A 57,671-nucleotide genomic window follows, 5' to 3' on the forward strand; every position below is an offset into this window, starting at 1 on the left:
GAAAGCTCCGCCGCCGGCGCTGCTGGCCCTGACGAGTTGATCCGAATGCGTCACTACACCTCCGTCTCGCGGGCGCCCCAGATTATGTCGGACCAGATTCTCCACGGCCGTGACCAAGGCAGGGTCTTTATGGAAGATGCAAGACGGAAGGTGCTCTCTCCACGCGAGGCGGAGAGCCTGTACCAGCTCGGGCGGGGACGAGGTCGCGCTGTAATCGAGTTCGATGTTCAGCGCTCGGCGGTGTATGAGGGGAAGAACAGCCGGACCGGTGAACCGGAGTGGGTGTCTCGAGCCAGGAGCATCGTCATATACAACCTTGAGAGGATTCGATGAGCGCGCGTGGCATACCGGTGTTGTGGCGGGCAGTCCTGGCCGCGAGCCGCTTCTTCAATGAGCTGGTTCTGGCAGTTGATCGGTTGGATGTGCTTGATTACTCCGATGCCGAGAGTGAGTTGAATCTTTTCCTGTATGTCCATCCGCGGGGCGGCGGGGCGGCTGAGCGGCTGGCTGTGGCACAGGAGCAGTGGCGCCGCTCGGTTCAGCAAGCCATCGGGCAGGATTTCGGGGACGGCTGGGATCGGGGCCTTCCCCGGTCGGGCGGCGAGTGGGAGGCGCCGTTGGCCGCCGAGTATGCGGGTGAGGATCGGCGTTGGTGGGTTGGTGGGGTGCCGTTGGCGGGTGGTGGCGCGGATGGTGCGTTGGTGGGTCGGTTGCGGGGTGCGTTGGGTGAGTGTGGTCATTTGGCGGGTTACGTGTTGGATCATGCCGGGGTTGGTCGTGTTGTCGGGTTGAGGACCGGGGATCCGGTTGCTGAACTGATGGAGTTGGTTCCTGGTGGTGTGGGGCGGTGGTATGTGGAGACGCCGCTGGCGGGCCGGGTTCCCGAGTTTGAGGTGGTGGGGTGCGGTAGCGATCGGTTGGCGACGTTCGCGGTTCCCGGGCCTGCCGGTGAGTTGGAGAGTTTTCTGCGTTCGTCGCGTCCTGAGGTGATCGCGGCTGAGTCCGATGCGTTGGGCCCGGGGCGGATTCGTGAGGGCTGGGCGGATCGCGGCTATGCGTTGGTGTTGGTGGAACCGGTTGAGGGTCCTGTGGTTGATCTCATCAATCCGTTGTTCGGTCTCAACGATGGCACGTTGAGGATTGCTGCGGTTGCGACCCTTGATGATCACCCAACCCTGTGGACTCGGCTACCTGACCATCACGGCGATGCAGGTATCACCCGCAACGAAGGGGTGATTCGGTTGACCGGGAGAGGCTCGCTCGGCGCGGGTACACCCAAGCCGCCGCAGTCACCGACGGCGCAGCCACGTGCCGAAGGCCACGAGCCGGTGGTGCAGCTGCCGTACGCGACTGTGTTGGGCGTCCAGCGCACCTTGGCCGAGCTTGCGGCGGCATTCGAGGACGTCGTCGAGACTGGGGTGCCCGAGGGCGGCCGCATGCGACGGTTCGCTCGCTACCTTCGATTTCTCGGGGGTGCAGGTTTGGTCCGTGCGGGCTGGGCGCGTTGCGTTCTCGATGCCTGTATCGAGGATGAGTTGGGAGTCGATGGCCTTGAGCGCTGGGTGGGCGGGATTCAGGAGTGGACTCGTTCACCTCGCGACATCATGCTTCTCGAGTATGCGGGTGAGGATCGGCGTTGGTGGGTTGGTGGGGTGCCGTTGGCGGGTGGTGGCGCGGATGGTGCGTTGGTGGGTCGGTTGCGGGGTGCGTTGGGTGAGTGTGGTCATTTGGCGGGTTACGTGTTGGATCATGCCGGGGTTGGTCGTGTTGTCGGGTTGAGGACCGGGGATCCGGTTGCTGAACTGATGGAGTTGGTTCCTGGTGGTGTGGGGCGGTGGTATGTGGAGACGCCGCTGGCGGGCCGGGTTCCCGAGTTTGAGGTGGTGGGGTGCGGTAGCGATCGGTTGGCGACGTTCGCGGTTCCCGGGCCTGCCGGTGAGTTGGAGAGTTTTCTGCGTTCGTCGCGTCCTGAGGTGATCGCGGCTGAGTCCGATGCGTTGGGCCCGGGGCGGATTCGTGAGGGCTGGGCGGATCGCGGCTATGCGTTGGTGTTGGTGGAACCGGTTGAGGGTCCTGTGGTTGATCTCATCAACCCGTTGTTCGGTCTCAGTGATGGCACGTTGAGGATTGCTGCGGTTGCGACCCTTGACGATCGCCCAACCCTGTGGATTGGGGCAACGTGACCCGGCTCACCCACCACTGTCGCCGGCGCCATCATCAGGCTCGCTGTGAACCTCGCCGAGATCTTGGAGACTCTCGCTTGGGCCAGGGCCTCTCGCGCGCACGGCTTCCGAACTGCGGCCGTGCACACCGTCCTTCATACGGGCTGGGTCGGCGAGGGGTGGCGGCCTGGTGACTTCCGGCTGCCCGAGGACACCGCTATGACTGACAGCCTGGACGCGTGGGCTCAGCACTGCACCATCGCCCAGCACATCACCCTGGCCGACCACCAGCCCGTGGAGCCCTGATGTCCGGCCGCTTCATGTCTGAGTTCACGGCTGGTGTTGCGGACATGTCCGCGGGCGCTGACCACGCCTTCTTGGCCGAGGGGGCCGGGGCGAGGTCGACTTTCGTCGTGGTCGAACCCTGGGGCGCGCAGAGCTGGTCCGCAACCTTCGCGGCACCCGATCCGGGGCGACGGGCGCTCAGCGCATTGCTGGGTACCCCCAACCCCACCGGTCTTTGTGTCGTCGAGCGCGGTACAGCCTTCTTGGGTGATGTGCTCAATCCTGCGAGTTTCGAGGCGGTCCCGACCATGGGCCCAGTCGTGGCTGCGGAGGAGCTTGAGGAGGAACGGGTGCTGTTGCTCGTGGGGCCGTGGACGATCACCGCGGTCAGTTCCGCAGGAGTGCTCTGGGAGACTCGTCGTCTCGCCATCGACGGATTACGCGTCGCCGAGGCGAGCGGTGGCTGGGTCAGAGGCGCCTCCGATCCCGACGACGGCGAACCACGCGAGTTTGCGGTGGAACTGGCTACTGGCCAAGTTGCTGGTGGTGCAACGATTGCTTGATCGTCGCGCTGAGCTGAACCGTCTGTAAGTCTTCGTGGTGGCCTGAACCGCCTGAAAGCGTCGTGGGGTGACCCGGTTCCAGGACATCGGTTAAGAGGCTTGTCGGGCCGCTGTGGTGTCCGGGACGCGTTGGGTATGAGGGTCGGGCCCATTGGGGGCGACGCATGGATCAACTGCTGACAGATCCGAAGAACCGTGGGATTCTCGAGGCGTGCATCGTGTCGGCTTGATGGGACTTCCGGAGGCGATCAACGCCGTCGGGGCCCGGGGCGCTGGTGCAGACCTGTGGTGCTGCGTCGGATCTGTGTGCAGACGATGAGGTTGATACAGCGCCTGTCTGACTGGGTGAACCGAAACTCGGGAGTGCTAAAGCTCGCCGGCGATGTCACCTTTCGTTTGAACCGCACTGACAAGCCCGCAGCGCATCTGCTCATCAAAGGCGCCAAGGAGGCCGAATTGATCCTCTGGGAGTCTGGAGAGATGGAGGTCTGGGTTTACCCAATGTCATACGAGGAGCATCACCGGATCGGTGATGCCGACGCGTTGGAGCGCATACTGTCAGATTTTCTCGATCGCGTCGGACGCTCGGGTCGGTGACATATGATCTGTGGTATTTGGCTGGAAAGAGTTCGCTGATGATGAACGATGATAAACAGTGCTTGGAACATGGGTTTGCGCCGGAAGTGCTCCGTGTTCTCGAGGAAGTGGTTACGAACGTCCATGCCATAGCCGACGACCGACGAACGGACGCCGAAATTGGCGCGGACCTCGTCAACTACCTCTACTTCTGGGGTGGCGGTGCTCTCGAGCGACTTGCTAACGCGCGCAAATCCTTGACGGAGGCCGCTGAGGACGTGCTGGGGGAAGATCAGGTTGTCGCGCTGTTGTCGGGTGTGCCCCGTTGGTCTCCGAAGCTCCGCGAAGCGTATGCCGTAGAGAGGGCTCGCTCAGGGGCGAGGTGGTGGCGGCAGGGGGTTGGGTTGCCAGTCGATGCTGATGACAATCCTAGAAATGGGGGATCTCTTGCCTCCTACCTCCATGACCGCACAAGTGGGCTGTGGAAACGGGTCGAAGCATCGGATCCAATAGGTGCGGCGGTGGCGCCGCTTGTCGGTCGATCAGGAAGGATCGTCCTGGAGACGCCGCTTGCTGTGATCCCGTGGGGTGCTGACTTCGTCGGTTGTGGGGGCGAAATCATCTATACCTGCACGACGGATCGTGATCCTTCGATTGTCGTCGACGACGTGCGTGCGGCGGCTCCGGACGCGATGGTGCGGCGACTTGCGGAGGGAGGATGGGAGGAGATCTACTCCGGTGAGTTCGTGATCGAGAACTGGGATGACCGTGCGTACGCGCTGGTTGGAGTTAGGCCGGCTGTCGGGCCATCTGTAGAGATGATCAACCCACTCTTCGGGCTCGAGGACGGGAGTCTGGAACTCGCTGGCGGGGTGATCATTAGCGGCGCCGGCGTCTGGAGCCTGCAACAGAACGGCGATCAGTAAAGAATGCCGGCGCGGTCGATGCCATCGACGCCGACAAGACGCCTCGACCCTCGGAGACGCACAGCGGGTCCCCGGGTGAGCTGGCTGCTGTAAACACGTTCGCTCATCACCGGGCGTGGCGCTGACGGAACCTCAACATGTTGAGGTTGTGGCCGAATCGGCGATTTCGGGGCGCAGAGGCTCAACATGTTGAGGTCAACCCGGGCGGGAGTTGCTTCGCTGGTCCCCATACGCCGGGGGCAGCGGGACAGGCACAACATTGGAAGAATGCTCGATTGGGCGATGACGAACGGCGACGGCGGGCGTCTAGCATTCGGCCATGGCTGTGATCGATGCGAATGAGCTGTTCAGTGCCCTCGGATTGGCCGCGGCTGAAGGTGCCGACCTGCCCGAGGGCGGCATGTCAGGAGCAACGCTGCTCGAGGGGCTTACGACGAGCGGTGCCCCTGTGATCGTGAAGGTCATCGAGCTCTCGAGTCCCGACCAAGCAGGGCAGGGCAGGCGAGAGCTGTTCGCGTACACGGAGCTCTCGAGACGGATCGCGATCCCGTCGCCTCGCATGGTGGCTGCACACGAAACTGAGGATTGGATCGCCATCGCACTCGAGCGGCACGAACCTGCGGAGCCAGCGCAAGCATGGACAACGGCGCAGTGGACCGACCTCGCAGGACTGCTTGGGCGAATGCACAGGACTTCGCGAGGCGTCAGGAGTGTCACACCACCCCTGGATCTCCAGCGCCGACACGAGCGGGACGGTCCTGACTCGTTCGCGCGCCGACTGTGGAGCGCGCCGGACGACGAGAATCGACTGAAGCGAGTTGCGGACGACCTCACTCATCTGCGAGCGGCCGTGGACGAGAGTCCACACTCATTCGTCCACGGTGATTGCCACCTTGGAAACGTCGTTCGCACCTCGACGGGTCGGCCGTTGTTGGTCGATTGGGCATCCGCCCGCGTCGGCCCCTCGGTCGGCGACATCTCCTTCGCCCTCACACGAGCAGCCGCGTCAGCCGACACAGTCCCTCGCCACCCGGCCATGGACGCGTACAGTTCGGCCGCCGGTGTCGACGCGGATCAGACCCGTCGGGCAGCGACGGCGCACCAGCTGTTGATTCTCGTTGAGCAGTACCCGGAGTTTGCTGACTTCCTTGCACCCCGGGATGTTGATCGTCTTCGTCGGACATTCGATGCGCTCCTGCGCGAGTGGGTAGGTAGGTCATGAGTACCCCCGCCGTTGTCCTCACGCCGATCGCGTCCATCGATGGACGCATAACCCCTGGCGCAGGAGGCCCGCTCCTGGCTGCTGGGGTATCGAAGCGGTGGGAATCGCTGTGGGCGAGGGACACTGTGGACCTTGTGCAACAGCGGTCGGACTACCTCGTGGATCGCTTCTCCCCGCGAGTCACCCTCGAAGGGGCCGACAGCTTCATCACGAGCTCAGCACCGACCCGTCCGAGCAAGGTTGATGGATCATGGCCCCGACCTCCTGCGCAGTGTCTTCGGGGAGAGGCCGAGTCGTTGCTCGCAGTCACGGACTCTCGTGGACGAGTGGAATGGACTCACCAGCAAAAGGGCCGGACAGAGCTGGTGGTCTTGATCGCCGAGTCCACACCCATCGACTACGTGCGTGCGCTCTACGACCGAGAGATCTCATATCTGACTATCGGAAGATCCCAAGTCGACCTTCGGCGAGCTGTACGGGAGCTCGCGGCCCTTACCGGAACCACAACCATCATTGGGGCCGGCGGGGGCCACCTCAACGGCGCGCTCTGCAGGGCAGGCTTGGTTTCCGAACTGCATCTCATCACTTTCCCCTCGGTGGTCGGTGTCGTCGGCAGCACCTCGTTCCTAGAAGGGGCCGAACAGCCAATCGGAACCGTGACACGACTGGGAGAGATCCACGGGTCACACGGGTCGACATGGACTCAGTATGCGATGACACGCCCGTACAGTAAGCGCCACCTCAACGTCACTCATGTGTTGCACTGAGTTCCACTAATCGCCCGCGAGGGGCTGTCAGGTGATCGGGCTCAGGCTGCGGCTGCGGCGGCGTCTTCGTTGATGGTGTCGTGGGGGTCGTGGATGAGCCAGCAGTGGCTGGCGGTGACGAGGTATTGGAATCCGAGTGGTGAGGTCCACAGGAGAATCCCTGGACTGGGCTGGACCACGTGCCAGCCGGCGTGAGTCTTGGCTCGGTGTTCTCGTCTGGCCAGCGGGGCGAGGTTGCCGGGCCGGGTCTGCGGGAGATTGTGTCCTGGTTTCTGATCCGGCGGGTCGCCGCAGGGCGGCTCGCCGTCCGGTGGATCTGGGTCGGGGAGGATCGCGAGCGGTGGGAGCGCCCAGGGTTGGGTGTGGTCGATGTCGAGGTGACCGCTGTTGCGGTTCGAGAACGGAAACATCGACCTCGGGTTTCTGAGCGTGACCCATTCGCGCATCGCTTCGGGGATTTCGTAGGCCTCGGTCGCCCAGGCCTGGTCCGGCGCCAACACCGGCCGGACGGTCACATGCGAGTCGGCCAACAGGTCCTTCAACCAGGAGGTCAGGACGGGTCCGACACCTTCGACGCGGGCGACACCGCCGTCCTTCAAGCTGGCATCGGTCACGTGGACCACAAGCTGGGCTTTCGGCAGCAGCTTGGTGGGGTCGACGGTGACCTGGCCGCAGGTGTGGGCCGGTGAGCTGGCCATCGGACACCCGGTCGCGTTGGTCTGTTCGGCCGCACCGACGGTGGCGCTGTCGTGGAGGTGGTTCTCGTCCGGCGCGGACGCCAGTTCGGCATCGTCGAGCTGGTCGATGAGGGAGTCCTGCAACAGGTGCAGGGCCCGGGCCGGGGTTGCGAGGATCCCCAACGCTACGGCCCGGCGAATGTCGCGTGGGTCCATCGTCGCTGGCACGTCACCCGCAGTGGTGTCGGCTTGGCGGTTGTGGAGTTGGCTCTGGCCGAGGATCGTCGTGAGCCGGTTCAGTTGCGCGTCGAGGTGGATCGCAGTGGCGACGTCGACGCTGGCATGGATTTCACGGACGACGCCGTCGCCGCGGTGGTCGATGGTGACGTGCCGGCCGGCCAGCTGGGCCTCATGGAGAGTCTGTGCTGTTTCGGGTGAGTGTTCGAGGACGATGGCTTCGATCAGGTTCTTGAGGGCTTGTTTGCCCATTGAGGTCCCGAACTCGGCGACCTGCGCGTCGATCTTGGTGCACAGCTCCACGGACAGTTCGCTGGTCTGGTTGATCAGATGATGCGCCTGCCAGACTCGCAGCTTGCCTTCGCCGAGCACTGTCCAGGTCTTCGGGAACCGGCCTCGCAGCGCCAATGCGTGAGCCAGCTCGACATGCGCTTCGTCGCCGGACATGCCGAGAGCGGCGCCGAGCTCGAGGACGCAGAACTCGCCGACCAACGGCGTACCTTCTCCGCCGGGGCGGACCAGCCGTTCGCCGACCGGGCCGGGACCGTTCGGGTATTCGATGGCGTACCAGTCCGCGTCGTAGAGGTCGGCGAACTCGGCGACCTTCATGAACTCCCGCGCCTCCGCCTGCAGCTTCTCCTGCCGAGCGGCTCGGATCTCAGAGATCACCTGGAGTGTTGCTGTCGTGTGCGCATCGGTCATGGTGGTCACCTCCTGACTGGTTCGAATCGGTGTTCGATTGAATGCCTTCATTCTACGTCATCGCGCTGACAAAAACTAGAGTACGAGGCGATCAATCGAACACACGCTCGAGAAAGTTCGGGTCCTGAAGGTGTGCGAGGGCTGAGTGCTCCCGGGGGTCGCGACCTGGCGGGCCGCCAGAAAACTCAACATGTTGAGGATCGCGGGCCGAATCGGCCGTTTCCGGGCACGGAACCTCAACATGTTGAGCTTTCGTGGCCCGGAACCGGCTGCGGGCCAGCCCGGCCCCGCGTCCTCGTTGCTGCCTCTTTCATCCCCTCGCGGAGGTGAGGTCCGGCGCCGCCGGGCGCATCGGCGTACGCCCGGGGGTTGCGGGACCTGCACAACTACAGCTTGCAGTGGCTACACACGTGATCTGGCCGGTTTCGCCTGCGTAACTACAGCATCGCGTCGTTGTGTACGCCGGAGCTGCGGCTGCAGGCCAACCCGGCCCACACCTCGTTGCTGCTTCTTTGGCCCCAGCCGGCACCCCACCGGGGTGACCTTCGAGCCGGTGCCAGGTGACGTCAGCACCAGCCCCAAGCCCCAAGCCCACGATTCAGCTCGTCAGCCACTCCAGATCCGCCCGGTGCTCGGGTGCGTCGCCGGGGGTCTCGAGGATGAACGGTGCGCCTGCGTCGGCAACGACCGCGCGCAGGCCGTCGGGGTCGGCCTGGCCCTGGCCGAGGTTGGCGTGCCGGTCGGCGCCGGAGTCGAAGGCGTCGCGGGAATCGTTGAGGTGCACCAGGTCCACCCGGCCGGTGATGGCGCGTACGCGGTCGACCAGACCCACCAGTTCTTCACCGCCGGCGTGGGCGTGGCAGGTGTCCAGACACAGCCCGATGTTGTCGAAACCGTCGGCCTTGGCGATCGCCTCCCAGACCTGGCCGAGCCGGTCCAAGTGCCTGGCCATGGCATTGGCGCCGCCGGCGGTGTTCTCGATCAGGACCGGGATCTCGGCCTCGAGGCGGTCGATGCACTTGTACCAGTTCTCGAAGCCGACCTCGGGGTCGTCGTCCTTGGTGACGTGCCCGCCGTGCACGATCACGCCCGCCGCGCCGATCTCGGCGGCCGCGGTCACGGTCTGCTGCAGCAGCTTGCGGCTGGGGATGCGGATCCGGTTGTTGGTGGTGGCCACATTGATGACATAGGGGGCGTGGACATAGAGCCGGATGCCGGCCTCGGCGGCGTCCGCCTTCAGCCCGGCGGCACCGCCGGCGTACGCAATCTTGGGTCCCTTCCAGCCCTGCGGGTCGCCCAGGAAGAACTGGGCCGCAGTCATGCCACGCTCCTGCGCGGCGGCGATCGGGTCGCTCTGGTCGACGTGGGCTCCGAAACTGTCCGGAAGGGTGAAAGCCATGGCGCCACTGTAGCCACGGGCGGCTTGACGTCCGTACCGCAGGAGGGGTCTTGAGCGGCAACTTACGGTCCCGTAAGTTTGGGGGTGTGAGCATCAACGCTGAGCATCTCGTCCCGCGCCTGCAACAGGTCATGCGCGACCACGTCCTGCGCAACGCCACCCGGATCCGGGTCGGCGACCGGTGGCAGACCAAGAGCTACGGAGTGCTGCGCCGAGAGGTGGAGCAACTCGCTGGTGTACTGCATGCCAGCGGCGTACGCAAGGGCGACCGGATCGCCCTGTGGGCCGCCAACCGTCCCGAATGGAGCCTGGTCGACCTCGCCGCCATGTGGCTGGGTGCGGTCACGGTGCCGATCTATGGCTCCTCGACCGCCGAACAGGCCGCCCACATCCTGCGCGACTCCGGCGCCGGCTGGATCTTCATCGGCGGCGCCGAGGAAGCGGCCCGGGTGCCCGAGGGCGTCACCGTGGTCAGCTTCGACGCCGTCGACGGCGTCACCCCGCTCGCCGAACTGTTGTCGCGGCCGGTCGACCCGGCCGATGCCGAGGCCGTCGCCGCCACCGAACGCCACCCCGACGACCTGCTCACCCTGATCTACACCTCCGGCACCACCGGCGACCCCAAGGGCGTCATGCTCACGCACCGGGCCCTGTGCGCCGAGCTCGACGCGCTGGAGGGCTACTTCGACGTCCAGCCCACCGACCACTCGCTGTGCTTCCTGCCGCTGGCCCACGCCCTGGAGCGCGGCTGGACCTACTTCGTGCTCAGCCGGGGCTGCATGAACACCTACGTGGAGAATCCGCGCGAGGTCGCCGAACAGCTGGTGCTGGCCAAGGCGACGCTGATGGTGTGCGTACCCAAGCTCTACGAGACCGTCTACACCAAGGCCCACGCCCAGGTCGGCGACAGCGGCGCCAAGAAGCGGATCTTTGACTGGGCGATCGGGCTGGGGAGCCGGGTCCAGGCCGACAACCGGGCCGGCCGGCGGACCAGCTGGTGGCGCCGGGCGCTGCTGCCGGTCGCCGACAAGCTCGTCTTCGCCAGCGTTCGCGACGCCATCGGGGGCCCCAAGACCATGCTCGCCTGCGGCGGTGCCCCGCTGCGCGCTGAGGTGGAAGTGTTCTTCGGTGCCATCGGTACGCCGATTTGGCAGGGCTACGGCCTCACTGAGGCCGCGCCGCTGGTCAGCTTCAACAGCCCGCAGGCGTACAAACTCGACACCGCGGGTCGGGTGCTGACCGGCGGCGAGATGAAGATCGGTGCCGAGGGCGAGATCCTCTTCCGCGGCGCCAACGTGATGGCCGGCTACTGGAACAACCCCGAGGCCACCGCCGAGACCATCGACGCCGACGGCTGGCTGCACACCGGCGACGTCGGCGAGATCGACGACGACGGCTTCCTGACCATCACCGACCGGATCAAGGACCTGATCGTCACCTCCGGCGGCAAGAACGTCGCCCCCGGACCGATCGAGGGGCTGCTGCTGACCGACCCGCTGATCGAGTACGCCGTCATCATCGGCGACAACAGGCCCAGCCTGACGCTGCTGGTGCGGCCCTCGCTGCCGGAGTTGGAGAACCTGGCCGGGGAGCTGCAGGTCCGCTTCGCCGACGTCCAGGAACTGCTCCACAACTCCGAGATCCTCGAGGAACTCAACAAGCGGGTCCATGCCCTCACCGAGAAGCTGGCGCCGTGGGAACAGATCCGCGGAGTGCAGATGATGCTCGACGAGCTCACCACCGAGAACGGCCTGCTGACCCCTACCCTCAAGGTGCGGCGCCAGGAAGTCGCCAAGCGGTTCAACGATCTCGTCGAGGGCATGTACTCCAAGATCGCCGCCCGTCGCAAGGGTGACGCCGACAAGCACTGAGGCCGGCCCCCTGGCACGGTCACCTCAAGCCGGCCCTCCGCCGACTCAGCCGCGCAGGAAGGAACGCTGCGGCTTGCGGGTGCGCGGCTTCGAGGCGCGTGGGCCCTCGGGATCGACGGTGCCAACCGCGATCACCGACACCGGCTGCTCGTGGTCGTCCAACCCGAACGAGGCGCGGGCCCGGTCGGCGTGGAAGCCGCCCATCTGGCGTACCGACAGTCCCTCGGCATGCGCCTGCACCGTGAAGTGCGCCACCGACTGGCCCAAATCATAGAGCGCGGTCGGGCGCGGCTGGCCATCGCCGTCGTGGGTCAGCGCGATGGTGAGGATGAGGGCCGAGGCCTTGCTCGCCCAGCCCTGATTGAAGTCGACCAAGGTGTCGACGATGGTGTCGAAGGTGCCCGACCCACGCCGACCCACCACGTACGCCCACGGCTGATTGTTGGCCCAGCTCGGGCTCCAGCGGGCCGCCTCGAAGGCACTGTTCAGCTTGCTCTGATCGATGTCGACCGGCAGGTACGCCCGGGGGCTCCAGCGGTCTGCCAGCACCGGCAGGATCGGGTACTCGATCTCGCCGTTTTCCACATCACTGGTCGTCTGGCTGGTCTGGCTCACGGTGCTCCTCGGTCGAATGATCTCCGAGAGGCCCAACGCGGCCCGGGTCGGCAATGTTCCCGCCGGCCCGGGCCGCGTTGGGTCGCGCGTCAGTCGAGCGCCGCCTCGGTCTCCTTGCGGTGCGAGTCGGGCCGGCGCCACAGGCCAGTACCGCCCTGCTGCCACGGATGCGGGCCGGCCAGCGGGCGTACGTTGATCCCGTTGGCCTCCAACCGCGCGATGTGGCGGGTGAGACGGGCCTCGAAATCGGCCCAGTCCTTCTTCTCCGGCGCCGACCACGCGACCTCGGCGTGGGCGCAGGCGCGCGGCCAGGCGAGGTACTCGGTGATCCGGAAGGTCGGCGAGTATTCAGCCCACAGCTGGGCGCTGGTGCCCAGGATCAGCGCCGCCTGCTCCTCGTTGGCCGCGTCTGCGCCCGGGTCGAAGGAGTACGCCTTCTCGAGCGGCAGGTCGCCGCCGATGAAGTAGCGCTCGTCGTCACTCCGGCTCGGGTAGTAGTCGAAATAGGTGTAGGTCGTGGGTGCCTGGATGATCTGCTGCCCGGCCTCGAGGGCGCGCTTGGCGGCATCGGTGCGGGCGCGCCAGGCGTGGATGACGACGCCTGGAGCAGGGCCCTCGTCGATGACCTCATCCCAGGCGACGACGGTACGCCCGCGGGCCTCGAGGAAGTCCCGCAGCTGGGCGGTGAACCACGCCTGCAGGTGATCGGGGCCGGGCAGGCCACGTTCGGCGGCCAGCTTCTTGCTGTGCTCGGACTCCAGCCACTGCGTACGCGGGGCCTCGTCGCCACCGATGTGGACGTGGGTGAAGGGGAAGATGTCCAGCACCTCGGTCCAGATGTCGTAGACGAACTGCATCGACTCGTCGGTCATGTTGAGGACGTCGTCCATGATCCCCCACCGGGGCGCAGGTTCCGGAGTCGGGAAGCCGGGCACGGCGTACTCCGGGTAGGCCGCCAAAGCCGCGCTGACATGGCCGGGGAACTCGATCTCGGGCATCACGTTGATGCCGCGGGCTGCGGCGTACGCCACGATCCCGCGCAGCTGATCCTGGGTGTAGTAGCCGCCCTCGGGGGTGCCGTCGCCCTCCTCCCACAGGTGATTCTTCGTCTCGCGGCGCCAGCTGGAGATCTCGTTGAGCTTGGGGTACTTCTTCGACTCGAAGCGCCAGCCCTGGTCCTCGGTGAGGTGGAAGTGGAGCACGTTGTACTTGTGCATCGCCATCTGGTCGATGAACCGCAGCACCTCGGGTACCGGCTTGAAGTAGCGCGCGGGATCGAAGTGCAGCGAGCGCCAGGAGTAGCGGGGGCCGTCGACGACCTTGACGCCGGGCACCTGCCAGTCGGTACGCCCGCCCCCGGCCGGCAGGTAGGCCTCGGTGTCGAGCAACTGCCGCAGCGTCTGCGCGGCCCAGTTGGCTGCGGCCAGGTCGGCGGCGGTGATGGTCAGCTGGTCCCCGGCAACCTCGAGGGTGTAGTGCTCGGGCTCCAGCGACGTGTCCTCGGAGACGACGATGGTGCCATCGGCGCTGTCGACGCCGCCTGCCTGGCGCAGCGGCAGTCCGGTGGCCGGGGTGAGGATGCGACGCAACGCATCGGCGTACGCCGGCTCCCCCGAGATGGTCGAGTCGGAGGACAGGCTCAGCGCGCCCTCGGTGGCGGTGATGTCCTGCGGGGCGGGGATGATGGCCGGAAGGCTCATTGAACAACTCTCCTGTGTGAGGTCTCCGTGCCACCACGCTAGCTGAGAAAGCGTTTGCGGTACGCCGGGGGCGGGTGGTCGTGGCAGCGGTGACATTCGGGGCGGCCGCGACGCTGACGGGCGTACGCGGTGGGTCAGCCCTGGCGTACGCGCCCCCGCGCCCACCCTGTCCGGCGCCACAACCTGCATAACTACAGTCCCGTGCGGTTGCGCAGCCGAAATGGGCCTGATGACCTGCGCAACTACAGTCTGCTGAAGTTGCGCCGCCTCACCAGGGGAACGCGGTGCACCAAGCACCGGCAAACCTGGGTGCCGGCCCTCGGTAGCCGCCGGCCCTCAGCTCCTGCCAGACCGCGGTGACCAGCTCGCGGGGGCGTCGCATGCGCTCGGCGGTGACGCGGAGGATGCGCCATCGAAGCGAGAGCTCCTCATACCGTTCGATGTCCGAGCTCCACTGTTCGGTGTCGGTGAGGTGCTGGCGCCCTTCGTACTCCAGAGCGAGCCGATACTGGTCATAGGAGAGGTCGGGGGAGAAGGTGACGCGCCCCGGGTGGTCGACCGCCACGTTGATCGCTGGCTCAGGAAGCCCGGCGAGGACCAACGCCAAACGCAACTGGGTCTCCCGCCACGACTGGGCGCCGGTCCGGACCAGCTTGGCCAAGTGCCGCAGCCGACCGCCGTACGCCGCACCCAGATCCTGCATCTCTACTGCGGTGAGCTGGCCATTCTCGAGCAGCCAGTCCCCGGCTGCGACGGCGTCGACCAGCGGGGCGTACGCCGTGTACGCCGCGTATGCCGAAACGGCGGAGGCAACTCCTCCGGAGTGGGGCGGGAGTTCGGCCACGTGACTGATCCGAATGCCCGGGCGGCTGCGTACGCCGATCCGGGTTGTCGCCAGATGGACCGGCAACGAGGCGCCGTGGGGACACCCGTGATGGCGCAGGGCGGCCAGACCGGTGGCGACCGTGTCGGGTCCCATGGCCAGCCTGGCTGCTGCCACCCAGTCGTCATCGGACAGGTGGTCGGAGGTCCGGGCGTACACGTTGCGAAAGAGTCGTAGGTAGCGGGGACCAGAAAGTTGGGACCGCGTCACACCGCGGTCGCGCCAGTCGGCGCCCGTCATGATCAGAGCCATGCCCCAGTGAAACCGGACCCACAGGTCCGGCGCACTAGCAAAGAGCAGGTTGTCCACAGGAAACTGCAGGAAATTGCGTGGGGTCATGGTTCCTGTGGACAACTTCGTAGCCGGGTGGAGTCGCAGGTGATCGTCAGCCTCACCGCGTACGTGGGTCGGCGCGGGTCGCTCGCCAACCTCAGCGGACTGTAGTTGTGCAGGTCATTGGGCCCATTTTGGCTGCGCAACCGCACGGGACTGTAGTTATGCAGGTTGTGGCTTGGAAGGGTGCCGGGGACGGCGGTAGGCCCGTACGCCCACGCCGAGGCCCGCCGCGTACGGCCCCGACCCAACGCAAAGGGCCGGCCCACGCGGACCGGCCCTCAGAAGCGTGGTGGATCAGACGTCGCCCTGCAGGGCGACCAGGACCTTGCCCGACGCCTGCGAGTCGTGCGCCACGGCAAATGCCTCGTGGACATCCTTGGCGGCGAAGGTGTGGGTGAGGATCTGGTCGATCTCGGGGTGCTGATCGAGGATGCCGATGGCCTCCTCGACCTCCGCGTCGAAGCGGAAGGAGCCGAGGATCTGCAGTTCCTGGTTGACCAAGCTGGCCAGGTTCAGCTGGATCGGGGCGTTCGGCAGGATGCCGACCTGGACCAGGATGCCGCGTGGCTTCAGGCCGTTGATGCAACCCTGGACGGAGACCGGAGCCGAGGAGCACTCGAGCGCCACGTCGAAGGTCTTCGCGGGGATCTCGGCCTCGCGTACGTTGATGACCTCGTCGGCGCCGACCAGCTTGGCCCGCTCCAGCGGCCCGTCGAGCACGTCGGTCACGGTGACCTTGGCGGCCCCCTTGACCTTGGCCGCGAAGGCAGTCAGCAGGCCGATCGGGCCCGCGCCGGCGACCAGCACGTTCTTGCCCTCGACGCCGGTGGTCTCGCCGTTGGCCTGGACCACGTTGTACGCGAGGTTGACGCCGTGCAGCGCCACACCGAGCGGCTCGGCCAGCGCGGCGCGCTTCTGCGGCAGGCTCTCGGGCAGGGTGAGGATCGAATCGCGACCGATGATCAGGTAGTCGCTCATCGCGCCCTGACGGTGCGGGGTGGTCGCCGCGCTGCCGAGGTAGGACCCACCCGGACGCAGGTGCCGCAGGTTTTCCATCCCCTCAACATCGGGGCCGAAGCCGGCCGGATGCACGGTCACGGGCGTGCCCTGGGCGTACGTTCCGGACGGATCAGCGTCGATGCGACCGGACAGTTCGTGCCCGGGGACCAGCGGTTCGGTGATGGTGAACGCGCCGTTGGCGCCGTTCTCGTAGTAGTGCATGTCGGATCCGCAGATGCCGACGTAGTCGATCGCAATCCGGACCTCATCGGGCCCCGGCTGGGGCACCTCGGTGTTCGCGACGATCATGTCCTGTTTGCCTCGAATAACCACGCTCTGCATACGTATGATCCTAGTCCCTCGCACGGAATTGACCGAGCCGCGACCAGCCGACGACCCTGTGTCGAAAAGTGGACATGTCCAGCTACGATCAGGAACGTGAATCGGCAGGCAACAGTGGGTTTGATCGGTCCCGGACGCATGGGCGCGCCCATGGCATCCAACATTCTGGCCGGGGGTTTGGGCGTCCATGTGATGGCCCGACGGCCCGAAGCGGCCGCGGAGCTGGTCGACCAGGGCGCGACGGTCGCCGCACGCGCTGCCGACCTTCCCGCCGCCTGCGCGACGGTGCTGGCCGTGCTGCCCGACCTGCCGCAGCTGCAGCCGCTGCTCGAGGGCCCCGACGGCCTGTACGCCGGAGCCGCGGCCCACCCCGAACCGACGGTGCTGGTCATCTGCTCCACCTCCTCACCCCAGGGTGTGCGTGACCTGGCCGCCGAAGCGGCCGAGGCGACCAACGGGCAACTCCGGGTCGTCGACGCGCCGATCAGCGGTGGCGAGGTCGGCGCCCAGAACGCTCAGCTGGCGATCATGGTTGGCGGCGCCGAGGAAGACATCCAGCAGGTGCTGCCGGCCCTGGCCCACTGCGGCACCCCCACCGTGATGGGTGCGCTGGGCAGCGGCGAGGTGGCCAAGGCCTGCGGCCAGCTCATCGTCGCCGCCACCATGGCCGCCGTCGCCGAGGCGTCGGTGCTGGCCGAGTCGGCCGGCCTGGACATCTCGGCCCTGATGGACGCGCTCGGTGCCGGTCTGGCCGATTCGCGGCTGCTGCAACAGAAGCGAGACAAGATCGTCAACCGCGACTACAGCACCACGGGGGCGCTGGCGTACATGCGCAAGGACCTGGGCTTCGCCAGCCAGGAGGCCGCCGTCCACGGCACCGAACTGCAACTCACCGAGAAGCTGCGCGAGATGTACGGCCAGGTCGTCGACGCCGGTCTGGGCGAACAGGACCTCGCCGTCATTCACCATTTTCTTCGGGAGCAGCGGTCGAACCCGACTCCAGAACATCCCTGAGTTCACGCAGTTCGGCGATGATCAGCTGACGATGTCGAGGGGTCAGCCCTGCCCGCGGCAGTGACGCCCCGACCGCCAGGGGAGTGTTGTGGCGGCCGCCACGCTCCACCCGCACCGCAATACCGACCACTCCTGGGTTGGTCTCGCCCTCGTCGACGGCAAAACCGCGGGCCCGGGTGCGCTGCAGCTTGCGCAACAGCTGGGGCAGATTGGCCGTGGACTCACTGGTCCACATCGGGAACTTGTCCGGGCCGCTGTAGCGCTCGCTCACCTCGTCATCGTCGAGCCCTGCCAGCAACACGGTGCCGACCGCGGTGATCGCCGCAGGGAACGAGTCACCGGGCGCCGCCGACACGAACAGCGGCGAGCGGCCAGTGTGGCGGGTCAGATAGAGCACCTCGGTGCCGGCCAACGCGGCCAGCTGGACCAGCTCTCTGCTCAACCCGTAGAAGGCTTGGGTGGCGTGCCGGAACTCGGCTGCCACGTCATAGCTGCGCAGGAAGCCCGACGCCAGGCGCAGTACGCCAGCGTCCAGGCTGTACCGGGACCGCTCGCGTCGCACCAGACCGGCGGCCTCCAACGAGGTCAGCAGGCCCAGGGTCGAGGATTTGGCGAGGCCGAGCCCGCGGGCGATCTGGCTGAGGCCCATCGGCTTGGCCTCCTCGGCGAGGAGGTGCAACAGATGGCCCGTGCGACTGGCTGCTGGCGAACCGCCGGCCGGGACCACCGGCTGGGGGGTGACGGTTTCGGCCATGTCAGTAGAACTGCACCGTGTCGACAAGGTTGCGGAGCTCGACGCCGTCGAGCAGACGCCCGGCGTTCTCGGCGAACAGCTCGGCGATGAGGCGGTCCTCGTCCGCGTGCAGGGCAGCGGTGTGCGGGGCGATGACGACCTGGGGGAAGGACCACAACTCGGAGTCGGCCGGCAATGGCTCGACCGCGGTGACGTCCAGAGCCGCGAAGCTGACCTGGCCGCTGTGCAGTGCCTCGATCAGGGCCGGCTCGTCGATCGCATTGCCACGGCCGACGTTGGCGATGATGACGCCGGGCTTGGCGGCGGCCAGCTCCGCGGCGCCGATCATGCCGGCCGAAGCAGAGGTGCCCGGGACCGCGGCGACGATGGCGTCACAGTCGGTGACCGCCTCCAGCACCTGGTCGGTGCCATAGACCTCGACCGCGCCTTCGGTCGGCTGCGGGTGGGAGCGTACGCCGACGACCTCGGCGCCCAGGGCGGTGAAGGCCTGTGCGATGCCGCGGCCGATGTGACCGAGCCCGACCACGCAGATGCGCATGTCGAAGACCTGCTTCATCGGCCAGCGGGTCGGCCAGGAGCGTTCGGCCTGCAGCTTCTGCAGTCGGGGCAGTTCCTTGGCGCCGGCCAGCACTCCGAAGAGTGCCCACTCGGTCAGGGTGCGGCTGTGGGCGCCGGCCGAGGTGGTCCACTTGATCCGATCCAGGTCGGCCTGCTCGAGGCCAGCGGCCTTGATCTGGGCGCCGCCACCGGCGGCCATGGTCTGCACCCAGCGCAGCTTCGGGTTGCGGCGCACCGTCTCGGCCAGCAGGGCCGGATCGGTGTCGGGGATGCCATAGAGGGCTTCGGCCGAGTGGACCAGTTCCTCAAAACGGGCCTGCTGCTCTGGCGTACGCCGGAAGTCGGGATCCCCCTCATGGTCGCCGACCCAGCGCATGGGCGGCAGCAGATCCTGCTCGACCACCAGGTCGATGCGCGGCTCGCGCTCGGTGAGCAGGTCACACAGCTCCGGCTCGAGCGGGGTGGCGATGACAACACGAAGACGAGAAGTCATGGAGGGCTCCAATGGGCGTACTGAAGGATGGGGGTGAGAAAAGCCGGAGCCGGGCGGGGCGCAGGACACCCGCCCGGCTGCGGGTCAAGGGGATGCCTGTCAGGGAACGAGCCCGGCCAGGCGGGGGAGGAAGAGCGACAGATCGGGCACGAACTGGATGAGCAGCAGCATCGCGATCAGGGCTCCGAAGAAGGGCAACATCGGCTTGAAGACATCTTCGACCTTCTGTCCGGCGACGCGAGCGCCGACGAACAACACGGGTGCCGATGGCGGTGAGATCACCGCGATACACATGTTGAAGGTGATCATGATGCCGAAGTGGACCGGATCGATGTCGTACTGCTGGACAGCGATCGGCAGGAAGATCGGCGTGAAGATCAGGATCGCCGGGGTGGCGTCCAAGGGGATGCCGACGATCAGCAACACCACCATCATGATCAGCAGGAAGACGACTTTCGAGTCGGTGATCGACACCAGCCACTCGCCGAGCAGGAAGGGAATGTCGGCGTAGGTCATCGCGAAGGACATGATGCTGGACAGCGCGATCAGGAAGACCACCACGGAGCTGGTCCGGGTCGCGTTCAGCAGCAGCTTCGGGAAGTCCTTGACGGTCACCTCGCGATAGATCATCGAGAGCACCAGGGCGTACACCACAGCGATCGCTGCACCCTCGGTCGGGGTGAAGATGCCGCCGACGATGCCGCCGATCACGATGATGATCAGGCCCAGGCTCGGGATCGCCTTGAGGAAGATCTTCAACCCCTCGACGAAGGGCGGGAAGCCCGCGCCGCGGAGCTCGGGACGCTTGCGGGCGTAGAAGAAGATGACCACCATGCAGGTGAGCATCCAGAGCAGGCCGGGGATGTAGCCGGCCAGGAACAGCGCACCGATCGAGGCCTGGGAGACCAGACCATAGACGATGAGCGTGTTCGACGGCGGGATCAGCATGCCGGAGGGAGCCGCGGAGATGTTGGCCGCCGCGGCCCAGCGCATGTCGTAGCCGGCCTTCTTCTGGGCCGGGCTCATGATCGCGCCGACCGCCGACGCACCCGCCAACGACGAGCCGGAGATCGATCCGAAGAGCGCGTTGGCGACGATGCTGGTCTGCGACAGGCCACCGGGCATCTTGCCGGTGAGGGCCTTGGCCAGATCAATCAATCGCTGGGCGATACCGCCCTGGTTCATGATGGCGCCAGCCAACACGAACAAGGGGATGGCCAACAGTGGGTAGGAGTCCAGACCCGTGTAGATCTGCTGGGCCGAGTCATCGATACCCAGCCGCGGGCCCATCAGGATCATCATCGAGATCGCCGACGGCAGGCCGATGGCCACCGAGACCGACACGCCGATCGCCATCAGGGCAAACATGCCCACGATCATGATCGTGCCGACGAGAAGAGCTGTTTCTTCCATGATCAGAGCCCTTCCTCAACGATGTCGTCGATGTCCATCTCATTGGGGTCGGCGACCTCAAGCTTCTCCGCAGTGATCGTCTGCAAGATCGAGACGACCTCGTAGAAGAGGATCAAGGCGCCCGTGATGGGCAGCACCAGGTACAGCACGCCCTCGGTCACCGGGAGGAGCTGAACGGTGTCGGCCCACCGGTCCATGACGATGCCGCTGCCGCCGTACACGAGGATGACGCCCGCGAAGGCAGCCACGATCAGGTGAGCGAGGATCTCGACCGCCTTGGCGAACTTCTGCGGTACGCGCCGGACCAAGAAGTCGATGGCGACATCGTCCTTCTCGCCGATCACGTACGCCGCACCGATGAGTCCCTGCCAGATGAAGACGATCCGGCCGGCCGCCTCACTCCAGGGGCTGCCGGAGTGCAGCACCTGGCGTACGAATACCTGCCAGACCACCAGCAGGACGAGGGCGGCGAACAGTGCGATGCAGAACCAGCGTAGAAACACGTCTACGCCGGACTTGACTTTCAAGACGGCTTCCATGGCTCTCCTGATCGGGCTGCCGTGGGTGGATGGGGTGGGACCGAATCAGGCCGGGTTGGCCTGGTTGGCGGCGTCGACCGCGTCGGCGAGGGCCTGGCGCACGTCGTTGTTGATCGACTGCTCGACCAGCGGGGCGACGGCGGTGCGGAAGGCCTCGGAGTCGACGTCCTCGATGAACTCGGCATCCACCTCCTTGGCGGCGGCGATGGACTCATCGATGAAGGTCAGGAAGCCTTCGTTCGCCTCGACACGAGCCTCTTCGGCGAGCTCGAGGAAGACCGTGCGGTCCGCCTCTTCCATCTCGTTGAGCTTGTCGGTGTTGATGAGGAGGTAGTCGGGGATCATCAGGTGACGGGTGTAGGAGTAGAACTTTGCCACCTCGTCGTGCTTGAGCGCGTGGAAGACCGTCTCGTTGTTCTCCGCGCCGTCGAGGACGCCGCTCTGCAGAGCGGTGTAGACCTCGCCCTGACCCATCGGCGAGGGGATGCCGCCCATGAGTTCGAGCATCTTCACCTGGGAGTCGGACTGCTGGACGCGGATCTTCATGCCGCCCAAGTCGGCCGGGGTACGAACGGCCTTGCTGCCGTAGACGTTGCGGACGCCGGCGAACAGGGCCGACAGCACGGTGATCCGCTTGGATTCTTCGATGGACTTCTTGAGATCCCCCATGACGGACTCATCGCTGAAGACCGCGTCCTGCGCCTCGATGCTGGCGAACATGTAGGGGAGGTTGAAGACGATGAAGTCCGGGTTGAAGGACTCCATCACCGGGCCGCCGATGTACATCATCTCGACGGTGCCCGCCGAGACGTTCTGGACGACCTCGTTCTGGCTGCCGAGCTGCTCATTGGCATACACCCGGATGCCGTAGCGGCCATCGGTGCGCTCCTCGAGCTTCTCGCCCATGTTCTTCGCAGCGATGTACTGCGGGTGCTCCTCGGTCTGATTGAAGGCCAGGCGGAAGGTGGTCTTGCCACCACCGCCACCGCCGGCTCCGTCGCTCGAGCAGGCTGCGCCGAACGCGACGCTCATGCTCGTGAGGCCGGCCAGCAGTGCAAAATCCCTGCGCTTCATCGCGGTACTCCTTGTGTTGCTTGGTGCGGGTGAGGCGTGTCTCGGGAAGCCCCCTCTTCGCGGGCCCGGTTCACGTTGCCGAACGGTGTTCAGCTGGCCGTAACTTCACCACCAGATTGGGTGAGCGTCAACCCCGCTCAACTGCCGAGACCAAATTGTGATCGTTCGGGTCTTGACTTCCGAGGGGCCAAGTTTCGGGTGGTACGCCCGAGTACACGTTTACTGTCGGGGTAAATGTCCTGAAACGCCGATGCAGGCGTCAATTCAGCCGATTGGGCCTCGGGTGAGGTTGGCCGAGGAATCTCAGCTGGAAGCGCTCTCCATCGGGCGCACCAAGGTCACCAGGGCGTTGCTCAGCTGCTGTTCGATCGTCTCGGTGCGGCCACGGGCGTCGGTGCGGACGAAGGTGAACAGCGAGGCGAGGATGGTCAGTGCATCGGCCGGCTCGATGGACAGTTCCAGGCCGCTGTCGGCCAGGGCTTCGGTCAGCATCGTTCCGATGACTCCGGCGATGCCGGACTCGGCCTCGGCGAACACCGTCCGAAATTCCGGCGTACGCAGGGCGTGCAGCCGGAGCTCCAAGGTCAGGATCCCCCAGTCCGGTGACATCGCGTGGACGTCCATGAACAGGCGTACAGCGGCGGGGATGTCATCGATGCCCACACCTGTCCCGGCCGTGGCCTCGGCGAGCGCGCCTTGTGCCCGCTGCAACTGTTCGGCGAACCAGTGGCGTGCCAATTCCGCCATCAACTCGTCCTTGTCGGCGAAATTCGAATAGAACGCGCCGCGGGTGAAGCCGGCGGTTTCGCAGATGTACTCGACCGAGGCGGCGGCGACACCGCGCTCCACGATTGCCTCCTGGGCGGCGATGATGAGCCGCTCACGGGTCTGCGCCCGGCGGTTGCTGATCGTCGTCTCGGCCACGGTGGTCCTCCTGTTCTGGATCATCACTCTAGCGGTTTTGGATACAGAGGTGTATCGGATACGATCGCGTATCGGATGCAGCCCCGTATCCCCTTGACCTCGGTTTGTGGCAGGAGTGTCCGTGTCGTCCTATCTCAATGACCTCGCCCGTTGGTGTGCCCAGCGCGGCGGCCGGGTCCTTGCCGCAGTCCTCATCTTGGTGGGGGTGCTCGCCGGTGTCGGCGTCGCAGTGATGCAGCCCTTTGACGACGGCTTCGAGGTCCCCGGTAGCTCCTCCCAAGAGGCCTTCGACCAGCTCGGTATGACCTTCCCCGAGGTACAAGGCACCCGGGTGACCATGGTCATCGTGGCTCCCGAGGGACAAACCATGGACGATCCGCAGTTGCGGCAGGCAGTCGCCGACCGACTCGACCAAGCTCAGGACGAGCTTGAGTATGTCGACACTGTGCTGTTGCCCTGGGACGAGTTAGCCGCCGGGGCGATCTCCGAAGACAACCGGGCTGGGATGGCCAACCTCACCCTGTCGGTCCAGGGCACCGAACTGACCGACGCGAACCGAGATGAGCTCTTCCAGCTCTCCAAGGACGTTGAGGCGGAGGTGCCGGGGGCGACCGTACGCATGGGAGGTGATGCCTTCTCCACCCAGGTGCCTAAGCTCAGTATCGTTGAAGTCGTCGGCCTCGGTGTCGCCTTGGTCGTGCTCGTCATCACCCTCGGGTCGCTGCTGGCTGCGGGGATGCCGTTGGTGATGGCGATCCTCGGCGTCGGCGCCGCGGTATCGATGATCCTGCTGACCACCGCGATTCTGCCGGTCAACTCCACCACCCCAATGCTGGCGGTGATGCTGGGCTTGGCGGTCGGTATCGACTACGCCTTGTTCATCCTGTCCCGGCACCGAGATCAGCTGAGTGAGGGCATGCCGGTCGAGGAATCCATCGGCCGCGCCGTCGGCACCGCGGGGTCGGCAGTCGTCTTCGCCGGGGTCACCAACCTGATCGCTTTGCTGGGGCTGTCGGTCGCCGGCATCCCGTTCCTCACCGTGATGGGCATCTTCGCCGCTGTGGCGGTGGCCTTCGCGGTGCTGCTGGCCATCACCCTGTTGCCCGCCATGCTGGGGCTGGCCGGGGAGCGACTGCGGCCCAAGCCCCGCAAGGCCAAGAAGAACGCGGCACCGAAGGATCCTCACAAGTCCGTGCGGAGCCGCTGGGTCCGCGCCGTCACCAAATGGCCGCTGGTCACCGTTGTGATCGTGCTGGTCGCCCTCGGGACACTGAGTTACCAGGGCAAGGACCTGCAGCTGGCGCTGCCGAACGCCGGCCAGGCCTCGACGGAGAACGAGGATCGGCAGGCCTGGGACCTCATCAGCGATCACTTCGGCGTCGGTTGGAATGGCATGCTCGTGGTGAGCGTGGAGCTCGTCAACAGCGACGATCCATTGGGGGTGATGGAGGACCTCAAGTCCGAGATCGAGCAGCTGCCCGGCGTGCAGGAAGTGCCGCTCGCCACCCCCAACATGAACGCGGACACCGGCATCGTGCAAGTCGTCCCCACCACTGGGCCCGACGATGAGCGGACCAATGATTTGGTGTTGGCGCTGCGGGAGCACGAACAACAGTGGCAGGAGCGCTACGGGGTCGCCACGGCCGTCACCGGCTTCACCGCGATCGCCTTGGACGTCTCCACGCAGCTCGGCGAGGCGCTGCTGCCCTTCGGGATCTTCGTGGTCGGACTGACCTTGATCCTGTTGACCATCGTGATGCGATCGATCATCGTCCCAATCAAGGCTGCCCTGGGTTATCTGCTGTCGGTCGGCGCCGCCTTCGGCGCGGTCACCTTGGTTTTCAACAAGGGCATCGGCGGCGAGCTGATCAACATCCACGAAGGCGCCGCGGTGATCTCCTTCCTGCCCATCATCGCGATGGCGCTGCTGTTTGGCCTCGCGATGGACTACGAGGTGTTCTTGGTGGCGCGGATGCGCGAGGAGTATGTGCACGGCCGAGGAGAGCCCAAGGATCGGGCCCGCAAGGCCGTCCACGACGGCTTCACACGCTCCGCCAAGGTGGTCACCGCTGCCGCGGTGATCATGTTCGCCGTCTTCGCCTTCTTCGTCCCTGAGGGCATGGGCGCGATCAAGCAGGTCGCCTTTGCGCTCGCTGTCGGCGTGGCGGTCGACGCTTTCATCGTCCGAATGACCTTGGTCCCAGCGGTGATGCAGCTGCTCGGCCAATGGGCTTGGTGGACGCCGACCTGGCTCGAGAAGCGGATGCCGCACTTCGACGTCGAGGGCGAGGCGATCGAACACCAGGTCGCGATGGCGGATTGGCCCGCCCCCGGCGACACCCACATCCTCTACACCCGCGGCCTGTCGGTCAGCGACGACACCACCACCTGGTTCCGCAACGTCGACCTGGCCCTGCAGCCGGGCGAGGTGTTGGTGGTCCGCGCCGATCCGGAACCGCGGCTGGCGCTGCTGCTGGCAGTCTCGGGCCGTCTCAGGGCCAACGAGGGGGAGGCCAAGGTCGCCGGTTTCTTACTTGCGAGTCAGCCCCACAAGGTACGCCGGGCGGTCACCCTGCTCGACGCGGCCGACGCGGAACTGCCACGCCAGCTCAGTCGGGCCGCCAGCATGCAGGCGCCGCTGGTCATCATCAACGGGGTCGACATCGCGCCCTCCAGCCACCGCCAGGCCATCGCGGCGTACGCCAGTCAGCTTGGTCGCAGCGCCCTGATCTTGGGGGTCCAGGAGGAGTCCGATGCCGCCGCTCTGCTGCCGCAGGGATATTCGGTGATCGACCTCGGTCCCGGACCCGACCAGACCCCACCCGACACCAACTCCAGTCAGCTCGACTCCACTGCCGCGCCGCGTGAAGGAGCACACGCATGACCAGCAATTCCCTGACCACTTTTCTCGGCACCAGCCTCCAGAAGGCGCTCGTGCTGCTGCTGGTGCCTGTGCTAGTGGCCGGCGGCATGCTGTGGGCGACCTGGGGTGCCGGCGACCGGCTCAGCAATGTTCAGGCCGCCGTCGTCAACCTCGACGAGGGCGCTGAGATCGACGGGCAGCCGGTGCCGCTGGGCCGGCAGCTGACCGCCAACCTGGTTGACGGCCGACCCGATGACCAGGTCAGCTGGGAGATGGTGACCGAGGAGGAGGCACGCGACGGTCTGGAGGCCGGACGCTATGCCGCGATGGTCATCATCCCGCCGGACTTCTCCGAGTCTGCATTGTCCTTCAGTGGCCCGGCTGAGGATGCGCGCCAGGCCACCATGGAACTGACCGTGTCGCCGCTGGCCGGAGTTGCGGACGGGCTGATCGCCCGGAACCTTGCCGACGAGGCGACCGTTGCGTTCAACCAGTTCCTCACCGAGGACTTCCTCGACAACATCTTCATCGGCTTCAACGACATGGGCGACCAGATGGGCGACTCCGTCGACGCGGCCCGACAGCTCGCCGACGGTTCGGAACAGTTGGCCGGCGGTGTCGGTGAACTCGACGAAGGCGCTCAGCAGCTCGCCGAGGGCATGGGCCAACTCCGCGCTCCCGGTGAGCAACTCACCACCGGTGGCAGCGAGCTCGCCGACGGCGCCGACCAGCTCTCCCAGGGCCTGCAGCAGCTGGCCGACGGGACGGCGGGGCTCCCGGCCCAGGGGCAGCAGTTGGCCGACGGCATCCAGCAGCTCGACAGCGGGATGCAGCAGCTGGCGCAGGGCACGCGCGCCAGCGCCGATGGTGCGGCTCAGTACAACCAGGGCGTCACGGCGTACACCGGCGGTGTTGACCAGCTCAGCACCGGACTGGAGGCGTACGCCGGGGGTGCCCGCGAGTTCCAGCAGGGGTTGGATCTCTATTTCCAGCAGACCAATGAGGCGATCCCGCTGGAGGAGATCGCGGCGATGCTGGAGGGGCTGGATGAGTTCGCGGTCAACGGCGAACAGCTCGCGATCGGGCTGAACCAGCTCGCCGACCGGGCCGACATTGCCGCCGATCAGCTGGAGCAGCTGTCCGGGCAGTTGGACGGACTGCCGCAGGAGCTCGAGGGTGCGGGTGATGAGTTGCGGGCACTGATCGCCCAGCAGCAGGGCATTGCCGACGGTTCCGGGGAGGTCGCCTGCCCGGCGGCCGTCCGCGAGGAGCTCGGCGAGGCCGGCTGCGCCGGTTTCGAGTACGGCGCCCGCGCCAACGCCCAGCTGGTCGTCGACATGCTCGCCGATGCCGACCTGGCCGAGCTGGATGCGCTGCTGGAGCGGGTCACCGAGCTGGCCGCCGGGGTGGACGAGCAGCTCAGCACCGCCATCACCGGCCTGCGCGAGATCGCGGCCGGCGCTCGCCAGTTCTCCGGCATGCTCGCCGGGATGGGCGAGATCGAGATCGATCCGGCCGAGATCGCCGCTGGCATGGAACAGCTCCAGGCCGCCCAGCAGCAGCTGCTCACCGGTGCCGAGGGGCTCGCCACCGGTGCCGAGGAACTGTCGGGTGGCGCCAGCGAGCTGAGCGCAGGATCGGAGCCGCTGCGTACCGGCGGCACCGAGCTCGCCAACGGCTTGGACCAGCTGGCCGACGGCGCCGACCAGGCGGCGTCCGGTTCGTCGCAGCTCAACGCCGGCGGTCAGGTGTTGGCCACCGGGATGACCACCCTGTCCCAGGGCATCAGTCAGACCGCCACTGGTGGCACCGAGCTCAGCACCGGGCTGCGGACCTACACCGATGGTGTCGGGCAGTACGTCGAGGGCGTCAACCAGTCCGTCGACGGGGTGGACCAGTTTGTGGTCGGGATCCAGGAGCTGCGGAGCGGCGCGGACCAGATCGCCGACGGCAACCGTCAGTTCGCCGAAGGCCTGGAGGAAGGTATCGACGCGATCCCGACCTACTCCGACGCGGACCGGGAGACCCTGACCAAGGTCGTCGCCTCACCGGTGAACCGGGACGGCGACGCCGGTGCCCAGATCGGCGCCGGTTGGGCGTCGCTGCTGGTCGCGCTGGGGCTGTGGCTGGGTGCCATGGTCACCGCACGACTGGGTCGCAGTGAGCGAGATCTGCTCACCTCCAACCTGAGCAACGGCGCGCTGCTGTGGCAGTCGCTGCGGCCGGGGCTGCTGATCGGCGCCGTGCAGGCGCTGCTGGTCGGGACGATCGCGGTCTTCGCCATTGACGTGACGCCGCTTCAGGCGATGGGCGTGGTGCTGGTGTCGCTGCTGGCGAGCGTGACCTACGTGACCGTCAACCGGGCGCTCAGCAGCCTGTTGGGCGGCTGGGGGACCGCGATCGCGGTGGCGATCGCAGTGGTCGGCGTCGGTGCGGCGCTGACGGCGTCCGCGCCAGGATTCTTCCACGGGCTGGCCCCGATGTTGCCCTTCGATCCGGCGCTGGAGGCGCTCCGGGCCGCGATGACCTCAGGCTCGGGCCTCCCGGTCGCGATCCTCGGCTCAATCGGTTGGATGATTCTGGGGGTGGCCGGCTCCTGGCTGGCGATCCAGCGCAAGCGCCAGCTGTCGCCCGGCGATCTGAGCCGGGTCGGTATCTGACCAACAATCGCGCCCCAGCGGCGGCTCGGTCCCCTTGCCGGGTGAGGTGGCGCGCAAGACGTGCAGTCGCTGCGTGCGGCGGCCCGAATGAGGGGGCCTCAACCAATCGACTGCACGCCATGCGCGCAGATCCGAACAGAAGCGCCCCGCTCGGGCAGGCTCTTCCTGCGGCGTCCGCCGTCAGCGGCCCCAGGTGCGGTCGGCCCAATCGAGCCAATTGGCCCAGTCGAAGGGCTGCACGTCGTGCTTGCCCTCCCTCAGGTGGTAGGCCAGCACGCTCCCGTCAGGATGGAGCCGACCGTTCGGTTCGGGGAAGGCATTGCTGATCCCCGCATCGCCGTACCACTGCCAGACCCGGGAGGCCTCAGCCAGGCTTGCCAACTCGCCTTCGGGGTCGGCCCACAGGTCCTCGGTGGCGCTGGACACATAGATCGGCCGCGGTGCGCTCAACGCGATCAGTAAGGGCTGGTCCAGCTCCAGCGGCCGACCGGCGCTGACCACATTGGAGAAGTGCCGACCGAACCAGTAAGGCCGAACGTGGGCCAGCACCAACGCTGTCTCGCCGACGGGGCGGCTCAGCGCGGCGCCCAGAGCACCGGAGTTGTTGGAGATTGCCGCGGCGAACCGCTCGTCGCAGGCGCTGGCCCACAGAGCCGTCTTCCCCAACCGGGAATGACCCACCGCGCACACCCGCGAAGGGTCGATCTCGGCGAGCGGGCCGTGCCCGATCTCGTCCAGCACCCGGCTCAGCACCCAGGCCCACAAGCTGATCGCACCGGGCGCCTCCATGTCGCGGTTGTGGAGCCCGCCCTCGGCAACCACGGGATAGAGGCCTTGCTCGAAGGTGGTCGCATCGTCGGGACCGACCTGGCGGTAGCAGAGTGTGACTACTGCATAACCCCGCGCCCGGGCCGCATCGAGGTCCCAGCGCCGGGCGTTCTCGCCGCGCTTGCTGGGCTCGCCAGCCTCGTAGAAGATCTGGCCGACCTTCTCGCGGGGGTGCTCCTCGATCCGCCACACCTGCGGGTCATCGGTACAGGCGTGGTTGCCCTTGAAGTTGTGGCCCAGAAAGGCTGGCGCCGGCTGCTCGGCCGAGGCCCCGGCAGGCAGGTCCACCAACAACACCGCGGACCACCGGGCCGGGTCGCCGTGCTCCGGCTGGGCAGCCAGGTGCAGAGCGACCTGCCGGCGTACGCCGCCATCAGGCAACGCAGTCTCGGTCAACAGTTCGGTGGTCGCGGCGGCCTCGACGGTGGGTTGGTGGCCATAGATCTGGCTCGCCCACCGTTCGGCAACGGCGGCGCGCTCGGCCTGCCAGGTCGGGAGGGTGTCGGGCCATGCGACGGGGTCAGCCTGAACGGTCATCGATGAATCCTGTTCCTGAGAGCTTGCCCCGGATGCTAGCGGAGCGGCGGTGCCGTCATCCTTGCTGATGCTTACGCCGACCATCCTGCCCGGCACGCAACCCCGTGAGAATGCCCGGGGATTGCCCTCAGGTACCGATCGCGACCACGCCCGCGCGATAGCCTGACCGCATGAGCGGAGTCACCCTGAACATTCAGGCCGACCAGTGGCGCAGCCACCTCGATCGCTACGCCGATCGGGTGCCGGGCGTCGTCCCCGTCGCGAAGGGCAACGGCTACGGTTTCGGGCTGGCGCGGCTGGCCCGGGAGGCCGAGCGAATCGGGGCACCCCGGCTCGCGGTTGGGCTGCCCTCGGAGGTCGACCAGGTCCGGGAGCACTTCTCCGGCGACATCGTGGTGCTGACGCCCTGGCGTCCCGACGACCACGAAGCCGTACGCCTGGCACGCGACCCCCGCATCATCCTGACCGTTTCGCGGCTGGCCGACCTGGATGTCCTCACCAATTTGGGTGACGACCTGCGGCCGCGGATGCTGATCGAGGTGCAGACCTCGATGCTCCGCCACGGCATCAAGGCCGACAACCTGCCCGGGCTGGCCGAATGGTTCGACCTGGTCACCTTCGAGGGCTGGACCATTCACCTGCCGATGGGGGACACCCTCGCCGAAGCCAAGGAGCTGACCGCCCAGGCGATCGGCGTACGCCGGGCTCCGGTCTGGTATTCCCACCTGGACTGGGCGCAGGCCGTCGACCTGAGCCATGAGCATGGTTTCGAACCGCTGCTGCGGGTCGGCACTGCGCTGTGGCTGGGGCAACGAGAGGCGCTACGCACCACCGCGACCGTGCTCGATGTCCATCCGGTACGCCGCGGCTCGCGGGCCGGTTACTGGCAGCACAAGGTGCCCGGCGATGGCTGGATCGTCGTGGTTGCCGGTGGCACCGCCAACGGTGTTGGGCTGGCGGCGCCCAGCCCCGGCAAGAACGTACGCGGCCGGGCCGTGGCAGCCGCGACCGGTGGCCTGGAGGCGCTGGGCCGCGCGCTGAGCCCGTACACGATTGCCGGCAAGAAGCGCTGGTTTGTCGAGCCGCCCCACATGCAGTCCTCGCTGGTCTTCCTGCCCGGTGACGTGGAGCCACCGGCCGTCGGTGACGAGGTGCCGGTCGAAGTGCGCCTGACCACCGCGTCGGTGGACCAGACCCTCGAACGCTGACGGGCACGTCACCCGGCTCACAGCGCAACAACGACGGGTCTGGCACCCGCAACGACAGCGGGCTGTCGTTGTGCAGGCGCATGTCGGCTCAGCCGACCAGTCGTGCCTCCAGCGCCGCCTGGTCCTCCTCGGTCCAGCCCATGCCCGCCATCATCTGTGCCAGGCCGCCCTCGGAGACCGGACCGTACTCGGCTTCGATGTAGTCGATGAAGGCCTGCATCGTCTCCGGCCGGGTCAGGTGTGAATCCATCGGCCGGCCGGCCAGACCCTTGCCATAGATGGGATTGCGCATCATCCGCTCCACCACCGCGGGCACCCGCTCACTGCTGAGGGCGTAGTCGGCGACAACGGCGTCCGGGTCAGCACCGACCAGCAGCAGCGCCAGCGCGATGGTCACGCCGGTGCGGTCCTTGCCAGCGGCGCAATGCACCAGAGTGGCGCCCTCGCCGTGCGCAATGATGCGCAGCGCGGTGAGCACCTCGGCCGGCCGGTCGGCCAGGAAGCCGAGGTAGGTGCTGACCACCGGATCGGTCACCGGCACCGAACCGCGCGGCTGGAAGGGCAGCGCGTTGCCGATGAGTTCCGCGGCCTCGTCGAGATTGGTGACACCTTCCAGCCCGACCTCGTTGAGGTAGGACAGCGGATGCACCGTCATGCCGTCCTCGTCGACCAGCGGGCTGATGCCGACATGGTGGCGTTCGAACGCCGAACGCAGGTCGATCACGTCCCGTAGCCCCAGCTCGCGCAGCTGGGCGATGTCGTCGGCGGTGAGGTCCTGCAGGTTGTCCGAGCGCAACAGCTGGCCGGAGCGGACTTCGCCCCCGGAGACGAGTGGCGTACCGCCCACGTCGCGCAGATTGCTGAGGCCTTCGAGTTCAATCCATTGCGGCATGCTGTTAGCTTAGGCCCCGCCTCAGCGGCGCTTGAGATAGAGCTGGAAGGCCTTGTGGAGGATCGGGTTGATCGGCAGATCCCACTCGCCGAGGTATTCGACGGCCTGTCCGCCGGTGCCGACCTTGAACTGGATCAGGCCCAGCTCGGAGTTGGCCTCGGTGAGCCCCTCGGTGATGCCGCGCATGTCGTACACCTCGGCGCCGGCAGCCTTCGCATCGCGGATCATCTGCCACTGGATCGCGTTCGACCCGCGTACTTCACGCTTGGCGGTCGAGGACGCCCCGTAGGAATACCAGCAGTGCTTCTCGACGCGGACCCACGTGGTCGCTGCCACCAGATCACCCTCGTGCTCGGCCAGATAGAGCCGGATCCGGTCGGGGTCCTCGGCGCGCAGCGCGTCCCACATGGTTTCGAAGTACGCCAGTGGCCGGCCGGTGAAGTGATCGCGTTCGGCTGTCTCCTGATAGAGCTCGTGGAATCGCGCCAGGTCGCCGCGATCCCCTTGGCGTACCTCGACGCCGAGCTTGCCGGCCTTCTTGATGTTGCGGCGCCACAGCTGGTTCATCCCGGCGAGGATTTCGTCCTCGCTGCGGCCGCCGATCGGCAGCCAGAAGTTGAAGCGGGGCTGGCCGGCGCCGAAGCCTTCATCGACCCGCTGTTCCTTCCAGCCGAGCCGATTGAGGGAGTGGACCAGCCGGGCGGCCGCGAGATTGTCCACATCCGGCGTTGCATTGCTGAGTCGGTCGACGGACTCGTCGGCGATGCCGGCCTTGATGGTCTCGGCCGACCAGCGGCGATGGACCAGCGTGGGACCGATGCGTACGCCGAAGGCCCCTTTCTTGCGACAGTGGCGCTTGAGCGCGGTCAGGCACTCCTCGACCCGGTCGCCACCCCAGTCCAACACCGGCCCCTCGGGCAGGTACGCCAGCGAGAGCTTGGTCCGCGGGATCGAGCGGTAGAGGATCAGCCCGACGCCGACCAGGGTGTCGCCGTCGACGAAGCCGATCGACTCGCCCCGCCAGTCGGCCTTGACCTTCGCCCAGGCCGGCGTCTGCAGGAAGCTGGTCGTGCCGTTGCCCTCGGTGATCGTCTGGTCGGCGAGGAAGCCGAGGTGCTCCGCCGCGGTGATGCTGCGCACAGTGATCGTCACGGCTCTGACCCTAGCCCAGCGGCCGCCGCGGATTCCGCAACGCAGCCGTGCGGCGGCAACTCCCCAGGACAGGGCTGACCCCCGGTCGGATGGGGGATCGACGCACGTCGCCGGGTAATAAGGGGGGCCGGGCGAATGCGGATGACAACCGGGGGTCAGCGCGAAAGAATCTATCCGATATCTGGCGTAGCGCAAGCGCCGGTACTCCCGCCCGTACAAGCAATTCCGCTCGCTGGACCAAGCTTGGCACCGGTTGCGCGCCACCGGTTGCAGGACTCAGTCGTACCGTGCCGCGGGTGCGCATGATCCGCGGGGCGTCGCAGTTCAGTCCGACAGTGCCTGTGCGGTCGCTCGTGCCGCATCCGGCAGCGCCTCCTCGATCCGCTGCAACGCCCGTTCGTCATGGGCTGCGGACAAGAACCACGCTTCGTAGCCGCTGGGCGGCAGCGCCACCCCGGCAGCCAACATCGCATGGAAGAAGACCGGATAGAGCCGCGGGTCCTGGGTCTGTGCCTGGGCATAGTTGCGTACGCCGGTGCTCGCCGGACCTTCACCGAGGAAAATCGAGAAAAGGCTCCCGGCGTGGTTGAGGGTGTGCGGCACCCCGGCCTCGCGCAGGGCGGTCGTCGCGGCCCTGGCCACCCGCGCGGCGGCGGCATCGATGTCGTCGTACGCCGGCTGGTCCGCCAACCGCAGCGTCGCCAGTCCGGCGGCGGTGGCCAGCGGGTTTCCCGACAGCGTGCCGGCCTGATAGACCGGCCCGGCGGGCGCGAGTAGCTCCATCACCTCGGCGCGGCCGCCCAACGCGGCCAGCGGCATCCCGCCGCCGATGACCTTGCCGAAGGTGAACAGGTCCGGCGCCCACCCCTCGGGCCGGCCTTCCAAGCCCCACCAGCCGGCCGGACCGACTCGAAAGCCGGTCAGCACCTCGTCGAGGATCAGCAGGGCCTGATGTTCGCTGGTGAGGCGGCGCAGTTCGGCGTTGAAGCCGGGTGCGGGGGCGACCACGCCCATGTTGGCGGCGGCCGGCTCGGTGATGACGGCTGCGATCTGGTCGCCGTGCTCGGCGAACGCCGCTCGAACGGCCTCCACGTCGTTGTAGGGCAGCACCATGGTCTCGCCGGTCACTGCAGCCGGCACCCCCGCCGAACCGGGCAGTCCGAAGGTGGCCAGGCCCGAGCCGGCCTCGGCCAGCAGGGCGTCGACGTGGCCGTGGTAGCAGCCGGCAAACTTGATGATCACGCTGCGATCTCGGCCGGCGGAAAGCGAGGCGGCGCCGCGCGCCAGGCGTACGGCTGTCATCGTCGCCTCGGTGCCGGTGGAGACCAGCCGGACCCGTTCAGCGGCTGGCACCCGCTCCCGGATCGCCTCGGCGAGCTCGACCTCGGCCACCGTCGGGGCGCCGAAACTCAACCCTCGAGCGGCCGCGGCCTGGACCGAGGCAATCACCTCGGGGTGGGCGTGGCCCAGCAACGCCGGACCCCAGGAACCGACCAGATCGACGTACTCCCGGCCCTCGACGTCGGTGACCAGGTAGCCCTGGGCGGAGTGGATGAAAGGCGGCACGCCGCCGACCGAGCCGTACGCCCGGACCGGCGAGTCGACGCCGCCCGGGATGATGCCCCGGGCACGGTCAAAGACGGACTCGTTGCTGGTGGTGGGGTTGGTCACAGGCTGTCCTTCCAACGGCCGGCCCATTCCAGGGCCCAGTAGGTGGCGATGATGTCGGCGCCGGCTCGCTTGATGCTGGTGAGGGTTTCGTCGATGACGCGGTCCCGGTCAATCCAGCCGTGCAGCGCGGCCGCCTCGACCATGGCGTACTCCCCGGAGACCTGATAGCTGGCGACCGGGACCGGGGCCGCCTGCGCAACATCGCTGAGCACGTCGAGGTAGGCGAGTCCCGGCTTGACCATGATCACATCGGCGCCCTCGGCGATGTCGAGCTCTGCCTCCAGCAGGCCTTCGCGACGGTTGGCGGGGTCCTGTTGGTAGCTGCGGCGATCGCCCTTGAGCTGGGAGTCGACTGCTTCGCGGAAGGGGCCGTAGAAGGCGCTGGCGTACTTGGCGGCGTACGCCAGGATCCCGGTCTGGGTGTGGCCCGCGGCGTCGAGCGCGGCGCGGCAGGCGGCGACCTGGCCGTCCATCATCCCGGACAGGCCCAGCAGGTGCGCCCCGGCCTCGGCCTGGGCCAGCGCCATCGAGGTGTAGCGGTCCAAGGTGGCGTCGTTGTCCACGGTGCCGTCGGTGGCCAGCACGCCGCAATGACCATGGCCGGTGTATTCGTCCAGGCACAGGTCGGAGACGATCACCAGGTCCTCGCCCACCTCCTCGGCGAGCAGTCGCAGGCCGCGCTGACCGATGCCGTCGGGGGCGTCGGCCGCCGAACCGGTGGCGTCGTGGGTCTCGGGCACCGCAAAGAGCATCAGCCCGCCGATACCGGACTCCGCAGCCCGGACCGCCAGGCGGCGCAGGGAGTCCGGAGTGTGCTGCTGAACGCCGGGCATGGAACTGATCATGATCGGCTCGCTGATCCCTTCCCGGAGGAAGACCGGCAGGATCAGGTCCTTGGGGTGGACCCGGGTCTCGGTGACCAACTCGCGCAGGGCGGCGCTGCTGCGCAACCGGCGGGGGCGGCGCTCGGGGACGGTGCTCACGACTGACTCCTCATCCTGGGGTGGAGGCTCTCACGGTAGTCGCGCCACCTGAGCCACGGCGTGGGTGATGCCGGCCGGGGTTGGTTCGGTGGCAACGGCGGCGACGGGCAGGCCCAGATCGGTCAGGTCCGCGGCGGTCGTGCCGCCGATGCTGACCAGGTCGGTCGTGACCGGTGGCTGGCCGAGCTGGTCCAGCATTGCCCGGGCCGTCGAACCGGCGGTCACCACGATCACGTCGGGCCACGGCTCGGTGAGGCGACGGCGGACCTGTGGCGACAATGGCATCGGTTCGGGGGCGTACGCCGGTAGCTCGGTCACCCGCCAGCCGGCCTCGCGCAGCGCATCGGGCAAGGTCGGGGCGGCCGCCACGGAGCGTGGCAGCAGCACCGAGGTGGGCGGGTGGTCGGCGATCAACCGAGCGGCCAGGTCGGCGGCGGTGCCGCCGCCGATCACGGTCGGCGTCAGGCCAGCTGCCCGTGCCGCTGCTGCCGTGCCGGGGCCGACCACACCGAGCTTGCTGGCGCGGGCAGGGCTGCCGGGGCCGAGGCTGGCGGCGGTGTGTCGGACGGCTGCCGGGCTCGTCAGCAGCACCCATTCGTGGTGACCCAGCAAGTCCGGTGCTGCCAGCCATTCCTGCAGCTGGGGCGAGGAAACGGTCCGGGTCAGCGGCACCGCCTCGACCGTCGCAATCTCGGCGACCGCCACGCAGATCGGGTCGTCCGCGGGTCGGGGAACGAGCACCCGTACGCCGGTGGCGCTCACCCCAGCACCAGCCCAACGATCACGATCGATGCAGCGGTGACCATGATCAGCCGATCAGCTGGTCGGCGCCCTGGCCCAGCAGTTCTTCGGCGACCAGCTTGCCCAGTGCGGCGGCGCCCTCGGGGGTGGCGTTGCCGCTGGCCTGGCTGCGGTACTGGTCAGTGCCGTCCACCGCGACCACGGCGGCATCCAGGTGGAGCCGGCCGTCGTGGACCTCGGCGTACGCCCCGACCGGTGCGCTGCAGCCGGCTTCCAGCGTGGCCAGCAGCGCCCGTTCGGCGGTGATCGAGGCCCGCGTGTCGGCGTCGTCGAGGGCCGCCAGGGCGGCCAGGAGGTCCTGGTCGGAGAGGTCCTCGCGTACCTCGACCGCCAACGCTCCTTGGCCAGGGGCGCCCAACATCACGGCGGGCGGCAGCGCCTCGCTGATCGCGTCGTCGAGGCCGAGCCGACGCAGTCCGGCACAGGCCAGCACCACCGCGTCGAGGTCCTGCTCGATCCGAGCCAGCCGGGTGCCGACATTGCCGCGGATCGCCACGACGGTCAGATCAGGACGCAGGGCACGCAGCTGGGCGGCCCGGCGCGGTGACCCCGTGCCGACCCGGGCACCGTGCGGCAGGTCGGCGAGCCGCAACCCGTCCCGCGAGCACAGCGCATCGCGAGGGTCCTCGCGGCGAGGATGGGCGGCAAGTCGCAGCCCCGGCGTCGGCGCGGTCGGCAGGTCCTTCAGGGAATGCACCGCCAGGTCCACCTCGCCGGCCAACAGTGCCTGGCGCAGCGCGGCGGCGAAGACGCCGGTGCCGCCCAGGCTCGCCAGCGGTGCCGTCGAGACGTCACCCTCGGTGCGGATCGTCACCAGTTCGTACGCCGCGCCGTCACGGTGACGGACGAGGCGGTCGGCGGTCTGCTTGGTCTGGGTGAGGGCCAGGGCGGAGCCGCGGGTGCCCACCCGCCACGGTGCGGTCATGGTGTCCTCGTCTCGGTCGGGGATGGGGAGGTGGGGAATGTCGTGGTCGGGCCAGTGGGCGAGAGCGCGTCGGCGATCCGGTCCGCCAGCTGGAGCGCATGGCTGACCACCGGCAACAGACCGTTGCCCGCGACCCAGCGCCCGGCCAGGTGGATGCCGCGCGCGGCCAGCGGTGCCGCCAGCTCGCCGAGTCGCCCGCTGGCGGCCGGAGACAGCGGTGGGCGTTCCCCGGTCCAGCTGGTGACGTCGGAATCGATCAAGGTCAGCTGCTCGTTGCCGAGTTCTCCCAGCAGCTCGGCCAGCGCTGCCAGGGCATCGTCGACGGTGACGTGGGAGGCCCGGTCGCCGCGGTAGGACAACCGGACCACGTGCTGACCGGCCGGCAACTGCAGGCCGGACCACTTGGCATTGAGATGAGTGATCGCGGTCGGAGCGACGCCGTCGTGCCCCACCAGCAGTGCACCGCTGCCGAACGGCTGCTGGTCCAGTGCCGGCGCCGTCACCAGCAGGCTGAGGTGACGTACCGCTGTTGCCGGGGCCAGCAACGCGGCCGCGTCAGACGCCACCGAGTCGGCCACGTTCGCGAGCAGCTGCACCGCCGAGCTCGCGTCGGTGGCGATCACCACGACCTCAGCGTCGGCGCCGCCCTCGGTGAGGTTGCCTGTGGTGCTCAGCAGGATCTCGCCGCCGGCATCGGTGATCGCAGCTGACAGCGCCTCGGGCAACTGCCACAGGCCGCCGGTCACGGTGCTAAGGGCGGCGGGCTGCCGCGCCCGGTGCCGGGACACCGCAGCTGCCAACGACCCCAACGCGAGGGTGTCGGCGTACAGGCCGGGTGACAGTCGATCCAGCGGTAGGTCCTCGGGTGCGGTGCGGTGGATGGCCGTGACCATCGGGCGCACCAGCCCGTCCAGCAGCGCGGCGCCATAGCGGGCGGTGACCGCGCCGGCGACGTCGGCGGGCAGGTCCCGCACCGGACGGCGATCCAGGGCGGCAGCATCGCGGGCGGCCGGCTCGCCGATCGCAGCCACCACGGCCGGATCGAGCGGATCGGCCGGGATCCCCATGATCGCCTCGGCCGGCATCCGGACCAGTGAGTGATTGCGTGGGCCGGCGCCCGAACGCCACACCGAGGTCGGCGCCGCCGGTGATTCGGTCGACAACCCCAGCTCGGCGCACAGGTCCGCCACGACCGGGCTGCGCAGCGCGTACGCCTCGGCCCCGGTGTCGACCCGGACGTCGGTGCCAGCGCCGGTCAACCGGGCCGAGCGAATCACGCCGCCGACCCGGTCGGTGGCCTCGACCACCCGGACCTGGATGCCGCGGCGCTGCAGCGCGTACGCCACCGTCAGCCCGGCGATGCCCGCACCGATGACCCGGACGCTGCGCACGCCAGAGGTGCTCACGCCACGTCTTCCCCGTGGACGTAGGCGACCAGTCGGGTGAGGACGTCGGGGTCGGTCTGCGGCGGCACGCCGTGGCCCAGGTTCAGCACGTGGCCCTGGGCCAGGCTGCCGCACCTGATGACATGGTCCACGTGCGCGCGCAGCCGCGGCCACGGGGCAAACAACGCGGCCGGGTCGATGTTGCCCTGCACCACGACCGGACGGGTGATGCCCTGCTCCTCGTACGCCGCCCGGATCCGGGTGGTGCCGAAGTGCAGGTCAACGCGATGGTCCATCCCCAACGCCTCGGCGCTGCCCATCATCAGCTCCAGGAAGTGGTCGGTGTTGGTGCCGAAATGGATCCGCGGCACCCGACCCTGGACCCGGTCCAGGATCCGCTCGGAGTAGGGCATCACGTACTGCCGGTAGTCCTCCATCCGGTTCGAGCCCGCCCAGGAGTCGAACAGCTGCACCGCATCGGCGCCGGCATCGACCTGGGCGGACAGGAAGTCGCCGCCCAACTCGGTGACCCAGTCCATCAGCTCGTGCCAGGCCTCGCGGTCGGCGTACATCATCGTGCGCGCGGCGAGGTGGTCGCGCGAGGGCTTGCCCTCGATCAGATAGGCGGCCAGCGTGAAGGGGCCGCCGGCGAAGCCGATCAACGGGGTGCCGAAGTCACCGATGGTGTCGAGCTCGGCCTTGGCGATCCGGATCGCTTCCTGGATCGGGGCGACGTCCTCGAGTCGGCGCGAGGTCAGCTTGCGCAGCTGGCTGCGGTCCGAGATCGCCTCGCCGAAGACCGGGCCCACACCCGGCTCGATGCGGACGTCGATCCCTGCCAGCTTCAGCGGGACGACGATGTCGGAGAAGAAGATCGCGGCATCGACCTGGTGGCGGCGTACCGGCTGCAGCGTCAGTTCGGCGGCCATGTCGGGCCGCAGGCAGGCGTCCAACATGGCGGTCTCACCGCGGACCTGGTGATATTCGGGGAGCGACCGGCCAGCCTGCCGCATGAACCAGATCGGGGGCCGGTCTGGTTGATCGCCGGCCAGGGCGCGCAACAGCGGCGGTGCGGTGGGCGGCGGCAGGGGTGGGACAAGACGAGGCTGGAACACAGGGAGCAGTCTGCCAGCCCCCTCCGACAGAAACTGGGGCAGCGCCCCGGTTGTGACCGACGCCACATCGATCGACTGCCCAGTTGTCAGTCGGTGCACGTACGCTGGCGCCCGTGCCTTTGATCCTGCTGTGCGCTGACCATCGCCAGCTCGACCTGGCCGACGTGGAGCGGTTGTCGAGCGGCGCCGACGACCTGCCTGCCCTGCTGCAGCAGGAGCCCACCATCAACGGCGCGGTGGTCGTCGCCACCTGCAACCGCCTCGAGATCGCCCTCGACACCGACGAACCGATCCGGGCCGTCCGAGCCGCCTACCAGGCGGTGGCCCGCAGTAGCGGCGTCCACGCCGCCGAGGTTGCCGAGCTGCTCAACGCCGCCGAAGGCGATGAGGTCGCACTCCACCTCTACGAGATGACGAGCGGTCTTGCCTCGATGGTGGTCGGGGAACGAGAGATCACCGGACAGGTGCGACGCGCGCTGCGCACCGCTGAGGCGGCGGGCCAGCTCACCGCCGTACTGCATCGGGTCTTCCAGGGCGCGCTCAAGACCGCCCGCCGGGTGCTGGTCGAGACCGATCTGCACCGGGCCGGACGCTCGGTCATCTCCGTCGGCCTCGACCTGGCGGCCCAGGTCCGCGCCGGCCACGGCTGCCCCCGCCACGCCGGCCAGTTGTGGACCGCGGAGGATGCCGTCCCGGAGCACCAGTGGGGCGGCGCGCGCTGCTTGCTGGTCGGCACCGGGGCGTACGCCGGCACCACCCTGCGGGCACTGCAGCAGCGCGGCGTCACCGAGGTCGAGGTGTGGTCGGCGTCCGGGCGCGCCGCCGGTTTCGTCGAGAGTCACCAGGGTGTCGGGCCGCAGCTGTCGGTCGCCGACGACCTGGCTGCCGCGCTGCGTCGCGCAGACGTGGTGGTCTGCTGCCGCGGCACCGGCACGCCGGCCCTCACCGCCGACATCCTTGCTCCGGCGCTCTCGGAGCGGACCGCGGTGGGCCCGTTGGTGGTGGTCGACATGGCGCTCAGTCGCGACGTCGACGCCGACGCGGCCGCGTTGCCCGGGGTGATCATGGTCGATCTGGCGACCGTACGCCGCCACGCTCCCGCCGCGACGCTGGGCGAGGTGGAACGTGCCCAGCAGGTCGTCCAAGAGGGCATTGACGAGCTGCAGGCGATCCGCGCCGAACGCAGCATGGACCCGGTCGTGGTGGCCCTGCGCAGTCAGGCGGCCCGGCTGCTGGAGGGCGAACTGGCCCGACTCCCGATGGCGGGGGAGGTGTCGGCCGAGGACGCCGCGCACGCGCTGCGACGGCTGACCGCGGCGCTGTTGCACGAGCCGACCGTGCTCGCCAGAGCGGCGGGACGGGAGGGCCGCGGCGAGGACTTCGCCGCTGCCCTGAGCATGGTCACCGGGCTCGATTCGGAGCTGGCGACGCCACGCGAGGTGGCCTGGGGCCTGGACTGGGAACAGGTGGAACGTGAACGAGCAGGTGGGGAGCGAACAGGTGGGAACTGAACAGGTGGAAACCGTGCTGGCCGACCAGGCGCCGCTCGCGCCCTATGACCTCGTCCTGCTGATGTCCTTCGGCGGCCCGGAGGCACCCGAGGAGGTGGTCCCCTTTCTGCGTCGGGTCACTGCCGGTCGCGGGATCCCCGACTCCCGCCTCGAGGAGGTCGGCGAACACTACTTCGGCTTCGGCGGCCGCAGCCCGATCAACGACCAGAACCGTGGCCTGCTGCGCGAACTGCGCGCTGAGCTGGGCCGCCGCGGGATCACCACCCCGGTCGTCTGGTCCAACCGCAACTCCGAGCCCTTCCTGCCCGACGTGCTGCAGCAGGCGTACGCCGACCGCGCCCGTCGGGTGCTGGCGATCACGACCTCCGCCTTCGGCTCCTATTCGTCGTGTCGGCAGTATCGCGAGGACCTCGGCATGGCGGTCGCTGACCTGCCCGATGATCTGCACATTGACCAGGCCTTTCAGATAGACAAGGTGCGGCCCTACTTCAACCATCCGGGCTTCGTGCAGGCCAACGGCTTCACGCTCGCTGCCGCCCTGCAACAGTTGGTCGCGACCCGACCAGTGCCCGGTGCTGAGCCGCCGCTGGTGGTCTTCGTGACCCACTCGATCCCCGATGCGATGGCGGACGGATCCGCGGCCGAAGCGCCCGAGGGTGCCGGCTACACCCGCCAGCACGAGGTGCTGGCGACCGAGGTGATCCGCGACGCGACCGCCCGGCTCGCCGAGCGACATCCCGACGCGGTCCCCGGTGGCTGGGAGCTGACCTACTGTTCCCGTTCCGGCAGCCCGCACACGCCGTGGCTGGAACCCGACGTCAACGACCGGCTGGTCGAGCTGGCCGCCGCCGGCGTACGCGAGGTGGTGCTCGCCCCGATCGGCTTCGTCTCCGACCACATGGAGGTCGCTTTCGACCTCGACACTGAGGCTCGCGAGACCGCCACCGAGCACGGCATCCGGGTGGTTCGTGCGGCCACCGCCGGCCTGCAGCCCGCCTTTGTGTCCGGGCTGGTGGATCTGGCCCTGGAACGGGCAGCCGAGGCACGTGCTGAGCAGGCCACGAGCGCCGCGAGCGCGCCCGAGCCTGCCGTCGTCGGCGAGCTGCCGGCGTGGCCGAGTCGCTGCCGCCCCGGCTGTTGCCTGGCGCGCGCGGGCCAACCGACCGACCGGCCGACCCTGTGCGAGCAGACGGCTTGACCCACGTCCCCCTCGACCGACCCCCCGCAAGTCAAGGAGCATCGATGTCCCAGCACCCGCAGCCCTCCGCCACGCCGAGCACCGACGAGACTGCCCGCCTGAACAACGAGATCCGCTACGTCCAGTACGCGGTGTTCTCGCTCGCCCCGTTCGAGCTGGCCGACCAGACGCCCGAGGAGGTCGCGGCCATGGTCGAGCAGGAGCTCGCCGAGGCCGGCGTGACGGTGCGCGGCTGGTATGACGTGTCCGGCTTCCGGGCCGAGGCCGACCTGCTGGTCTGGTGGCACGGGCCGACTGTCGAGGCGGTGCAGCAGGCGTACCGCTCGCTCACCTTCGGTCCGCTCGGCGGCGCGCTGGCGCCAGTCTGGTCCTCCATCGGGCTGCACCGGCCCGCCGAGTTCAACCGCTCCCACGTGCCGGCCTTCCTGGCCGGCGAGGAGCCGGGGGACTACCTGTGTGTCTACCCCTTCGTGCGCTCCTACGACTGGTATCTGCTGGACCCGGCCGAGCGCGGCACCATGCTGCGTGACCACGGCCTGGCAGCCAAGGGGTACGCCGATGTGCGCGCCAACACCGTGGCCTGCTTCGGCCTCAACGACTACGAGTGGCTGCTCGCCTTCGAGGCGCCGCAGATGCACCGGATCGTCGACCTGATGCGCGAGCTGCGGGCCACCGAGGCGCGCCGCCACGTACGCGAGGAGACGCCCTTCTTCGCGGGCCGGCGGCTGCCATTGGTGCAGTGGCTGCAGTCGTACGCCGACCTGTCCTGACCCGCCAACGCGAGTCAACGGCCTGGAATGGCACGAGTCCCACGGCACTGCCGTGGGGCTCGTCGCGGTCCGGTGGGAGGCCGGAACTGGATCAGGCCTGCTTGATCAGCGACACGTCGAAGGCCAGCTTGACCTTCTCCGAGACGAGGACGCCGCCGGTCTCCAGGGCGGCGTTCCAGGTCAGACCGAAGTCCTTGCGGTTGACCTCGATGGCACCCTCGGCGCCGATGCGCTCGTTGCCGAAGGGGTCGGTGGCCGGGCCGGAGACCTCGAAGTCGATGGTGACGGGCTTGGTGACGTCCTTGATGGTCAGGTTGCCGGTCACGGTCAGGGTGTCGCCGGAGCCCTGCACGTCGGTGGAGACGAAGGTGATGTTCGGGTACTGCGCGACGTCGAAGAAGTCGGCGCTCTTCAGGTGGCCGTCGCGGTCGGCGCTGCGGGTGTTGATCGACTCGACGCCGACCTTGACCTCGATGCGCGCGTTCTGCAGGTTGGCCTCGGTGGTGGCGGTGCCGGAGATGTCGTTGAAGGTGCCGCGCACCTTGGTGACCATGGCGTGGCGAGCGGTGAAGCTCAGCTCGGAGTGGCTCGGGTCGATGACGTAGGTGCCGGCGATGGTGGTGAGATCGGTCATGTCTTGCTCCTCAGCGGTTGGTGGGTCTCGCTCGGGTCTGGGTCACGCCGCTCAATGGTGACGTGTCACGGATCATCCTAGGGCATTCTGGTGATATGTCAACCATCTGCTAGGATTTACTTCCATGACCTCCCCATTGAGCACCCGGAACTCTGCCACACCTTGGCTGTCCGACGACGAGCAGCACCTGTGGCGCGACTGGCTCAACCTCAATGCCCGCCTCAACGCGAGCATCAACCGGAGCCTGCAGCGCCGTCACGACCTGTCGCTGTCGGACTTCTCGGTGTTGGTGGTGCTCAGTGAGGCACCCGAGTCGCGGGTCCGGATCGCCGCCCTGGCCGATGAGCTGCAGTGGGAGCGCAGTCGACTGTCGCACCACCTCACCCGGATGGAGAAGCGCAACCTGGTCGCCCGCGAGGAGTGCCTGACCGACGGTCGGGGTGCGTTCGTGACCCTCAAGCCCGAGGGGCTGTCCAGCATCCAGTCCGCCGCACCCGACCACGTACGCCTGGTGCGATCGATCTTCTTCGACGGTCAGCGACCCGAAGACCTCCGCGCTGTGGGCGACGTGCTGCATCGCATGCTGGCCAACTTCGAAGAGGTCGCCGACGAGGTCGAGTGACGGTCGGGCTCAGCCGACTGACTGATCAGCGGCGCTTCTTGTCGGCCTTGGCGTTGTTCTTGTAGCGGCGCTGCAGCACCAGCATCCGGATCGTGCCGGCCACGGCCATGATCAGCGCGCCGAGGATCGCGGCGAGCAGTGTCGCCACACCGAGCGGCAGCTCGAAGTGCAGCGTGATGAAGGTGAACTGGGCAGGCACGTTGTTCTGGACGATGAAGGTCAGCAGCAGGATCAGCAGCAACATCCCGATGATGAGCGCCACCCAGGTCGCGGCGGACAGCGAGTAGCCGGTCTGCACCGGCGGCTGCTCCTTCGACGGGCCGACGGTGCCCTGGTCCGAGCGCTGCTTGCGGGGCTCCGGCGCCGACTCGGGCTGCGGGGTCGACCCGGGCGCTGGCAATGTGGTGCCCGCCTGCGGGCTGCTGGATCCCAGCGATGTGGTCTCCGGCTTGCCTGCCGACGGCTGCTGCGGGGAGGTGGCCATGCGTCAGACTCCTTGCTCGGCGTGGACTGCGGTCGCTGGCCCGACGAACGGGCCACGCCTGACTCTATCCCTGCCTCCCGTCGGCTCCGCGTTGACCCGGCCGGGTCAGCCGTCGACGCCTCTCAGCTGCCGAGGATCTGCTCGATCACCTCGGTGGTGCGCAGCGCCGCGGCGCCGGTCGCCGGGCAGGCCGGCCCGCCGCCCAACTCAGCCACGATGGATTCCACCAACGGCTGGTGCACGTGGTCGGGTTCGGGTGCGCTCTGCTCGCTCACCTCACCGTCGACGGTGATGCGGACCGCCGACGGCGCCAGGCTCGAGAACCGCAACTCACCGCGGGTGCCGGTGAGGACGACCTCCTCCTCCGCAACCGGCGCCTCGAAGACCCACAGGCCCGACCCGATCGCGCCGTTGTCCCAACCGAAGTCGGCCGCCACGCGTACGGCATCGGCGTGCTGGCCGTGCACCGTCGTGACCGGGCCGAGCAACTGGTCCAGCAGGTCGAGCGTGTGGCAGGCGGTCTCGGCGAACTCGCCGCCCGGGTTGAGCTCGGGATCCCAACGCCAGCCCTCGCGGGGGCCCGGCTTGAACCAGGTCATCCGTGCCGCGACGACGTCGCCGACTGTGCCCTGCGCCAGCAGTTCGCGGACGATGTCAAAGCGCGGCAGCGTACGCCGGTAGTAGGCGACCCACAGCTTCACCCCGGCCTCGCGGCAGGCGTCGATCATCAACCGGCACTCCTGCGCGGAGCTCGCCATCGGCTTCTCGACCAGGACATGCTTGCCGGCCCGGGCTGCGGCGATTGTGTACTGCAGGTGCGTGGAGGTCGGAGTGGCGACATAGACCACGTCGACATCCGCATGGTTGATGACCTCGTCGGGATCGGTGGTCCATTCCGGTACGCCGTGGCGCTGGGCGTAGTCGACCAGCTTGGCCTCGTCGCGGCGCATCACGGTGACCAGGCGGGATCCGGCGGCCTTGGACAGCGCTGGTCCCGACTTCACCTCGGTGACGTCACCGGCTCCGATGATGCCCCATCCGACCATCTCTACTCCTTCGTCGTGTCCTGCCGCGGTCCTGAGGAGAGTTCTACCACTGAACACGGCTGACCGCGGCCCGTGTGAACCCCGCCGGGACCAGACTGTGGTGCGCTGTCCATCCGGGGCAGCTGAGAAGGGGGCAACGATGTTGGTAGGCATCCGCAGGACTTCCATCGCCGTGGCGGCGGTGGCCGCGCTGGTCGTCACCATGGCGGGCTGCAGCGACGAGCAGGCTGATCCCGCTCCCACCGCTCCGGCGCCGACCGTCACCCAGACCGTCGAGGTGACGCCCACCCAGGCTCCCTCCAGCTCGCAGACCACCGAGCCCGACGTCCCCGACTCCTCGGCCTCACCCGAGGACACGCCCGACAGCGATGAACCCGAGAGTGACGCGCCCGACGGCGAGGAACAGTCGTCCATGGGCACCGGGCTGCTGGAGCTGGAGTACATGACCGTCGAGATCAAGGACGAGGAGCAGCGGATCGACGGCTCGTACGCCGGCACCCTGGTCGAGGTCTGCGTCACCGGGCTGTCCGACGAGGGTGAGGGTGGCGTGATGTCGGTCGAGGCCGGCTCCTGGAGCCTGGAGTTCTTCCCGGGCGGGGAGACCTTCGAGGCGGCGTCCGAGTCACAGAACCCGATCCAGCCGGTTTTCCCCGACCTCATCGACCTCGCGATCGGAGACTGCGTCGAGGGCTGGATCAGCTTCGAGTCGGCCGACCACGCTGGGGCGATCGACGGTTCGACGATCCGGTACCAGGACGCTTACGGCCAGCGGGCCAGCTGGAACTTCCACTGACCCGGGGCCGCTGAACGGCCGGGCACAGCGCGTTCGCGCGCACCACGCGCAGTCGAGTCACCCAGACCCCGATGTCGGGGCGGTTTCCAGGATCGGCTGCGCGCAGTGCGCGCGGTGTTGCAGGTGCGGCCGGCGTACGGCTCAGCTCCGCTTCGTGCGGGGGTGCTTGCGGCCGTTCAGCCAGCCACCCAGCCAGGTGTGGCGGACCAGCAGCTCGTAGCTGGCGAGCAGCAGCGGCACGCTGACGAGCAGCACCACCAGCAGCTTGAGCTCGGCCGGCCACGGCAGGTGCAGCAGTGGTACCGCGACGGCGCCGAGGACGGGCAGGTGGATGATGTACATCCAGTAGGACGCATCGGCCAGATAGCGCACCCAGCCGCGCTCGCGCTTGAGGTGGCGCACGCACAGACCCATGAGGCCGATGACCCACATCCAGCCGACCAGCCCCTGGATCGCCGCGCTGAGCCACAGCGGTTCGGTCACCGCCAGCGCGACCGGCGTGAGCACGACGGCGGCGATCAGGTACGCCCACCAGGCCCGGGCCAGCCGCAGCAGGCCCGCCTTGCCCTCGCCGCGGGTCGCGTGGATCGCCCAGCCGAACCAGAAGCCGCCCAGGTACGCCGTCAGCGCGCTCACCGAGCCGAGGACGGTCCGGGGCTCGGTGAGCCCGCCGGTGGCGAAGCCCTGCAGGATGATGCCGGCGGCGTACGGGATCGCCGCCAGGGGCAGCGCGAACGGGCCGCTGAGGATCCGGCCCAGGCGGGCCGTGAAGCCGGAGGCCCGCTCGGGGCCGAGCACGCGGTGGCCGATCAGGCGTACGCCGGCGGTGATCAGGACGCATTGGGTGAGCACCACCAGGAACCACAGGTGGCCCGGGGTGAGCACATAGAAGACGTCGGGAAGGTCGCCGGCGGGGGGTTGGGCGCACCGCGACGCCCTGACTGGCGGCTGCCCACGTCGCGACGAAGGCGATCGGCAGGATCGCGATCGGCCACATCACCGGCAGCGGCAGGGTGATTCGGATCAGCCTGTCCTTGACCCACGAGCCGAGGCCGCGGCGGTTGACGATCATGCGGCCGAAGTAGCCGGCCATCACCATGAACAGGGTCATCCGGAAGAGGTGGAAGGCACCGACCGGCAGCCACAGCCAGTCCGCCTTGCTGGGGTCGTCGACGAGCCAGGGCAGGCCCGGGACGTACGCGAGCATGGCGTGGAAGATGATGCCGAGCAGCAGGGCGCCGCCGCGCAGAGCATCAAGGCCGTGGAGACGTTGGGTCTTGGTGGAGGGGGGAGTGACGGTGCTGGTAGCCATACGTCGACGTTAAATTTCGCGGCGTCGACATTGCTTCGCCGATCGGTCTGAATTGAGTCGTCCGATCGTGACGACCCAGATCATCCGATCGGACGACCAGCACCACCTGGTCAGCGGACAGAACCTGTCCGGTTTGCTGATTAGCGTGGTCACAACCGATCCCGAAGGAGACGTCATGACAGCCAACACGAGCAGCGCCACCAACACGACCAGCACCACCAACACGAGCAGCAACGAGCGGGCGGATCTCATCGAGAGCCTGCAGCTTCAGCATGCCTTCCTGCTGCAGACCGCCCAGGGCCTGACCGAGGAACAGGTGCGGACCGCCAGCACCGTCTCGGAACTGACGATCGCCAGCATCATCAAGCACGTCACCGACACCGAACGCGACTGGTTCCGCTTCATGCTCGAGGGGCCGGAGGCGCTCGAGGGGCAGGAGGTGTATGACGAGGACATCGACTGGGACAACCTCGACGAGGACATGGAGGATCCTCGCTTTGTGCTGTCCGAGGACGACACGCTGCCCAACCTGATTGCGGCCCTGGGTGAGGTCGAGGCGACCAGCGTCCAGATCCTGAACGAGGTCGATCTGGACCAGAGCCATGAGCTGCCGCCGGCACCGTGGTTCGAGGCGGGCAGCAGCCGGACCAACCGGCGTACCGCCCTGCACATGCTGGCTGAGATCGCCCAGCACTGCGGCCACGCCGACATCATCCGGGAAGCCATCGACGGACAGAAGACGATGGGCTGAGGCTGGTCAGGGCCGGAGGCCGACCTCAATCCCGCCAGCTGGGGTCATGGAGGTCAGCTGGTACGGCTGGGCGGGTACGCCACGGGTCCAGCGCCCAGCCGACCAGCACGGCTGCCATGCCCACCAGCGGGCCGCCGCGGCCCGGCGCGGCCCGGCCCGGCCGGCGGCACCACCGCTGCGATCTGGGCCCAGTAGAAGGACGGCAGTCCGCTCAGCAGGCCGACGGTGCCGGGCTGGGGCGGGGAGAGCGGCTTGGTGGCGGGGTTGAGTGCGCGGGACGCCGGTGGCTGGGCAGGGCTACCGGCCGGGACCCCCAAACCCCTGGTTGCTGCGTCGGTGATCCCATCTGGCACCTCGCCGGGCCGACCTGCAACCAATCAGAAGCTCGTGGGCGTACGCCGACGCTGCATATCTACAGGATCCAGTGGTTGCGCAGGTGATCTGGCTGGTTTCGCCTGCATAACTACAGGATTCCGGGGTTGTGCACGCGAAGCCACGGCCGCCGGCCGCACCCACCGGCGTCGTCGTTGCTGCGCTTTGATCCGAACCGAGGCCGCACCGCAGGCTTCGCGAGGCTGTGATCGAAACCGGCGCCTCGCCGGGGCGACCTTCAACCAGCCCGGCGTGCGTTCAGGTGTGCTGGCCGCGCAGGTATCGGCCGAAGTGGGGCACCGTGAACGAGACCTGGCCGCGCTCGCCCGAATAGATCAGGCCCTTCTTCAACAGCGCGTCTCGTGCCGGCGACAGCGACTGCGGTTTGCGGTCGAGCAGTTCGGCCACCTTGGCGCTGGAGACCTGGGGTTGCGGATCGTCCTCGGTCGGTTCGGCAATCTGGGCGTCGGCCATCGCCCGAAGGTAGTCCCGTTCGGCGGGGGTGGCGCGCTCGTAGCGGGAGCCGAAGAAGCCGACGGCGAGCTCCTCCTCGGCCACCGGTACGCAGACCCGGACATCGTCGGCGGTGATCGGGGAGCGGGGTGCGATGTCCCACGCAGCCTTGCCGTACGCCTGCAGGAAGTAGGGATAGCCGCCGGTGACGGCGTACATGTGTGCCAGCGCCTCGGGCTCCCAGCTGGCGTCCTCCTCGGCGGCCGGCGCGCTCAGTGCCCGGTCGGCGGCACCACGGTCCAGTCGATCGATGCGCTGATAGCGGAACAGACGTTCGGAGTAGGACTTCGAAGCTGACAACACAGCCGGCAGGTGGGGCAGTCCGGCGCCGACCACGATCAGCGGCAGGCCTTGCTGGCTCAGTTCGTGACAGGCCGCACAGAGCGCCGAGATGTCCTCGGGGCCGAGGTCCTGCATCTCGTCGATGAAGATCGCCACGCCGGTGCCCTGGTCGGCGGCGAGTCCACCGACGTCCGACAGCAGCTCGACCAGGTCGATCTCGATGTCGCCCGAATCGGCGCGGCCGCTGCGGGCAGCGACGCTGATGCCGGGGTTCCAGCGGTCCTTCAGTTTCGCACCGGCCCCGGCCTCACGCTCGATGAAGGCTTTGAGGGTGCCGAGCACCTGGTCGGTGTCGGGATGACCGAGCTCCCGGATTGCCATGTGCAGGGCGGCGCCGAGCGGGCGCCGGAGCCGCTGGTCGGGACGCGCCTCGAACTTGCCGGTGCCCCACCCTGCCCGCACCGCAGCCGAGCGGAGCGCGTTCAACAGCACGGTCTTGCCGACCCCGCGGAGCCCGGTGAGGATCATCGACCGTTCCGGGCGGCCACGGCGGGTCCGCTCCAGCACCACCTCGAAATTGCGCAACTGCTCGTCACGGCCGGCGAGTTCGGGCGGCCGTTGGCCGGCGCCGGGGGCGTACGGATTTTGGATCGGATCCATGGGATCGGAATCTATCCCGAGCTCTAGCCAAAATCCGATAGTGACACAGACACGGCGAGAACTCGTGATCCGCGGTCAGCGGGGGATGGTGGCCAGGATCCTGCCGTCCGGGTAGTACCGAGCAGTCGGCGGGCCGACGTTCCAAGTGAAGTGAGTTCCGTCGCGGGGCTCGCCGCCCTCGGTCCAGGTCGCCGTCCAGGTCACGCCGCTGACGTCGCCGATGGCCTGGTCCAGTTGGAACTCGTCCCAGCTGTACGCCGGATCGCCGACCATGCTCCACTGCACCGACCCGGGATCGACCGGCAGTGAGCTGGGCAGTTGGTTGGGGCAGCCGCTGCGCCGGCCGTCGCGATCGGTGAGGCAGTCGGCCAGCCACTCGTCCAGCTGTGCGTTGACATGTGCCTCGCCGGCCTCGCTCAAGCGCGCCGTCATCAGGGGTGCCGGTTCGGTGCGGGTCAGCGGATCGTGCAGGCCGATCGCCCAGGTGGTGGGCTCCACCTCCAGCAACTCGTCGACCTCCACCGAGACCAGCCAAGTCCCTGGCGGCGCAAACACCGAAATCGGCTGAATCGGATCCGGATCAAAAGCCAGCCGACTGCCGTTGATCGTGACCGGCGCCGAGCGTGGGGCCTGCATGGCGCCGAGCAACCGCCACGTGTGGACGTCGCCCACCAGGCCCGCATCCAGATCCACCTCCAGGGTGACCTGGCGGCTGTCGGCTCCGGCCTTCAGCGTCACGGTCGCCGCACCGGTCTCCTCGTCGACCTCGTCGATGGTGAAGCCGTCGATGCGACCCTCGGCGGTGGCTGCGGCGGTATCCGGTACCACCGGCCACTCGTCGGCGTCGTACTTCTGGCTGTCCTCAGTGAGCTGCCAAGCATCGGCGTAGCGGCCATCGACGATGGCTTGCAGATAGCGCTCCGCGAGCTCCCGCTCGGGGCTGTCGTCGAGTGCAGTGCAGCCGGACAGGCCGAGCACCAGGACCAACGCGAAGATGAGCGTACGCACGGGCTCAGCCTACGGGCTGGGCGTACCTCTGCTGTTGCGTCGTGATCGGCCGGCTCTGGCGAACTCTGACAGACTCTAGGGCAAACACAATAAGATCGAAGAAGGGGCAATCCTCAGATCACGGCTGGATTGGGCTCTCTGGTGGTGTCTAGCGCCAGTCCAATAGCGGCGAAGACGAGGGAATCGTCAGTGATCGGCAGGGACGGCCGCATCGTCGGCGTGCTTGTCCTTGCCGAACGGCAACAGGTGGATGATCACGACGATGATCCCGCCGATGATCACACCCAGGATCGCGGACATCAGCGTGTTGACCAGCCAACCCAGCACCGGCCCCACGCCGGGGATGGCGGCCACGGGCACCTCGAGCATGTGGACGAACTCATAGATCGGGTGGAAGCCCAACTCATCCATGCCGACCAGCAGGATGTGGCCGCCGACCCACAGCATCGCAATGGTGCCGACCACCGACAGCACCGCCAGCACCTTCGGCATGGCGTTGACCAACATCCGACCGGTGCGCTGGGACTGTTCGGAGTCTCGCTCGGCCATCGCCAGGCCGATGTCGTCCATCTTCACGATCAGCGCGACCACGCCATACACCAACGCGGTGATGAGGATCGCGACCGTCACCAAGGCGGCCAGTCGCAGCCAGAACCCTTCCGCAGCGATCTCGTTGAGGGAGATCACCATGATCTCGGCCGACAGGATGAAGTCGGTGCGGATGGCATTGCTGACCATCGTCTTCTCATGATCGGCGCCCTGGGCAGCGACCGGGGTCTCCTTGTCGGGATGATGGCCTGAGACCCACTCCCACAGCTTCTCCGCACCCTCGAAGCACAGGTACGCGCCGCCGACCATCAGCAGCGGGGTGAGGATCCACGGGATGAACTGACTCAGCAGCATCACGATGACGATGATGATCGCCTTGTTGAGCAGCGATCCTTTGGCGATGCGCCAGATGATCGGCAGCTCCCGATTGGGCTTGAAACCGCGTACGTACTGCGGGGTCACCGCGGTGTCATCGATCACCACGCCGGCCGCCTTGGCGGAGGCCTTACCGGCGGCCGCGCTGATGTCGTCAACCGACGCCGCCGCCACGCGGGCAATCGCCGCGATGTCGTCCAACAGTGCTGCCAGGCCACCGGCCATGAGGGTCCCTTTCGTAAGCCGGTTCGAGCATACGGGGTGAAGGGGTGCGTATGCCTGTCAGATCTGGGTGCCGAAGCGATGCCGCAACACCGCGAAGAGGACGTCGGGGTTGGGCACCTCCACCACCCGCAGCTGCTTGAGCTCGGCTCCGCCGGCGTCCCGGAAGATCATGAACATCCCATCCCGGGTCTTGGTGAAGGTGACCTGGGCGATGTTGGCGCCGGGGATGTTCGTACGCCCGATGCGTACGGTGTCCCCGGACACCACGGCCTTGCCGAACTTCAGTTCACCGCCCTGGTTGGCCTTCTGCAGCCATGCCTCGTTGATCTTGGCGCGCAGTCCGGTGAACGCCGGTTCGTCCTCGATCGGGACCGCATCGGTCTTGCTCTCCCAGCCGATGGCATTGACCAAGGAGTCGGATTCGAAGTTGGTGGTGTAGACGGCCTCATGCCACGGGATCTCCCGGATCTTGCTCCGGTTGACGGCGACGATTCGGTCATCGAAGGCGGCGGCTGCTCGAATGCCGGCCGGGCGCGACACCCAGAGGAGCCCTGCCGCAAGAGCCAGCGCGACGAATGCCAGGACGGCGCCGCCCAGGCGATTGCCGACGATCAGGTCCCGCCACAGCAGCCAGGCGCCGACGCCGACGATCAGGCAGGCCGCCAGCGTGCCGAAGGCAACCCCGGCATTGCTGCGAGTGGTGACGGCCACATGGGCCGGCGGCAGGGCCGAGATCTCGTTGACCAGGGCCAGGTCCTTGACGTGGCGGATCACCACGGCAACGATCATCGCCACGGCCACCAAGGTCGCCGCGATGCCGGCGTACGGCACGGCTTGGACCGAGTCGGTCTCGACGGCGAGGATCTGCTCATAGGTCCGCACCGACGTGCCGCCGCGACGGCGCCAGGTGCGGCAGCTGTCACCGGGGGACATCGGTTGACCGTTGCAGGTGACCAGGACCTCCTTGCCCCGGTTCATGACGGCGAAGACCACCCCCGCGGCGGCCAGCAGAGCCAGCCAGATCAGGGTGACGATGGGCAGCCGCTTCAGCAGCGCAAGGTCGATTCCGACCGCCTTGTTGTCACTCACGGCACGAAGCGTAGGGCTAAACGGCTCCCATTGCCCGCAGGTGCGATCCGGTGGGCCCCGGGGGGCTGCCGGTCGGTCGCGAGTCGCCACGGCCGGCGCGGTAGGGTCGCGGCAAGCGCACCCGAGCTTTGGAGCAGATTCCATGTCCCACGCCCTCGTTGCCAACGCCACGGACGGCACCGTTTCGACCTTCGCCATCGACGGCGAGCAGTTGGTACGCCGCGCGGTGACCGAGGTCGGTCCCGGCGTCAGCACATTCGCTGTGGCGCCGGAGCTCGGACTGGTCTTCGCCGGCGTGAAGGGCTCCGATGGTGGCGGCCCGCAGATCCTGACGCTGCGTTTTGACGAGCCCAGCGGCAAGCTCGAGGAGGTCAGCCGCCGGGAGTCGCCGGTCGGTGCCACCTATCTGGAGCTGACCCCGAATCGCCGCACGCTGCTGTGCGCCAGCTACCACAATGGCGTCGGGCTGGCGTGGCCGGTCGACGCCGAGGGCATCTTGGGGGAGCCCGGCGGCCGGATCGAGTACCCCAACCTCCACTGCGTGGTCGCTGCCTATGACGAACAGGCCTACTTCGTGTCCCTGGGCGCCGATCTGATCGCGCGCTGTGACATCGATGCCGACGCCAACCTCGCCGTCGCCGCGACTGCGCCGGCCCCGCAGGGCTCCGGTCCGCGCCATCTGGTGTTGGACGCCACCCGCACCGCGGCGTACGTCATCACCGAGTATTCCGGCGAGGTGCTGCAGTACAGCCGCGACCACCTCGGCCAGCTGCACGAGCAGGAGAAGGTCACCATCGTCGATCCCGACGCCGGGCTGCAGCATTCCCGGCTGGGGGCGGACCCGAAGGCCGAGCCGCTGATCTGGGGTGCCGACCTCCAGCTCGATCCGCAGGGCCGAGCGGTGTGGGCCAGCGAGCGGGGCGCCAGCACGATCGCCACCATCGACTTCAACGGGGACCGACTCGGGTCGGTGGTGCAGTTGCAGGGCACCGAACCGCAGCCGCGTGGTTTCAACGTGAGTCCGGACGGCGCGTACGTGCTGGTGACCGGCGAGCGGTCCACCACGGTCACGCTGTATCGCGTCGGTGATGCCGGTCAGCTCGAACAGGCCGATCGGGCCGAGACCGGCAACGGCGCCAACTGGGTCCGCTTCATCTGAGACGTGCCAGCTGCCCCGGCCCGCATCTGAGTGAGGGGCGGGCTCGCACGTCAGTTTCACCACGCCAACAAACCAAGGACGTACGCATGACTCTGCCCGTTGACCTGATGACCCAGCTGTTGTCCCTGGAGAACTGGCTCGGCTTCGACATCGACGACGACGGCCGGGTGCTGGCCGGCTGCGATGCGCCCGGGTCGACGCAGCTCTTCGAGCTCGCCGGGGACGCCGCGCCGCGGCAGCTGACCGACCTGCCGACACGCTGCTCGGGCCGCTACGTCCCGGGCCGGCGAATGATCTTGGTCTCCCACGACGACGGCGGCAACGAGCGTTCCCAGATCTCCACCCTCGACCCGGACGATCCGCAGCTGCGGCTCGAGCCGCTGGTGCACGATCCCGCCTATCAGCACGTCATCCACGACGTCACCGCGACCGAGCTGGTCTATTCGACCAACCGTCGCAACGGCGTCGATATGGACCTGGTGGTCCGCAACCTCGACGACGGCAGCGAACGCGTCGTTTACGACCGGGGTGGGTACGCCGTCGGCGCGGCGGTCAGCAATGACCGCGAGACGATCGCCTTCACCCGGCTCACCGCCAAGCCGATCTCCACCGCCATCGACCTCGTCCGCGGTGGCGAGGTGTCGACCCTGACCGATCCCGATGCGCACGCCAGGCATTCGCTGGTCGGCTTCACCCCTGACGACAGTGCGCTGCTGCTGGCCAGCAACCACGACCGCGACATGACCGCGATCGTCTCCTACGACCTCAACTCCGGCGAGCCGACCACCTTGGTCGCCGACGACGATCACGAGCTCGATGCAGCACTGTCCAAGGACGGCTCGACGCTGCTGGTGCGGACCATGATCAACGGCTCCGAACTGCTGTCGCTGCACGAGCCCGACGGTCAGCTGCGCGCCACAGTCGACCTGCCGGTTGGGATCGTCGTCGCGCCGGTCTGGGCAGCCGACGGCTCGGCCGTACTGGTGACCCACACCGGGCCGACCGCCCCGACCGCGATCTTTCGGATCGACGCGCGCACCGGGCGTACGGAGCGGGTCACCGGCACCGAGGTGTCGGCCGGCCTGCGTGACCACCTGGTCGACTGCCGCGTGGACTGGGTGCCGACGAGCGACGGTGAGCAGATCCCGGTCTTCGTCTATCCCGGGCGTACCGACCATCCGCAGTCGGTGGCGGCGCTGCAGGGCGCCAGCGTGATCCACATCCACGGCGGGCCCGAGGGCATGTCGTCGCGCCAGTTCCAGTCCGTCATCCAGGCGTTGGCGATCTACGGGCTGACCGTCGTGGTGCCCAACGTCCGCGGCTCGGCCGGCTACGGCAAGCGCTGGGTCAGCCTCGACGACGTCGAGAAGCGACTCGACTCGGTCGGCGACCTCGCCGCGCTCCACGCCTGGCTGCCGAGCCAGGGACTGGATGCCTCCCGCAGCGCACTGTGGGGCGCCTCCTACGGCGGCTACATGGTGTTGGCCGGCGTCTCGATGCAGCCCGAGTTGTGGGCCGCCGGCGTCGACATCGTCGGGATGAGCTCGTTGGTGACCTTCCTGGAGAACACCGCGCCCTATCGCCGACAGGCCCGCGAGCGGGAGTATGGCTCGCTGGAGCACGACCGCGCGATGCTCGAGGCCGCTTCGCCGATCACCTACCTTGATCAGATCCGCGCCTCGCTCATGATCATTCACGGCGCCAACGACCCGCGGGTGCCGCTCAGTGAGGCCGAGCAGATCGCGGCCGCACTCGAGAGCAAGGGCATCCCTCACCAGCTCAAGGTGTACGCCGACGAGGGGCATGGGCTCGCGAAGCGCGCCAACCGGATGGACGCCTACCCGGCGGCGTACCGCTTCCTCAAGGAGCAGCTGGCGAAGGGATGAGGGCCACGGCGGTCCGACTGACCATCAGTCCAGTGGCCAGGTGAGCTGGGCGCCGTCGGGCAGATCGCGGATGGCGAGGGCGAGCTTGGCGCGCTCGAGCATCCCCTGGACGTCGTCGGTGGCGGTGAGGTTGGCGACCGTGAAGTCGCCGCCCGCCACGAACGGGAGCCGGGGCGTCAAGCGTTGCCCGAACGGCAGGCGGCCGTGCTCGGCCTGCCATTCCTGAGCCAGCGGATATCCGGTCAGCACCTCGGCGTCACCGAGGATCGTGGCTGCCCACTCCTCGAGTGAGGAGCCGAGGTGCTCGCGCTCTCCGGTCTCGGGGTCGAAGGAGACCACCGTGCCGCCGTCGAAGGCGAACTGGCCGCCGAAGATGTCCTC

Annotated in this window: 51 protein-coding genes and 1 pseudogene (1 of these 52 running past the window's edge); 21 read left to right on the plus strand and 31 right to left on the minus strand. The window is 68.0% G+C overall.

Annotated features, from left to right (window positions below):
• The 8 genes from CGZ91_RS10610 to CGZ91_RS15010 form a co-directional block, all read left to right on the plus strand.
• On the plus strand, positions 1-333 hold a 333-nt coding region (locus CGZ91_RS10610; protein WP_229116578.1), incomplete at its 5' end, for an HYD1 signature containing ADP-ribosyltransferase family protein.
• Complete coding sequence (locus tag CGZ91_RS10615; protein WP_094455015.1) at positions 330-2,183, plus strand: hypothetical protein; 1,854 nt, start codon at positions 330-332, stop codon at positions 2,181-2,183. The genes CGZ91_RS10610 and CGZ91_RS10615, both read left to right, overlap by 4 nt.
• Before the next feature lie 45 nt (positions 2,184-2,228).
• The gene (locus tag CGZ91_RS14345; protein ID WP_094455017.1) at positions 2,229-2,468 is read left to right on the plus strand and encodes a hypothetical protein; all 240 of its coding nucleotides are present in this window, start codon (positions 2,229-2,231) and stop codon (positions 2,466-2,468) included.
• Complete coding sequence (locus CGZ91_RS10625) at positions 2,468-3,010, plus strand: hypothetical protein (protein ID WP_094455019.1); 543 nt, start codon at positions 2,468-2,470, stop codon at positions 3,008-3,010. Before CGZ91_RS14345 ends, CGZ91_RS10625 begins: the two co-directional genes overlap by 1 nt.
• Positions 3,011-3,295: 285 nt before the next feature.
• Positions 3,296-3,607 (plus strand): hypothetical protein, encoded by a 312-nt coding sequence (locus tag CGZ91_RS10630; protein WP_094455021.1) that lies wholly within the window; start codon positions 3,296-3,298, stop codon positions 3,605-3,607.
• On the plus strand, positions 3,604-4,512 hold the full coding sequence (locus CGZ91_RS14070) for a hypothetical protein (protein ID WP_144276872.1): 909 nt from the start codon (positions 3,604-3,606) through the stop codon (positions 4,510-4,512). The genes CGZ91_RS10630 and CGZ91_RS14070 overlap by 4 nt, the downstream gene beginning before the upstream one ends.
• Before the next feature lie 319 nt (positions 4,513-4,831).
• Entirely contained in the window at positions 4,832-5,734 is a 903-nt protein-coding gene (locus CGZ91_RS10640) for a phosphotransferase enzyme family protein (protein ID WP_094455025.1), read from the plus strand.
• Positions 5,731-6,501, plus strand: a complete 771-nt coding sequence (locus CGZ91_RS15010; protein WP_094455027.1) for a dihydrofolate reductase family protein — start codon at positions 5,731-5,733, stop codon at positions 6,499-6,501. The genes CGZ91_RS10640 and CGZ91_RS15010 overlap by 4 nt, the downstream gene beginning before the upstream one ends.
• A 41-nt stretch (positions 6,502-6,542) precedes the next feature.
• On the opposite strand, the gene CGZ91_RS10650 is transcribed toward CGZ91_RS15010, so the two are convergent.
• Positions 6,543-8,117 (minus strand): DUF222 domain-containing protein, encoded by a 1,575-nt coding sequence (locus CGZ91_RS10650; RefSeq protein WP_179229321.1) that lies wholly within the window; start codon positions 8,115-8,117, stop codon positions 6,543-6,545.
• A gap of 598 nt (positions 8,118-8,715) precedes the next feature.
• Positions 8,716-9,516: a deoxyribonuclease IV gene (locus CGZ91_RS10655; RefSeq protein ID WP_094455031.1), complete on the minus strand. Its 801-nt coding sequence runs from the start codon at positions 9,514-9,516 to the stop codon at positions 8,716-8,718.
• 86 nt (positions 9,517-9,602) lie between these two features.
• Between CGZ91_RS10655 and CGZ91_RS10660 the strand changes: the two genes are divergently transcribed.
• Complete coding sequence (locus tag CGZ91_RS10660) at positions 9,603-11,387, plus strand: AMP-dependent synthetase/ligase (protein ID WP_229116579.1); 1,785 nt, start codon at positions 9,603-9,605, stop codon at positions 11,385-11,387.
• Positions 11,388-11,432: 45 nt separating this feature from the next.
• Here CGZ91_RS10660 and CGZ91_RS14075 read toward each other — a convergent pair whose 3' ends face one another.
• The 4 genes from CGZ91_RS14075 to CGZ91_RS10680 form a co-directional block, all read right to left on the minus strand.
• Entirely contained in the window at positions 11,433-12,002 is a 570-nt protein-coding gene (locus tag CGZ91_RS14075) for a nitroreductase family protein (RefSeq protein ID WP_144276873.1), read from the minus strand.
• Positions 12,003-12,091: 89 nt separating this feature from the next.
• A complete protein-coding gene (locus CGZ91_RS10670; protein WP_179229322.1) occupies positions 12,092-13,702 on the minus strand; it encodes a beta-N-acetylhexosaminidase in 1,611 nt (536 codons plus the stop codon).
• Between the two features lie 268 nt (positions 13,703-13,970).
• On the minus strand, positions 13,971-14,924 hold the full coding sequence (locus tag CGZ91_RS10675) for a hypothetical protein (protein WP_094455039.1): 954 nt from the start codon (positions 14,922-14,924) through the stop codon (positions 13,971-13,973).
• A 291-nt stretch (positions 14,925-15,215) separates the two neighbouring features.
• The gene (locus CGZ91_RS10680; protein ID WP_094455041.1) at positions 15,216-16,262 is read right to left on the minus strand and encodes a zinc-binding dehydrogenase; all 1,047 of its coding nucleotides are present in this window, start codon (positions 16,260-16,262) and stop codon (positions 15,216-15,218) included.
• A gap of 114 nt (positions 16,263-16,376) precedes the next feature.
• Between CGZ91_RS10680 and CGZ91_RS10685 the strand changes: the two genes are divergently transcribed.
• Positions 16,377-17,276, plus strand: a complete 900-nt coding sequence (locus tag CGZ91_RS10685; protein ID WP_094455043.1) for an NAD(P)-dependent oxidoreductase — start codon at positions 16,377-16,379, stop codon at positions 17,274-17,276.
• Here the strand turns inward: CGZ91_RS10685 and CGZ91_RS10690 are convergent.
• The 6 genes from CGZ91_RS10690 to CGZ91_RS10715 form a co-directional block, all read right to left on the minus strand.
• Positions 17,221-18,030, minus strand: a complete 810-nt coding sequence (locus CGZ91_RS10690; RefSeq protein ID WP_094455045.1) for an IclR family transcriptional regulator — start codon at positions 18,028-18,030, stop codon at positions 17,221-17,223. The two genes, CGZ91_RS10685 and CGZ91_RS10690, sit on opposite strands and share 56 nt — an antisense overlap.
• A 1-nt stretch (position 18,031) precedes the next feature.
• Complete coding sequence (locus tag CGZ91_RS10695; RefSeq protein WP_094455047.1) at positions 18,032-19,081, minus strand: D-2-hydroxyacid dehydrogenase; 1,050 nt, start codon at positions 19,079-19,081, stop codon at positions 18,032-18,034.
• A 99-nt stretch (positions 19,082-19,180) separates the two neighbouring features.
• Complete coding sequence (locus CGZ91_RS10700; protein WP_094455049.1) at positions 19,181-20,494, minus strand: TRAP transporter large permease; 1,314 nt, start codon at positions 20,492-20,494, stop codon at positions 19,181-19,183.
• 2 nt (positions 20,495-20,496) lie between these two features.
• Positions 20,497-21,033, minus strand: a complete 537-nt coding sequence (locus tag CGZ91_RS10705) for a TRAP transporter small permease (protein WP_094455051.1) — start codon at positions 21,031-21,033, stop codon at positions 20,497-20,499.
• A gap of 45 nt (positions 21,034-21,078) precedes the next feature.
• The gene (locus CGZ91_RS10710) at positions 21,079-22,107 is read right to left on the minus strand and encodes a TRAP transporter substrate-binding protein (RefSeq protein ID WP_094455053.1); all 1,029 of its coding nucleotides are present in this window, start codon (positions 22,105-22,107) and stop codon (positions 21,079-21,081) included.
• Positions 22,108-22,410: 303 nt separating this feature from the next.
• Positions 22,411-23,031, minus strand: coding sequence for a TetR/AcrR family transcriptional regulator (locus CGZ91_RS10715; protein WP_229116580.1), 621 nt, complete (start codon positions 23,029-23,031; stop codon positions 22,411-22,413).
• A gap of 121 nt (positions 23,032-23,152) precedes the next feature.
• Between CGZ91_RS10715 and CGZ91_RS10720 the strand changes: the two genes are divergently transcribed.
• Both CGZ91_RS10720 and CGZ91_RS10725 read left to right on the plus strand, forming a co-directional pair.
• Positions 23,153-25,915: an MMPL family transporter gene (locus CGZ91_RS10720; protein ID WP_094455057.1), complete on the plus strand. Its 2,763-nt coding sequence runs from the start codon at positions 23,153-23,155 to the stop codon at positions 25,913-25,915.
• Positions 25,912-28,554, plus strand: coding sequence for a YhgE/Pip domain-containing protein (locus CGZ91_RS10725; RefSeq protein WP_094455059.1), 2,643 nt, complete (start codon positions 25,912-25,914; stop codon positions 28,552-28,554). Before CGZ91_RS10720 ends, CGZ91_RS10725 begins: the two co-directional genes overlap by 4 nt.
• Positions 28,555-28,734: 180 nt before the next feature.
• On the opposite strand, the gene CGZ91_RS10730 is transcribed toward CGZ91_RS10725, so the two are convergent.
• Positions 28,735-29,919, minus strand: a complete 1,185-nt coding sequence (locus tag CGZ91_RS10730; RefSeq protein ID WP_094455061.1) for a glucuronyl esterase domain-containing protein — start codon at positions 29,917-29,919, stop codon at positions 28,735-28,737.
• A 170-nt stretch (positions 29,920-30,089) separates the two neighbouring features.
• Here CGZ91_RS10730 and CGZ91_RS10735 point away from each other — a divergent pair, with 170 nt between their 5' ends.
• Positions 30,090-31,127 carry an alanine racemase gene (locus CGZ91_RS10735; protein ID WP_094455063.1) on the plus strand — a complete coding sequence of 346 codons (1,038 nt, stop codon included), beginning with the start codon at positions 30,090-30,092 and terminating at the stop codon, positions 31,125-31,127.
• Positions 31,128-31,215: 88 nt separating this feature from the next.
• Here the strand turns inward: CGZ91_RS10735 and CGZ91_RS10740 are convergent, their stop codons facing one another.
• From CGZ91_RS10740 to hemE, 8 genes are all read right to left on the minus strand, one after another.
• Positions 31,216-32,019, minus strand: a complete 804-nt coding sequence (locus CGZ91_RS10740) for a tyrosine-protein phosphatase (protein WP_094450391.1) — start codon at positions 32,017-32,019, stop codon at positions 31,216-31,218.
• A 21-nt stretch (positions 32,020-32,040) separates the two neighbouring features.
• Complete coding sequence (locus CGZ91_RS10745; protein WP_094455065.1) at positions 32,041-33,171, minus strand: lipid II:glycine glycyltransferase FemX; 1,131 nt, start codon at positions 33,169-33,171, stop codon at positions 32,041-32,043.
• Positions 33,172-33,495: 324 nt separating this feature from the next.
• Complete coding sequence (hemL, locus tag CGZ91_RS10750) at positions 33,496-34,842, minus strand: glutamate-1-semialdehyde 2,1-aminomutase (RefSeq protein WP_229116581.1); 1,347 nt, start codon at positions 34,840-34,842, stop codon at positions 33,496-33,498.
• The gene (hemB, locus tag CGZ91_RS10755) at positions 34,839-35,825 is read right to left on the minus strand and encodes a porphobilinogen synthase (RefSeq protein ID WP_094455069.1); all 987 of its coding nucleotides are present in this window, start codon (positions 35,823-35,825) and stop codon (positions 34,839-34,841) included. Before hemB ends, hemL begins: the two co-directional genes overlap by 4 nt.
• Positions 35,826-35,855: 30 nt before the next feature.
• A complete protein-coding gene (locus tag CGZ91_RS10760; protein ID WP_179229324.1) occupies positions 35,856-36,587 on the minus strand; it encodes a uroporphyrinogen-III synthase in 732 nt (243 codons plus the stop codon).
• A gap of 46 nt (positions 36,588-36,633) precedes the next feature.
• A complete protein-coding gene (hemC, locus tag CGZ91_RS10765) occupies positions 36,634-37,551 on the minus strand; it encodes a hydroxymethylbilane synthase (RefSeq protein WP_094455073.1) in 918 nt (305 codons plus the stop codon).
• Positions 37,548-38,957, minus strand: coding sequence for a protoporphyrinogen/coproporphyrinogen oxidase (locus CGZ91_RS10770; protein ID WP_179229325.1), 1,410 nt, complete (start codon positions 38,955-38,957; stop codon positions 37,548-37,550). Before CGZ91_RS10770 ends, hemC begins: the two co-directional genes overlap by 4 nt.
• Positions 38,954-40,051, minus strand: a complete 1,098-nt coding sequence (hemE, locus tag CGZ91_RS10775; RefSeq protein WP_229116582.1) for a uroporphyrinogen decarboxylase — start codon at positions 40,049-40,051, stop codon at positions 38,954-38,956. Before hemE ends, CGZ91_RS10770 begins: the two co-directional genes overlap by 4 nt.
• A gap of 113 nt (positions 40,052-40,164) precedes the next feature.
• On the opposite strand from hemE, the gene CGZ91_RS10780 reads away from it, so the two are divergent.
• Genes CGZ91_RS10780 through hemQ form a run of 3 tightly spaced genes read left to right on the plus strand, consistent with a single transcriptional unit; the run spans position 40,165 to position 43,530 of the window.
• A complete protein-coding gene (locus CGZ91_RS10780) occupies positions 40,165-41,562 on the plus strand; it encodes a glutamyl-tRNA reductase (protein WP_179229326.1) in 1,398 nt (465 codons plus the stop codon).
• Positions 41,552-42,760, plus strand: coding sequence for a ferrochelatase (locus tag CGZ91_RS10785; protein WP_229116583.1), 1,209 nt, complete (start codon positions 41,552-41,554; stop codon positions 42,758-42,760). Before CGZ91_RS10780 ends, CGZ91_RS10785 begins: the two co-directional genes overlap by 11 nt.
• A gap of 44 nt (positions 42,761-42,804) precedes the next feature.
• Entirely contained in the window at positions 42,805-43,530 is a 726-nt protein-coding gene (hemQ, locus tag CGZ91_RS10790; RefSeq protein ID WP_094455079.1) for a hydrogen peroxide-dependent heme synthase, read from the plus strand.
• Between the two features lie 91 nt (positions 43,531-43,621).
• Here the strand turns inward: hemQ and CGZ91_RS10795 are convergent, their stop codons facing one another.
• The gene (locus tag CGZ91_RS10795) at positions 43,622-44,164 is read right to left on the minus strand and encodes a YceI family protein (protein WP_094455081.1); all 543 of its coding nucleotides are present in this window, start codon (positions 44,162-44,164) and stop codon (positions 43,622-43,624) included.
• A gap of 124 nt (positions 44,165-44,288) precedes the next feature.
• Here CGZ91_RS10795 and CGZ91_RS10800 point away from each other — a divergent pair, with 124 nt between their 5' ends.
• Positions 44,289-44,786, plus strand: a complete 498-nt coding sequence (locus CGZ91_RS10800) for a MarR family winged helix-turn-helix transcriptional regulator (RefSeq protein ID WP_094450381.1) — start codon at positions 44,289-44,291, stop codon at positions 44,784-44,786.
• Positions 44,787-44,811: 25 nt separating this feature from the next.
• On the opposite strand, the gene CGZ91_RS10805 is transcribed toward CGZ91_RS10800, so the two are convergent.
• Positions 44,812-45,270: a LapA family protein gene (locus CGZ91_RS10805; RefSeq protein ID WP_094455083.1), complete on the minus strand. Its 459-nt coding sequence runs from the start codon at positions 45,268-45,270 to the stop codon at positions 44,812-44,814.
• 122 nt (positions 45,271-45,392) lie between these two features.
• Positions 45,393-46,316, minus strand: coding sequence for a Gfo/Idh/MocA family protein (locus CGZ91_RS10810; RefSeq protein ID WP_179229327.1), 924 nt, complete (start codon positions 46,314-46,316; stop codon positions 45,393-45,395).
• A 139-nt stretch (positions 46,317-46,455) separates the two neighbouring features.
• On the opposite strand from CGZ91_RS10810, the gene CGZ91_RS14080 reads away from it, so the two are divergent.
• Entirely contained in the window at positions 46,456-47,109 is a 654-nt protein-coding gene (locus tag CGZ91_RS14080) for a hypothetical protein (protein ID WP_179228993.1), read from the plus strand.
• Between the two features lie 141 nt (positions 47,110-47,250).
• Here the strand turns inward: CGZ91_RS14080 and CGZ91_RS10815 are convergent, their stop codons facing one another.
• The gene (locus tag CGZ91_RS10815; RefSeq protein ID WP_094455087.1) at positions 47,251-47,994 is read right to left on the minus strand and encodes an acyltransferase family protein; all 744 of its coding nucleotides are present in this window, start codon (positions 47,992-47,994) and stop codon (positions 47,251-47,253) included.
• A 76-nt stretch (positions 47,995-48,070) separates the two neighbouring features.
• A pseudogene (locus tag CGZ91_RS15015) lies at positions 48,071-48,421 on the minus strand (acyltransferase family protein); the annotation flags it as partial.
• 175 nt (positions 48,422-48,596) lie between these two features.
• Between CGZ91_RS15015 and CGZ91_RS10825 the strand changes: the two are divergent.
• Positions 48,597-49,172 carry a DinB family protein gene (locus CGZ91_RS10825; protein ID WP_094455404.1) on the plus strand — a complete coding sequence of 192 codons (576 nt, stop codon included), beginning with the start codon at positions 48,597-48,599 and terminating at the stop codon, positions 49,170-49,172.
• A gap of 630 nt (positions 49,173-49,802) precedes the next feature.
• Here CGZ91_RS10825 and CGZ91_RS10830 read toward each other — a convergent pair.
• The 4 genes from CGZ91_RS10830 to CGZ91_RS10845 form a co-directional block, all read right to left on the minus strand.
• Positions 49,803-50,999, minus strand: coding sequence for an ATP-binding protein (locus tag CGZ91_RS10830; RefSeq protein WP_094455089.1), 1,197 nt, complete (start codon positions 50,997-50,999; stop codon positions 49,803-49,805).
• Positions 51,000-51,074: 75 nt separating this feature from the next.
• A complete protein-coding gene (locus CGZ91_RS10835) occupies positions 51,075-52,007 on the minus strand; it encodes a hypothetical protein (protein WP_094455091.1) in 933 nt (310 codons plus the stop codon).
• Between the two features lie 186 nt (positions 52,008-52,193).
• Positions 52,194-53,156, minus strand: coding sequence for a DUF808 domain-containing protein (locus CGZ91_RS10840; RefSeq protein WP_094450374.1), 963 nt, complete (start codon positions 53,154-53,156; stop codon positions 52,194-52,196).
• 57 nt (positions 53,157-53,213) lie between these two features.
• Positions 53,214-54,245: a hypothetical protein gene (locus CGZ91_RS10845; RefSeq protein WP_094455093.1), complete on the minus strand. Its 1,032-nt coding sequence runs from the start codon at positions 54,243-54,245 to the stop codon at positions 53,214-53,216.
• Positions 54,246-54,387: 142 nt separating this feature from the next.
• On the opposite strand from CGZ91_RS10845, the gene CGZ91_RS10850 reads away from it, so the two are divergent.
• Both CGZ91_RS10850 and CGZ91_RS10855 read left to right on the plus strand, forming a co-directional pair.
• Positions 54,388-55,404 (plus strand): lactonase family protein, encoded by a 1,017-nt coding sequence (locus tag CGZ91_RS10850; RefSeq protein WP_094455095.1) that lies wholly within the window; start codon positions 54,388-54,390, stop codon positions 55,402-55,404.
• 86 nt (positions 55,405-55,490) lie between these two features.
• Positions 55,491-57,290: a S9 family peptidase gene (locus CGZ91_RS10855; protein WP_179229328.1), complete on the plus strand. Its 1,800-nt coding sequence runs from the start codon at positions 55,491-55,493 to the stop codon at positions 57,288-57,290.
• 24 nt (positions 57,291-57,314) lie between these two features.
• Here CGZ91_RS10855 and CGZ91_RS10860 read toward each other — a convergent pair whose 3' ends face one another.
• Positions 57,315-57,671: the 3' portion of an SMI1/KNR4 family protein gene (locus tag CGZ91_RS10860; RefSeq protein ID WP_229116584.1), read on the minus strand. 276 nt of this gene lie beyond the right edge of the window; the window shows 357 of its 633 coding nt (coding positions 277-633); its start codon lies off the right edge, out of view; its stop codon occupies positions 57,315-57,317.

Source organism: Parenemella sanctibonifatiensis, from assembly GCF_002250565.1.
Taxonomy (GTDB): domain Bacteria; phylum Actinomycetota; class Actinomycetes; order Propionibacteriales; family Propionibacteriaceae; genus Parenemella; species Parenemella sanctibonifatiensis.

Excerpts from the sequence above, each read along its gene's own strand:
- CGZ91_RS10615 (WP_094455015.1), top strand. The coding sequence starts at position 330 with ATGAGCGCGCGTGGCATACCGGTGTTGTGGCGGGCAGTCCTGGCCGCG.
- CGZ91_RS10625 (WP_094455019.1), top strand. The coding sequence starts at position 2,468 with ATGTCCGGCCGCTTCATGTCTGAGTTCACGGCTGGTGTTGCGGACATG.
- CGZ91_RS10640 (WP_094455025.1), top strand. The coding sequence starts at position 4,832 with ATGGCTGTGATCGATGCGAATGAGCTGTTCAGTGCCCTCGGATTGGCC.
- CGZ91_RS15010 (WP_094455027.1), top strand. The coding sequence starts at position 5,731 with ATGAGTACCCCCGCCGTTGTCCTCACGCCGATCGCGTCCATCGATGGA.
- CGZ91_RS10650 (WP_179229321.1), bottom strand. The coding sequence starts at position 8,117 with ATGACCGATGCGCACACGACAGCAACACTCCAGGTGATCTCTGAGATC.
- CGZ91_RS10655 (WP_094455031.1), bottom strand. The coding sequence starts at position 9,516 with ATGGCTTTCACCCTTCCGGACAGTTTCGGAGCCCACGTCGACCAGAGC.
- CGZ91_RS10670 (WP_179229322.1), bottom strand. The coding sequence starts at position 13,702 with ATGAGCCTTCCGGCCATCATCCCCGCCCCGCAGGACATCACCGCCACC.
- CGZ91_RS10675 (WP_094455039.1), bottom strand. The coding sequence starts at position 14,924 with ATGACCCCACGCAATTTCCTGCAGTTTCCTGTGGACAACCTGCTCTTT.
- CGZ91_RS10680 (WP_094455041.1), bottom strand. The coding sequence starts at position 16,262 with ATGCAGAGCGTGGTTATTCGAGGCAAACAGGACATGATCGTCGCGAAC.
- CGZ91_RS10690 (WP_094455045.1), bottom strand. The coding sequence starts at position 18,030 with ATGGCCGAAACCGTCACCCCCCAGCCGGTGGTCCCGGCCGGCGGTTCG.
- CGZ91_RS10695 (WP_094455047.1), bottom strand. The coding sequence starts at position 19,081 with ATGACTTCTCGTCTTCGTGTTGTCATCGCCACCCCGCTCGAGCCGGAG.
- CGZ91_RS10700 (WP_094455049.1), bottom strand. The coding sequence starts at position 20,494 with ATGGAAGAAACAGCTCTTCTCGTCGGCACGATCATGATCGTGGGCATG.
- CGZ91_RS10705 (WP_094455051.1), bottom strand. The coding sequence starts at position 21,033 with ATGGAAGCCGTCTTGAAAGTCAAGTCCGGCGTAGACGTGTTTCTACGC.
- CGZ91_RS10710 (WP_094455053.1), bottom strand. The coding sequence starts at position 22,107 with ATGAAGCGCAGGGATTTTGCACTGCTGGCCGGCCTCACGAGCATGAGC.
- CGZ91_RS10725 (WP_094455059.1), top strand. The coding sequence starts at position 25,912 with ATGACCAGCAATTCCCTGACCACTTTTCTCGGCACCAGCCTCCAGAAG.
- CGZ91_RS10730 (WP_094455061.1), bottom strand. The coding sequence starts at position 29,919 with ATGACCGTTCAGGCTGACCCCGTCGCATGGCCCGACACCCTCCCGACC.
- CGZ91_RS10735 (WP_094455063.1), top strand. The coding sequence starts at position 30,090 with ATGAGCGGAGTCACCCTGAACATTCAGGCCGACCAGTGGCGCAGCCAC.
- CGZ91_RS10740 (WP_094450391.1), bottom strand. The coding sequence starts at position 32,019 with ATGCCGCAATGGATTGAACTCGAAGGCCTCAGCAATCTGCGCGACGTG.
- hemC (WP_094455073.1), bottom strand. The coding sequence starts at position 37,551 with ATGACCGCACCGTGGCGGGTGGGCACCCGCGGCTCCGCCCTGGCCCTC.
- hemQ (WP_094455079.1), top strand. The coding sequence starts at position 42,805 with ATGTCCCAGCACCCGCAGCCCTCCGCCACGCCGAGCACCGACGAGACT.
- CGZ91_RS10795 (WP_094455081.1), bottom strand. The coding sequence starts at position 44,164 with ATGACCGATCTCACCACCATCGCCGGCACCTACGTCATCGACCCGAGC.
- CGZ91_RS10800 (WP_094450381.1), top strand. The coding sequence starts at position 44,289 with ATGACCTCCCCATTGAGCACCCGGAACTCTGCCACACCTTGGCTGTCC.
- CGZ91_RS10805 (WP_094455083.1), bottom strand. The coding sequence starts at position 45,270 with ATGGCCACCTCCCCGCAGCAGCCGTCGGCAGGCAAGCCGGAGACCACA.
- CGZ91_RS10810 (WP_179229327.1), bottom strand. The coding sequence starts at position 46,316 with ATGGTCGGATGGGGCATCATCGGAGCCGGTGACGTCACCGAGGTGAAG.
- CGZ91_RS14080 (WP_179228993.1), top strand. The coding sequence starts at position 46,456 with ATGTTGGTAGGCATCCGCAGGACTTCCATCGCCGTGGCGGCGGTGGCC.
- CGZ91_RS10825 (WP_094455404.1), top strand. The coding sequence starts at position 48,597 with ATGACAGCCAACACGAGCAGCGCCACCAACACGACCAGCACCACCAAC.
- CGZ91_RS10830 (WP_094455089.1), bottom strand. The coding sequence starts at position 50,999 with ATGGATCCGATCCAAAATCCGTACGCCCCCGGCGCCGGCCAACGGCCG.
- CGZ91_RS10840 (WP_094450374.1), bottom strand. The coding sequence starts at position 53,156 with ATGGCCGGTGGCCTGGCAGCACTGTTGGACGACATCGCGGCGATTGCC.
- CGZ91_RS10850 (WP_094455095.1), top strand. The coding sequence starts at position 54,388 with ATGTCCCACGCCCTCGTTGCCAACGCCACGGACGGCACCGTTTCGACC.
- CGZ91_RS10855 (WP_179229328.1), top strand. The coding sequence starts at position 55,491 with ATGACTCTGCCCGTTGACCTGATGACCCAGCTGTTGTCCCTGGAGAAC.